The following is a 55407-nucleotide window of genomic DNA, read 5'->3' as shown; positions in this document are numbered from 1 at the left end:
TGCTGCAATAACTGTTCAGGCTGCAGAAGGTGCGGGTCCTGCAGAAGGTGCAATAATTGCTGCAGGAGAAATAACTGCTGCAGATAGACAACATTTTAAATAGATCAGGTAAACAGGCAGTGACGGAGGAAGTTAGTTACAATCCACACCGGCACTGCCTTTTTCCGCCTTTTTCATGGAATTTTAATACAGCAATAATTTTGTAATAGAATTGAAAGATTAAAACAGTTGAATAATCTAAGATTAATTGTTAAAATAAATTATAGTAAAAAAGGAAATCCCTGTAAGGAGTGAAGATATGAAAAGAAAAGGTCTCATTGTACTGGCAGCAGCTGCCATGCTGACAGTCGGAGCTTCATCTTTGGACGCCTGGGCGGCCGAGGGGTGGGCGCAGGCAGGAAGTACCTGGGTGTATTATGATTCAAGCGGCGGCAAAGTAAGCAGCACCTGGAAAAAGGGTGCGGATAATTTGTGGAGATATTTGAACAGCAATGGTGAGATGGCAGTCAACACCTGGGTTGAGAACACTTATTATATGGATTCCAACGGAATTCTCGTAACGGATAAATGGATGAAGTTCAAGGATTCCGGAAGCAGTGATTATAAGTGGTATTATTTTGGCAGCAGTGGCAAAGCGATTATGGACAACTGGTCTAAAATCGACAATAAGTGGTACTACTTTGATGCCAATGGTGAGATGCAGACAGGCTGGATCCTTGATGACATGTATTATTCCGGAGCTGACGGAGTGATGAAGACAGGCTGGCAGAAGCTTTATCCGCCGGACAGTAACGACGAAGGCCGGGTCACACCTGGAGATACCGATGACGGAAAGAACTGGTATTATTTTAGTGAAAACGGTAAAAAGTATATACCAAAGGATTTCTCCGGAGATTATGGCACTTATAAGATTGACGGAACTGCTTACTGCTTCGATGACAGGGGCGCACTTCAGACTGGCTGGAAGAAGGTCGGAGTTGATAATGCAGAATACGAGATTCAGAATTATAAATTTTATGACACCAATGGAAAGTTGCGTGAAGGCTGGTTTTCCACAGAGCCCCCTCATGATATAAGCGGATATGAAGAAAGCGTGGAGTGGTTTTATTTTTCCAGTACAGGAATTCCAAAAGCCGGTCCGAAAGAAGGAGAGGCAAGTACATCCAACCTGGTGAAGATAAAAGATAAGACATATTTGTTTAATGAATTGGGTGTTCCTGTATATGGACTTCAGAAGATCAGAATAGGAAGCAGCTCTGAGTATACGGCTTTCTATTTCGGAGATAAGAAAACCAGCAATATGCAAAAGGGAAAAGTCAAGGTAACAGAAGGTGACGGAAACGATAGTACCTATTATTTCAGTGACAGCGGAAGAGGTTATACCGGCGTTAAGGATGGCTATCTCTACTATATGGGAAAACTTCAGTGTGCAGACGAGGGCAACAAATATGAGCCGATCTCCATTCCTACAGGAAGTGCCAGAACGACTTATGTTGTGAGTACATCAGGTAAGGTGTCCAAAAGTACGACGGTAAAAAGTGCAGATGGTGTAAAATATAAGACAGGAAGCAATGGAACCCTGTTGAAAGTAGATGAGGAAAACCCCTCTGGGAATGAAGGAAAAGAACCTTCGGAACCAGCCTGGAAGTAAATAAAATCCATAAAAAAGCGCAGAATCTGAGAAAAAAAGATTTTGCGTTTTTTTTGAAAAAAGTACTTGCATTACCATGGAAAATATGGTATTCTGTTAAGGCTGTGGCATGATAGCTGTGAAACGTGAGGTTGCTGCTGAAAAGCAGGTTTTCCGTGGAGCGAATGTCAAGTTAGGAAACTGGCGACAAGTCACTGTACAATTTAAAATTCTGTTTGTTTCAAACGGATGGTCAGTGTGGGTCATTGATGACACACACGGGAACGTGTACAGTCACCGCTTGTCGTACTTCTACTAAGTGCGAAAAGGAGGCGACTTTTTTTATGGCAAGTCAAGTAATGAGAATCACATTAAAGGCGTATGATCATCAGTTAGTTGATCAGTCTGCGGGCAAGATTATCGACACTGTAAAAAAGACAGGATCAAAAGTGAGCGGACCGGTGCCGTTACCAACCAAGAAGGAAGTGGTAACTATCTTAAGAGCGGTTCACAAGTACAAAGATTCCAGAGAGCAGTTCGAGCAGAGAACCCACAAGAGACTCATCGATATCATTACACCAAGCCAAAAAACTGTTGATGCATTATCCAGACTGGAAATGCCGGCAGGGGTGTATATCGATATCAAGATGAAGAATAAATAATCTTCATCGAAAGAAACAATTTAGGTAATGTCCTGAAGGGTTTTAATATAGAAGCAACACTTTTTCCTCTAAGGAATCAACATCTCCATGGACGGAAACGGAACGTAAGCAATTACGGAATCGTCGGCCGCGGGAGTCATAGTGTTCCACGTATATTGGACTGTTCTAGGATGATTGCGAAAGCAATCCGCTGTAGAATTAATAACCAGGAGGTAAAAACATGAAGAAGGGTATTTTAGCTACCAAAGTCGGAATGACACAGATCTTCAATGAAAATGGAGTATTAACTCCAGTAACAGTTCTTCAGGCTGGTCCTTGTGTAGTAACACAGGTTAAAACAGTTGAGAATGATGGTTACAGTGCAGTACAGGTTGGTTATGTTGACAAGAGAGAAAAGCTGGTCAGCAAGCCATTAAAAGGCCATTTTAATAAGGCTGGAGTATCTTACAAGAGATTTGTAAGAGAATTTAGATTAGAGAATGCTGAACAGTATTCTGTAAAAGACGAAATCAAAGCTGATATCTTTGCTGCAGGCGATAAGATTGATGCAACCGCAATCTCCAAAGGTAAAGGTTTCCAGGGTGCTATCAAGAGACACGGACAGTCCAGAGGACCTATGGCTCACGGTTCCAAGTTCCATCGTCATGCTGGTTCCAATGGTGCTGCTTCTGATCCAAGCAAGGTATTTAAAGGCAAGAAGATGCCTGGCCAGATGGGTAATAAGAAGATCACAATCCAGAACCTCGAAATCGTTAGGGTTGATATTGAAAACAACCTGATTCTGGTTAAGGGTGCTGTACCAGGACCTAAGAAGTCTCTCGTAACAATCAAGGAAACAGTAAAAGCAGCTAATTAATGCTTTTATAAGAAAGGAGGATTACACAGATGGCAAACGTATCTGTTTACAATATGGAAGGTAAAGAAGTTGGCACATTAGAGTTAAGCGATGCAGTGTTTGGTGTTGAAGTAAATGAACACCTTGTACACATGGCAGTCGTAAGCCAGCTTGCAAATAAGCGCCAGGGAACACAGAAGGCAAAAACACGCGCTGAAGTATCCGGCGGCGGTAGAAAACCGTGGAAACAGAAAGGAACCGGTCATGCCAGACAGGGTTCAACAAGATCTCCTCAGTGGACAGGCGGCGGAGTTGTATTCGCACCAACACCAAGAGATTATACAATCAGACTGAACAAGAAGGAAAGAAGACTTGCTCTGAAATCCGCACTGACCAGCAGAGTGAACGAGAATAAGTTCATCGTTGTTGATGAGTTAAAGTTTGATGAAATCAAGACAAAGAAGTTCCAGGCTGTATTAGACAACTTAAAGTTATCCAAAGCTCTTGTAGTTGTTGGAGATGACAGCGCTAACACAGTAATGAGCGCAAGAAACATCGCTGCTGTTAAGACTGCTTTTGTTAACACAATCAATGTATACGATATCTTAAAGTATAACACAGTTGTTGCTACCAAGACTGCTGTTGCAGCAATCGAGGAGGTGTACGCATAATGGCAGATATTAAATATTACGACGTGATTCAGAAACCAATCGTAACTGAGAAGAGCATGAACGCTATGGCTTCTAAAAAGTACACATTTTTAGTGCACACAGATGCGAATAAGACGATGATCAAGGAAGCTGTTGAAAAGATGTTCCCAGGCACCAAGGTAGCCAGCGTGAACACCATGAACTTAGACGGAAAGACCAAAAGAAGAGGAACAACCTTCGGTAAGACATCTAAGACTAAGAAAGCAATCGTTCAGTTAACAGCTGACAGCAAAGATATCGAAATTTTCGAAGGACTGTAAGATCGGAACGCTTGGCATGAAGTCATTCGGGCCCGGCGTCAACGATTTTCAGTTACCTTAGTGATGAACATTATATCACAATAAACAAGATACGCCAGGTGGCGTTGAAAGGAGATACAAAATGGGAATCAAAAAGTATAACCCATATACCCCTTCCAGAAGACAAATGACCGGATCTGATTTCAGCGAAATCACAAAGTCAACTCCTGAGAAATCCTTAATCAGCAAAACTATTAAGAAAACAGCCGGCCGTAATAACCAGGGTAAAATTACTGTTAGACATCGCGGAGGCGGCGTTAAAAGAAAATATAGAATCATTGACTTCAAGAGAAACAGCAAGGACGGCATTGCAGCAACTGTAATCGGTGTTGAATACGATCCGAACAGAACTGCTAATATCGCACTGATCAGCTATGTAGACGGAACAAAGGCTTATATCCTTGCTCCAGCTGGTTTAACAGACGGAATGACTGTTATGAGCGGCGAGACTGCAGAAGCAAGAGTAGGTAACTGCCTTCCATTAAGCAAGATCCCGGTTGGTGCTCAGGTTCATAACATTGAGCTTTACCCAGGAAAAGGCGGACAGCTGGTTCGTTCTGCTGGTAACAGCGCGCAGTTAATGGCAAAAGAAGGAAAATATGCAACTCTTCGTTTACCTTCCGGCGAAATGAGAATGGTTCCAATCAACTGCAGAGCTACCATCGGTGTTGTAGGTAATGGTGATCATAACCTGATCAATATCGGTAAAGCTGGTAGAAAACGTCACATGGGATTCCGTCCTACAGTTCGCGGTTCCGTTATGAACCCGAATGACCATCCACACGGTGGTGGTGAAGGTAAGACTGGTATCGGCCGTCCAGGTCCATCAACACCATGGGGCAAACCAGCACTTGGCTTAAAGACCAGGAAGAAAAACAAGCAGTCTAACAGATTAATCGTTAGAAGAAGAGATGGAAAGACCGTTAAATAAATGAAGGAGGTTAGAACCTATGGCTCGCTCACTTAAAAAAGGACCATTTGCAGATGCTCATTTACTGAAAAAAGTAGATGCTATGAACGCAGCAGGACAAAAGCAGGTAATTAAGACTTGGTCTCGCCGTTCTACAATCTTCCCACAGATGGTTGGACATACAATTGCAGTTCATGATGGCAGAAAACACGTTCCGGTATATGTTACAGAAGATATGGTTGGACATAAACTGGGTGAATTCGTTGCTACCAGAACTTACAGAGGACATGGAAAAGACGAGAAAAAATCTGGTCGTAAGTAATAGAGAAGCAGACACCCTCCGGGTATTCTTATTTGAGAATTCCCCAAGGGCGTTAAAGTTGAAAGGAGGATTCACCAATGGCTAAGGGACATAGAAGCCAGATTAAGAGAGAAAGAAATGCCCAGAAGGACATAAGACCATCAGCAAAGTTATCCTATGCTAGGGTTTCAGTTCAGAAGGCATGCTTTGTATTAGATGCCATCAGAGGCAAAGATGCTGTTTCAGCACTTGGTATTGTAACTTACAATCCCAGATATGCTTCTACTTTAATAGAGAAGTTATTAAAATCAGCAATTGCAAATGCTGAGAACAATAACGGTATGGACCCTGCAAAACTTTATGTAGAAGAGTGTTTTGCAAACAAGGGACCGACAATGAAGAGAGTAAAACCAAGAGCACAGGGCCGCGCTTACAGAATCGAAAAGAGAATGAGCCACATCACCATCGTGCTTAATGAAAGATAAGGAGGCAAATAATGGGACAGAAAGTTAATCCACACGGCTTAAGAGTCGGTGTTATTAAAGACTGGGACTCAAAATGGTATGCTGAAGCTGATTTCGCAGACAACTTAGTAGAAGACTATGCGATCAGAAAATTCCTGAAGAAGAAATTATACAGCGCCGGCATTTCTAATATTGAAATTGAACGTGCATCTGACCGCGTTAAAGTTGTTATCCACACAGCAAAGCCAGGTGTGGTAATCGGTAAGGGTGGATCTGAGATCGAAAGAATCAAAGCAGAAGTTCAGAAGCTTACAGATAAAAAATTATTTGTTGATATTAAAGAAATCAAAAGACCAGACAAAGACGCTCAGTTAGTTGCTGAGTCCATCGCACAGCAGTTAGAGAATCGTGTATCCTTCCGTCGTGCTATGAAGTCTACCATGGGACGTTCCATGAAGTCAGGTATCAAAGGAATCAAGACTGCAGTTGCAGGACGTCTTGGCGGCGCTGATATGGCTCGTACTGAGTTCTACAGCGAAGGAACTATTCCGTTACAGACACTCAGAGCAGATATTGACTATGGCTTCGCAGAGGCAGATACTACCTTCGGTAAGATCGGAGTTAAGGTATGGATCTACAACGGCGAAGTACTTCCAACTAAAGCTAAAAGGGAAGGGAGCGATAAATAATGTTAATGCCTAAGAGAGTTAAGCGTCGTAAACAGTTCCGTGGTAGCATGGCTGGTAAAGCTTTAAGAGGCAATACAATCAGCAGTGGTGAGTTCGGTTTAGTCGCTTTAGACCCATGTTGGATCAAATCAAATCAGATTGAGGCAGCCCGTGTTGCCATGACCCGTTATATTAAGCGTGGTGGTAAAGTCTGGATCAAGATTTTCCCGGATAAGCCTGTAACAGCAAAGCCAGCAGAAACCCGAATGGGTTCCGGTAAGGGCGCTCTGGAATACTGGGTAGCAGTAGTAAAACCAGGTCGTGTATTATTCGAAATCGCTGGAGTACCTGAAGAAACAGCACGTGAAGCTTTACGTCTTGCTATGCACAAATTACCATGCAGATGTAAAATTGCTGCTAAAGCAGATTTAGAAGGCGGTGAATGACAGTGAAAATGAATAAATATGTTGAAGAATTAAAAGGAAAATCAGTTGCCGAGCTGAATGTAGAATTAGTAGCTGCAAAGAAAGAACTTTTCAACTTAAGATTCCAGAATGCAACCAACCAGCTTGATAACACAAGCCGTATCAATGAGGTTCGCAAAAACATTGCCAGAATTCAGACTGTTATAACTGAGAAGGCTAAATTAGCTTAAGTTGCAGCTTATTAAAAAAAGCATGACACACACGAGTGTGTGTTAACTTATAGATTGGGGCCATGGAAGGCCAAAACTCGAAAGGAGAATACAGAACGTGGAAAGAAATCTTAGAAAAACCCGTACTGGTAAGGTTGTTAGCAACAAGATGGATAAGACCATTGTTGTAGCGATTGAAGACCATGTAGAACATCCTTTATACGGCAAGATCGTAAAAAGAACGTATAAATTAAAAGCACATGATGAGAAGAATGACTGCAACATGGGCGATACAGTAAAAGTTATGGAAACAAGACCGCTGTCCAAAGACAAAAGATGGAGACTTGTGGAGATTATCGAAAAAGCGAAATAATATATTTCCAGGAAGGAGTAACAGGCATGATTCAGCAGGAAACCAGATTAAGGGTTGCCGACAATACTGGTGCAAAAGAACTTCTTTGTATCCGTGTTATGGGCGGATCTACAAGAAGATATGCTAATATTGGTGATGTTATCGTTGCCAGCGTAAAAGATGCAACACCTGGTGGTGTTGTTAAGAAAGGCGACGTTGTGAAAGCCGTTGTTGTGCGTACTGTAAAAGGCGCACGCCGTAAAGACGGTTCATATATCAAGTTCGATGAGAATGCTGCCGTAATTATCAAAGATGACAAGACTCCCAAAGGAACTCGTATCTTTGGACCGGTTGCCAGAGAGTTAAGAGAGAAGCAGTTCATGAAAATTGTTTCCTTAGCTCCAGAAGTATTATAAGGAGGTGTCGGACTGTGCATAAAATTAAAAGAGATGACCTTGTAAAGGTTATTGCAGGAAAAGATAGAGATAAACAGGGTAAAGTTCTTCATGTAGATATGAAGAATGACAGAGTGGTAGTAGAAGGCGTTAACATGATCACAAAGCATGTGAAACCAGGCGCTGGAAACCCACAGGGTGGTATCGTACAGAAAGAAGCTGCACTTGATATCTCCAATGTAATGCTTGTTGTTGACGGAAAAGCAACCAGAGTCGGCTTTGAAGTAAAAGACGGCAAAAAAGTCCGCGTTGCGAAAGCAACCGGAAAAGTAATTGATTAATTCGGAGAGGAGGAATAAAAATTGGCTAGATTAAGAGATACGTACCAGTCAGAGATCGTAGAAGCTATGATCAAGAAATTTGGATATAAGAACATCATGGAAGTACCGAAGTTAGACAAGATTGTCATCAATATGGGTATTGGTGAAGCAAAGGAAAATGCCAAGATTTTAGACTCTGCAGTAAGAGATTTAGAAATCATCTCCGGTCAGAAAGCAGTGTTAACAAAGTCAAAAAAATCAATTGCTAACTTCAAACTCAGAGAAGGTATGCCAATCGGATGTAAAGTTACATTGCGCGGTGAAAGAATGTATGAATTTGCTGATCGTCTGATCAACCTTGCACTTCCCCGAGTACGTGACTTTAGAGGTGTAAATCCTAACGCATTTGATGGCAGAGGTAACTATGCACTCGGTATTAAAGAGCAGCTTATTTTCCCTGAAATTGAATACGATAAAGTTGACAAGGTAAGAGGTATGGACATTATATTTGTTACTACCGCTAAGACAGACGAAGAAGCCCGTGAACTTTTGACATTATTCAACATGCCATTTGCAAAATAGTAGGAGGAATTAATCCATGGCTAAGACTTCAATGAAGATCAAACAGCAGAGACCTGCTAAATTCTCCACAAGAGAATACAATCGTTGCAGAATCTGCGGTCGTCCGCATGCTTATTTAAGAAAATACGGAATCTGCAGAATCTGCTTCCGTGAATTAGCATATAAGGGTCAGATCCCAGGCGTTAAAAAAGCAAGCTGGTAAATTAAGGAAGGAGGCAATTTCAAAATGACAATGAGCGATCCAATCGCAGATATGCTTACAAGAATCCGTAATGCAAATACTGCAAAACATGATACAGTAGATGTACCTTCATCCAAGATGAAATTAGCTATTGCTGATATCCTTGTTAAAGAGGGATACATTAAGAAATATGATATCGTAGAAGACGGTGCGTTCCAGACAATCCGGATCACATTAAAATACGGTAAAGATAAAAACGAAAAAATTATCACAGGTATCAAGAGAATTTCTAAACCAGGTTTACGTGTATACGCAAACAAGGAAGAAATGCCAAAAGTACTGGGCGGTCTTGGTATTGCAGTAATCTCTACAAACCAGGGCGTAATTACCGATAAGGAAGCACGCACTCAGGGCGTTGGCGGAGAAGTACTTGCATTTGTTTGGTAGGCATTGAACACTTAATGAACGCGAGCCACAGGCGAAGCGTGAGTTTAGTGTGAAAGCCGTTCTTCGACCAAAGGGAGAAGAACAACCCTGTGAAACGTAGTGGGACGCAGGGAAAATGCATCTGAAAACAGAGAGGACTTAAGTTCCTCTCCGAAAATTTAAGGAGGTAGACGGCATGTCACGTATAGGAAGAATGCCTATCGCTATTCCAGCAGGAGTAACTGTTGAAATTGCAGAAAATAATAAAGTGACTGTAAAAGGTCCTAAGGGAACTCTTGAAAGAGTATTACCCACAGAGATGACAATCAAAGAAGAAGATGGTCATATCCTTGTAACAAGACCAAACGATTTAAAGAAGATGAAATCTTTACACGGTCTTACAAGAACCTTAGTCAACAACATGATCGTTGGTGTTACTGCAGGATATGAGAAAAAGCTTGAAATCAACGGTGTTGGTTACAGAGCTCAGAAGCAGGGCAATAAGCTTGTTCTTTCCCTTGGATATTCTCATCCGGTAGAGATGGAAGATCCAGAAGGTATCGAAGCTACCATGGAAGGTCAGAACATCATCTTCGTTAGAGGTATTGATAAAGAAAAAGTTGGCCAGTACGCTGCTGAAATCAGAGATAAGAGAAGACCTGAGCCGTATAAGGGCAAGGGTATCAAGTATGCTGACGAAGTGATCAGACGTAAAGTTGGTAAGACTGGTAAGAAATAATTAAGGAGAGTGTAAAGATGGTTAGCAAACAGTCAAAAAGCGAAATCCGCGTTAAGAAGCACAACAGATTACGTAATCGTCTTGCAGGTACTGCAGAGAGACCACGTTTAGCTGTTTTTAGAAGTAATAATCATATGTATGCTCAAATTATTGACGATACAGTTGGTAAGACTTTAGTTGCTGCTTCTTCAGTAGAAAAAGAATTAAAAGCAGAATTAGAGAAAACTAACAACGTTGATGCAGCAGCATATATCGGTACCCTGGTTGCTAAGAGAGCAATCGAAAAAGGTATTAAAGAAGTTGTCTTCGACAGAGGCGGATTTATATATCAGGGTAAGATTCAGGCATTAGCAGACGCAGCCAGAGAAGCTGGTCTGGAATTCTAGTAGAGAGGAGAACACAGCGTGAAACATACAAATATTGAAGCAAATCAGTTAGAATTAAACGACAAGGTGGTTGCTATCAAGCGTGTATCTAAAACCGTTAAGGGTGGACGTACCATGAGATTCTCTGCTTTAGTAGTCGTAGGCGATGGCAATGGCCATGTTGGTGCTGGTCTTGGCAAAGCCGGAGAAGTTCCAGAAGCAATCCGTAAAGGAAAAGAGGCTGCTGTAAAGAATATGGTTACTGTTCCGATCGATGAGAACAACAGTATCCCTCATGATCTGGTTGGTAAATTTGGAAGTGCTTCCGTACTTCTTAAGAGAGCAACCGGAGGTACAGGAGTTATCGCGGGAGGTCCTGCCCGTGCAGTTGTAGAGCTTGCAGGTATTAAGAATATCCGTACAAAGTCTTTAGGTTCCAATAATAAGACGAATGTAGTTTTGGCTACAATCGAAGGATTGACTCAGTTAAAGACTCCTGAGGAAGTTGCAAGGCTTCGCGGCAAATCTGTTGAAGAGATTTTAGGCTAAGGAGGATAAGAAGATGGCAGATAAATTAAAAATCACATTGGTGAAATCCCCGATCGGCGCTATACCGAAGCACAAAGCAACCGTTTTAGCATTAGGCTTAAAGAAGCTTCACAAAACAGTTGAGATGCCGGACAATGGTGCAGTCAGAGGTATGATCGCTAACGTGCGTCATTTAGTAAAAGTTGAAGAGATTTAAGAGAAAACAGTAAGGAGGTGCAAGCGATGGATTTATCAAATTTACAGCCTGCGTTGGGTTCCAAACACAGCGATAACTTCAGAAGAGGCCGCGGTCACGGTTCAGGTAACGGTAAGACAGCAGGTAAAGGTCATAAAGGACAGAAGGCTCGTTCCGGAGCTACCAGACCAGGTTTCGAAGGTGGTCAGATGCCTTTATACAGACGTATTCCGAAGAGAGGCTTTACAAATAGAAATACAAAAGAAATCATTGGCATTAATGTAGGCGCTTTAGAAGCATTCGACAACGGTACAGTAGTAACTGTTGAGACTTTATTAGAGAGCGGTATCGTTAAGAATCCGCGTGATGGAGTTAAGATCCTTGGAAATGGAGAATTAACCAAAAAGCTTACAGTAAAGGTAGGTGCTTTCAGCGAAGGCGCAAAAACCAAAATCGAGGCTTTAGGTGGAACCTGCGAGGTGATCTAATATGTTAAAAACACTCCGTAATGCATTCAAGATCAAGGACGTAAGAAAGAAACTCATCTATACGTTCCTGATGCTGGTGGTTACCAGAATCGGCTCACAGCTGCCGATTCCAGGAGTTGAAACAAGCTTTTTTAAAGATTTTTTTGCTCAGAATAATAACGATGCGTTTGGATTTTTTAACGCAGTGACAGGTAGTTCCTTTACCAATATGTCCGTCTTTGCCCTGAGCATTACCCCCTACATCACATCTTCCATTATCATGCAGCTCCTTACCATTGCAATTCCCAAACTTGAGGAAATGCAGCAGGACGGTGAGGATGGAAGAAAGAAGATTGCAGAATACACCCGCTATGTTACAGTTGCTCTGGCCTTAATCGAATCTATCGCTATGGCGATGGGATTCGGAGGCCAGGGACTGTTAAAAGAATATAATGCATTAAGCGTTATTATTGCAGTAGTTACCATGACGGCAGGTAGTGCGCTCCTGATGTGGATCGGTGAGCGTATTACGGAAAACGGTGTGGGTAATGGTATCTCCATTGTCCTTTTGTTTAACATCATTTCCAGCTTCCCTTCCGATGCATCTACACTTTATACCAGATTTATGTCTGGTAAGTCAGTTGCAGTAGCTGCTGTTGCAGCGATCATTATTATTGCAGTGATTGTCGCAATCGTTGTATTCGTCATCATCCTTCAGGATGGTGAAAGAAGAATTCCTGTGCAGTACTCCAAAAAGATGCAGGGACGCAAGATGGTAGGCGGACAAGCAACCAACATTCCGCTGAAGGTAAATACCGCCGGTGTTATCCCGGTTATTTTCGCTTCCTCCATCATGTCATTCCCCGTAGTGATCTCCCAGTTTATGGGAAGCAGGATCAACTACGACAGCATCGGCGGACATATTTTAGCCGCACTCAGTTCTTCCAACTGGTTTAAACCCGAAAGACCGGCTTATACAATCGGCCTTGTGGTTTATATCGCGCTTATCATCGTGTTTGCATATTTCTATACTTCAATTACATTTAATCCCCTTGAAGTAGCAAATAATATGAAAAAGTCCGGTGGTTTTATTCCGGGTATCCGCCCAGGTAAGCCAACCAGTGATTACCTTAATTCAATTTTAAACTATATCGTATTTATAGGAGCATGCGGTCTGACTATCGTCTGTATCATTCCGATTATGGTTTCCGGTGTATTCAGTGTAAGCCGTCTTTCTTTCGGTGGTACATCCCTGATCATTATTGTCAGTGTTGTGCTGGAGACATTAAAGGCGATTGAGTCCCAGATGCTTGTGCGCTACTATAAAGGATTTTTAAACGATTAGAAAGCAAACCAAGGGAGGCACGCCGTGGCGTGTTTTTCCTTGGGATTTGTGCTATTTAAACCTTATATTAATGGAGGGACTGTTGATGAAAATCATCATGTTAGGTGCCCCTGGTGCCGGCAAAGGTACCCAGGCTAAAAAAATTGCTGAGAAATATCAGATTCCTCATGTTTCTACCGGAGATATTTTCCGTTCCAACATAAAAGAAGGAACGCAGCTGGGAAGAAAAGCGAAGGAATATATGGATCAGGGAGCTCTTGTACCGGATGAACTTACCATCGGTATGCTGATGGACCGTATCCAGCAGGAAGACTGCAGAAACGGTTACGTACTGGACGGATTTCCAAGAACCATTCCCCAGGCAGAAAGCCTTCAGAATGCCATTACTGAAATGGGACAGAAGATAGACTTTGCGATAAACGTTGACGTTCCCGATGAGAATATTATCAACAGAATGTCAGGAAGGCGTGCCTGTATATCCTGTGGAGCTACATATCACATTGTGTATAACCCCAGCAAGGTTCCGGGAATATGCGATGTCTGTGGTTCAGAACTTGTCTTAAGAGATGATGATAAGCCGGAAACCGTAAAAAAACGTTTGGCGGTTTACCATGATCAGACCAGACCATTGATTGATTATTATAAAGAAGCCGGCGTGCTGGTGAATGTTGACGGAACACAGGAATTAAATAAAGTGTTCTCCGATATCACTGTCATCCTAGGAGCATAGTTTATGTCAGTTACGATTAAATCTGCAAGAGAAATAGAACTTATGAGAGAGGCTGGAAGAATTCTTTGCATCACTCATGAAGAACTTAAGAAGGCCTTGAAGCCGGGAATGACGACCTGGGATATTGACCATCTGGGTGAAGAGATCATAAGAAGCTATGGCTGTATACCTTCTTTCTTAAATTATAATGGTTATCCTGCCTCCATCTGTGTATCAGTCAATGATGAAGTGGTTCACGGGATTCCAAGTAAGAAGCGTGTACTGAGAGAAGGAGATATTGTAAGTCTTGATGCAGGGGTTATTTACAAAGGATTTCATTCTGATGCAGCAAGGACTTACGGGATCGGAGAGATCACTCCTGAAGCGGGCCAACTCATGGAAGTGACGAAACAATGTTTCTTTGAAGGGATTAAATATGCAAAATCTGGCAATCATTTAGGTGAAATATCTGCAGCAATCCAGAAATATGCAGAAAAGTTCGGATATGGCGTTGTCCGGGATTTAGTCGGCCACGGAATCGGTTCCCATTTACATGAGGATCCTGAGATACCGAATTTTTCCACAAGAAGACGGGGAATCAAATTAAGACCAGGCATGACACTTGCCATTGAGCCCATGATTAATGAGGGGACATTGGAGGTAGTCTGGCTTGATGATGACTGGACCGTAGTAACAGAAGACGGAAAGCTGTCCGCTCACTATGAGAACACGGTTCTTATCACAGAAGGTGAGCCGGAGATATTAAGTCTGGTTTCCTCTGTCTGCGGGGAATAGACCGATGAGTGAATACACCGGTTTATTGGTAAAATCAACGGCAGGGCACGACAAAGGAGAATTTTTCTTCATATTGCGTGAGGAAGGCGAATATATATATCTGGTGGACGGAAAAATAAGACGTCTTGACTGCCCCAAGAAAAAAAAGAAAAAGCATGTAATCCCCCTTTTGTGGGAGAAACAGTCCCCGGGAGATAAAATCCGGGAAAATAAAAGAGTCACTGATGAAGAGATCAAATATTTCATCCGATGTTTCAAAAGAGAAGATCAGGTTGTTAGGAGGTAAGCTTTATGTCAAAAGCAGATGTTATTGAAATTGAAGGCACCGTTGTGGAGAAGCTTCCCAATGCCATGTTCCAGGTTGAACTGGAAAACGGGCATCAGGTATTAGCTCACATAAGCGGAAAACTTCGCATGAACTACATTCGTATTTTACCAGGTGATAAGGTAACCATTGAGATGTCCCCTTATGATTTAAGCAAGGGAAGAATCATCTGGCGAGATAAATAAAGCGTCCAGGTCCGGCGCGTTCCGCATCTGGAGCGCGACACGCCAGGGCAAAGGGTTAATAAATATATAGGAAAAACCGCTTGCATTTTAAAAGAAACAGTGTTATAATGCTATAGCGACTTTGTTGAAATACTGGGTGTATTATGCCCATGAGGGCAGCACTGGTTTTAAGATAAAAACACACTGCGGGTATACTCAGAAAGCTCTTTTGGAAGGAGGCTCCTTTGCCGCCGGATTTATATAGAAGAATCAGGTGCGGGGGACTTACCTTTGCATGTGAAAGGGCGCATAACGGAAAGGAGAATTGCTGTGAAGGTTAGATCATCAGTCAAGCCGATTTGCGAAAAATGCAAAATCATCAAAAGAAAAGGCAGTATCAGAGTAATCTGTGAAAATCCTAAGCATAAGCAGAGACAAGGTTAAAATAATTAATGGAGGTGTACTACACACATGGCTCGTATTTCAGGTGTTGATTTACCAAGAGAAAAACGTGTTGAGATCGGTTTAACTTACATCTACGGTATCGGTAGAACCAGTTCAAACCGCATTCTTACAACTGCTGGCGTTAATCCTGACACTCGTGTTAAGGACTTAACCGATGACGAAGTAAAGAGAATTGCAGAAGTGATTACTCAGTCTCAGACTGTAGAAGGTGATTTACGTAGAGAAATCGCTATGAACATCAAGAGACTTCAGGAAATCGGATGCTATCGCGGAATCCGTCATAGAAAGAGTCTTCCGGTTCGTGGTCAGAAAACTAAGACCAACGCAAGAACTCGTAAGGGTCCAAGAAAGACTGTAGCAAATAAGAAGAAATAGGCATTGAACACTTAGTGAGGTATCTCACGAATTCGGTGTGACAGCGTGCCCCGCTTTATCGGGCAAAGCCGTTCTTTGACCGTAAGGGAAAAGAACATCAATAAACAACAATACAGAATCACGTTACATGTTTTAAAAACAGGAATAACAGGATTCAGATTTCGTACCCTGCGTTACGCGGCTGCGGGCAGGGCGGAGCAACTATAAAGAAAGTAGGTTAGTTTAAAATGGCTAAAAAAGTGTCCACTACTAAAAAAGTGACAAAAAAGCGCGTAAAGAAAAACGTTGAACGCGGACAAGCACATATCCAGTCATCTTTTAATAACACAATTGTGACATTAACTGATACACAGGGTAATGCATTATCATGGGCAAGTGCTGGTGGTCTGGGATTTAGAGGTTCAAGGAAATCTACTCCATATGCAGCTCAGATGGCGGCAGAAACTGCTACTAAAGCAGCTCTTGTACATGGTTTAAAATCAGTAGACGTTATGGTTAAAGGTCCTGGTTCAGGCCGTGAAGCAGCTATTCGTGCACTTCAGGCATGCGGTTTAGAAGTAACCAGCATCAAGGACGTAACTCCTGTTCCACATAACGGATGTCGTCCACCAAAACGTAGAAGAGTCTAATTAGGAGGTAATTACAGTGGCAGTTGATAGAGTTCCTGTTCTTAAAAGATGTAGATCCCTTGGTCTTGATCCGATCTATTTAGGAATAGATAAAAAATCAAAGAGAGAATTAAAAAGAGCAAACAGAAAGATGAGTGAGTACGGCATTCAGCTGAGAGAAAAGCAGAAAGCTAAATTCATCTACGGTGTGCTTGAGAAACCTTTCCGTAACTATTACGCCAAGGCTGAAAGAATGAATGGTATGGTTGGTGAAAACCTTATGATTCTTCTTGAGAGAAGACTTGACAATGTAGTTTTCCGTATGGGATTCGGAAGAACAAGAAGAGAGACCAGACAGATGGTTGACCATAAGAGCATTCTTGTAAATGGTAAATGCGTAAACATTCCTTCTTTCATCGTAAAAGTTGGCGATGTAATTGAAGTAAAAGAAAAATGCAAATCCAATGCAAGATTTAAAAGTGTTCAGGAAACAACAGCTGGCCGTATGGTTCCAGCATGGCTTGATGTCGACCATGAGAATTTACGTGGTACTGTTAAAGAGTTACCAACAAGAGATGAGATTGATGTTCCAGTGAATGAAATGCTTATCGTCGAGTTGTACTCCAAATAATTGAAAGTCTGTTGATAGAAGCTGGCTTTCGCCCGGGGGCGTTATGCTTCCGGGCAAGGTTTGAGTATAAGACCCTCGATACAAAATACCCAAAAGGAGGGGCTATTAGTGTTCGATTTTGAAAAACCAAACATTGAGATTGCTGAAATCTCAGAAGATAAAAAGTATGGCAAGTTTGTAGTTGAACCGCTTGAAAGAGGTTATGGCACGACTTTAGGTAATTCCTTAAGAAGAATCATGCTTTCTTCCTTACCGGGCGCTGCAGTTAGCCAGGTAAAAATCGACGGCGTTTTGCATGAATTCAGTTCTATTCCTGGTGTTAAGGAAGATGTGACTGAGATCATTATGAACATCAAGAGCTTATCTATTAAAAACAACAGCGATACCAACGAAGCAAAAGTTGCATACATCGAGTTTGAAGGCGAAGGTGTGGTAACAGCTGCTGATATCCAGGCTGATCCCGATATCGAGATCATGAACCCGGATCAGGTTATCGCTACACTTAGCGGCGGTACAGACAGCAAGTTCTATATGGAACTTACTATCACAAAAGGCCGTGGCTATGTGAGTGCAGACAAAAATAAGAGTGAAGATTTACCGATAGGTGTGATAGCTGTTGATTCTATTTATACACCAGTAGAACGCGTCAATATGACGGTAGAAAACACCCGAGTAGGTCAGGTTACCGATTATGATAAGCTGACTTTAGATGTATTTACAAATGGAACTCTGGCACCGGATGAAGCAGTCAGCCTGGCTGCAAAGGTACTGAGTGAGCATTTGAACCTGTTCATTGATTTATCTGAGAACGCCAAGACTGCAGAAGTTATGGTGGAGAAGGAAGACAATGAGAAGGAAAAAGTTCTTGAGATGAATATAGATGAACTGGAGCTTTCCGTTCGTTCTTATAATTGTCTTAAGAGAGCCGGAATCAATACGGTAGAAGAACTGTGCAACAGAACTTCTGAAGATATGATGAAGGTACGTAACTTAGGCCGCAAGTCTTTAGAAGAAGTGTTGGCGAAGTTGAAGGAATTAGGCTTACAGCTGAATCCGAGCGATGATACCAATGCATAATTGATTCGCTTAAGCAGTTGATTTATGGAGATTAAGCACTGATACAGTAAGACCGAAGAAGCATGTATCCGTGTTCCACAAATGGAGGAATATTGAGATGGCAGGATATAGAAAACTGGGAAAAACTTCCAGTCAGAGAAAAGCATTAATCAGAAGCCAGGTAACTGCATTAATCTATAATGGCAAGATCGTGACAACAGAAGCAAGAGCTAAGGAAATCCGCAAAGTTGCAGAAGGCCTGATCGCTTTAGCAGTGAAAGAAAAGGATAACTTTGAGACTGTTAAGGTAACAGCTAAAGTTGCACGTAAAGATAAAGACGGCAAGAGAGTGAAAGATGTTGTAAACGGCAAGAAAGTAACTGTTTATGATGAAGTTGAGAAAGAGATCAAAAAAGATCTTCCTTCCAGACTTCATGCAAGAAGACAGATGTTAAAAGTCCTTTACGATGTAACAGAAGTTCCGTCTGAAGCTGCAGGAAGAAAGAAGAATACAAAGTCTGTTGATCTTCCAAAGAAGCTGTTTGATGAGGTTGCACCAAAGTATGTATCCCGTAATGGTGGTTATACACGTATCGTTAAGATCGGCCTGCGTAAAGGTGATGCAGCAATGGAAGTACTTCTTGAGCTTGTATAATTAATAATAAAATCCCGGTAAGGAAGCGATTCCTTATCGGTTTTTTTTATTTCCCCCTCAGTTAAGAAACGCAAGAATAAAGAAAGAATATCGTAAGTTGACGGACAATTGCTTTCAGGGCTATAATGTAAATTGTAGAATATTATGGTTCTATTGTTATAATCCGCTAAAATAAAAACGGGAGGTATTAAGTATGAAGCGTTTAAAGAGACTGGTGACTATCGTCTCTGCATTGGGGGTATTGATGGCCAGTATACCATTTGAGACAATGGCTGCTACCGTGAAAACCATAACGTCTGTAACGATTAACGTAGGACTTGAAGACATTTCCACTGGAGACACTCTGCCTTCCGAGACATCTTTTTCTACAACATCGGAAAGCGGTAATTATGTTTATACCAATAACAACAGATACGAAGTGTCAGACTTGGACTGGATCACATCCGACAGCAAGGAAATGAAGATTGGTTCTGAACCGAAGATGAAGGTGACGTTGCATGCTACGGATGCTGATGAGTATGCATTTAAAGGAGGCTATCAGTCGAGCAATATCTCGATTAAAGGCGGTACCTATGTTTCCTCAAACCGTTCAGGTACGGATACTTTATATGTAACATTTACGTTTAAACCTGTGAAAGGTACCTATGAATCTCCGGAAGATGCTGACTGGAAGGATTCTGGTTTTGGTAATGCCAGGTGGAGTGCACCAGATAACGGCTCTGGAGCTTATGATGTATATTTGTACCGCGGAAGTTCCATTATTAAGAAGGTAGAGAAACTGAAAGCAACTTCTTATAATTTTTATCCCTATATGACCAAAGCAGGCACCTACAGTTTTAAAGTGCGTACTGTGCCATATAGTAGCACTGAAGATAAATACGGAAAGAACAGTGACTGGACTGAATCCGGTGAGGTATATGTACCTCAGGAAAAAGTATCCGATGGCAGCGGACAGGACAGCGGCACAGCATCGACCGGAGCAGTGGGCTGGATTAAGAACGGAAACACCTGGAGCTATCGCTACCCGGATGGAAGTTATTTAAAGAACAACTGGTCTAAAATCAATGATAGATGGTATCTTTTTGACGGAAACGGTACAATGCTTACCGGCTGGCAGCAAAAAGGTGACAAGACCTATTTCATGAACAATGACGGAGCCATGCTGACAGGCTGGTACAAATCCGATAACAAATGGTATTATTTAAACCCATCCACCACAAGTGGAGTTGAGGGTGCTGTGATAACTGGCTGGATTTCCTATAACAATAAGTGGTATTATGCTGATTCCAAGGGTGTTATGCAGGAAGGCTGGAAGCAGATTGATGGCAACTGGTTTTATTTTTATCCAGGTGAAGGATCAAAGGCAGTCAGCACTACCATCAGTGGTTTTACACTAGATGGAGAGGGAATCTGGAGAAAGTAGGGTAGAAAGGAAGTAGAGATTGATGAATTGGAGAAAAGGGAAAGGAATATGGTTTCTGCTTTTATGCATGATCATGATTCTTGGTACCGGAATAACGGCATCAGCGTCAGGAAGCTTAAGGATTTACGTAGAGAATGGCAGTAAGAGTTCGTGGACAGATGGAATTAATATGCCAACTGTAAAAGTGAATTATTCAGAAGAAAGTCCGGAATGGAGCATTAAAGAGGATAAATGGGAGCCAGGAAAGAAAGTAAAGGGTACCATTCATATCGCTGGTTCTTACGAGAGATCGGACTGTACTGTAAAAGGTGCCAATCTTCTTTCTGTGAATAGTCAGGACGGAGAGACTGTCGTTACCTTCTCCTATGTTCCTGTAGCAAAGCTGGAGGCTCCGGAAAAGGCAGGCTGGAGTGATACGGCTAAGACCAAGGCGTCCTGGAAAAAGGTTCCTTTCGCATCCAGATACCAGGTGGTTTTATATCAGGAGGGCGGAATCTGGATTAAAAGCCTGACCACATCTTCCACATCAGCAGATCTTCTTCCTTATATGAACAGCGGTTATAAATACTTTTACACAGTAAAGGCTATTTTAAAGGATTCATCTCAGGATGATTATTTAAAAGAGGGAGATATCACTACCTCTGATGATTCTGTAGTACAGGAACTGGGAGAGACACTGGGCGTATGGGCAACTTATCAGGATGGTAAGAAGTACCGCGGGGAAGATGGCAACTATGTGACTGACAGCTGGAAAATGATCAGTGGCAAATGGTATTATTTTAAACAGGATGGTTACGCTGTAACCGGCTGGCAAAAGGTTGATGAGAAATGGTACTATATGGACTCAGAAGCCACTATGAAGACTGGCTGGCAGGAGCTTAATGGAATCTGGTATTACTTTAATACCGACGGAGATATGGCGACCGGATGGATTCAGCCGGTTCCCGGAAAATGGTATTATCTAAATGGTGACGGAAGCCTGGCAACCAATACAACGGTAGACGGAAATTATAAGGTTAATGAATCAGGCTTATGGGTACAATAAAGCAGATAGATGGTATAGATGGAAGCATCTGTACCATCTGTCTTTTTTTCTTAGGTGAAACGTTTTTTTGCCAATTTTCGCTTTAAATCCTTGGTTTTTGCAAAAGATACATGCCGACGCTTGACTGTTATGCAATATTCAACTAAAATTATGTGGCATACGGGTGTATCACTTTTAAAGAAAGGCTTGCTATGGGAATAATAAAAACGTCGAAACTGATATTTGATTATATCAGAAAAGATGAAGAAGAAAATATTGAAGAAATTAAACGTGCCATCGACGGTGTGAGCCTGGATCTGGAAAAGGGTCAGTTCATTGCGATCCTTGGCCATAACGGATCGGGGAAATCCACCTTTGCCAAACAGCTGAATGCCATATTGCTGCCCACTGAGGGTACGGTATGGATTCAGGATTTAGATACTTCCAGGGAAGAAAATCTATGGGAAGTCCGTAAAAAGACAGGAATGGTTTTTCAGAACCCGGATAATCAGATTATAGGAAATATCGTTGAAGAGGATGTGGGATTCGGCCCGGAAAATCTGGGTGTTCCTACAGAGGAGATCTGGAAACGGGTGGATGAAAGCTTAAAAAGCGTAGGTATGGCAGCACACCGCCTAAAGTCCCCCAACAGGCTTTCTGGCGGTCAGAAGCAGCGTGTTGCCATAGCCGGCGTAATGGCGATGAGACCCCAGTGTATCGTCTTAGATGAGCCTACAGCCATGTTAGATCCTAACGGACGCAAAGAGGTAGTGAAAACCGTTCACGAACTGAACAGGAAAGAGGAAATCACAGTTCTTCTTATCACCCATTACATGGAAGAAGTAACAGGCGCTGACAGAGTGATTGTTATGGATGAGGGTAAGGTAGTAATGGACGGAACGCCACGTGAGATATTCTCACAGGTGGAGAAACTAAAGTCCTACCGTTTAGATGTTCCACAGGTCACAGAGCTTGCTTATGAGTTAAAGCAGAAAGGCCTTGATCTGCCCGATGGGATATTGACACTGGATGAACTGATGGAGAATCTTTTACCACGGTTTGCAGAGCGTTTCCCCGGAGAAGTGATTCTGGAGAACGGAGGAAGCCATGGCAATTAAAGCAGAGCATATTAATTATATATATGGAAAAGGCACAGCCTTTGAACAGCATGCATTAAAGGATGTGAACCTGGAGATAGAGGCTGGGGAATTCGTGGGTCTGATCGGCCATACCGGTTCCGGAAAATCAACCTTGATCCAGCATTTAAACGGACTGCTCCGTGCTACCGACGGAAAACTATATTATAATGGAAGAAATATTTATGAGGAAGGCTACAATATGCGGGGGCTGAGAAGTCATGTTGGACTGGTATTTCAGTATCCCGAGCATCAGCTTTTCGAAATTGATGTATTTACCGATGTCTGTTTTGGACCTAAGAATCAGGGTCTCAATAAGGAAGAGGCAGCGAAACGGGCAAAGGAAGCCCTTACCATGGTAGGTCTTGACGAAAGCTACTATAAGCGGTCTCCCTTTGAACTTTCCGGGGGTCAGAAGCGGCGGGTTGCAATCGCTGGTGTCCTCGCCATGAATCCTGATGTACTGATTCTTGACGAGCCTACAGCGGGATTGGATCCAAAAGGAAGAGATGAGATTCTGGATCAGATCAAGCGTCTGCATGAGGAACGGAATATGACTATTATTCTGGTGTCTCACAGTATGGAGGATGTGGCACGGTACGTAGACCGGATTCTGGTCATGAACCATGGAGAAAAAGTGTTTGATGATACACCAAAGGAAGTATTTCAGCATTATAAGGAACTGGAAGCAATGGGTCTGGCAGCTCCTGAGATCACATATGTGGTTCAAACCCTGAAATCCCACGGTGTTCCCATTGATACCAGCATTACAACAATTGAAGAGGCCAGAGACGAGATTATAAGGCTTCTGGGAAAATAGACAGGGAGATATTATGCTGAAAGATATTACATTAGGGCAGTATTATCCGGTGGAATCCATTCTTCATAAGCTGGATCCCCGGACAAAGCTGTTTGGGACCATGGTTTTTATCATATCCCTATTTATTGCAAATGATATCTGGGCTTATGTGATCGCGACTGTATTTCTTGCAACCGCCATTAAGCTCAGTAATGTTCCTCTTAAGTTCATGATCAGAGGCTTAAAAGCAATTGTATTTCTGCTGCTGATCAGCGTCAGCTTTAATCTGTTTCTGACACCAGGAACAGCAGTTGTATCTTTGGGATTTTTAAAGATTACAAAGGAAGGAATTATTGTTGCTGGATTTATGGGAATCCGGTTAATCTATCTGGTTGTAGGTTCTTCTATCATGACACTGACCACCACACCCAACCAGCTGACGGACGGTCTGGAAAAGAGTCTTGATTTCTTAAACCGTTTCCGTGTGCCGGTTCATGAGGTATCCATGATGATGTCCATTGCACTGCGGTTCATTCCCATTCTGGTAGAAGAGACAGATAAGATCATGAAAGCACAGATGGCAAGAGGCGCGGACTTTGAGACTGGGAATCTGATCCAGAAAGCGAAAAACATGATACCTCTTCTGGTTCCTCTTTTTATCTCAGCATTCCGCCGCGCCACAGACCTGGCTATGGCGATGGAAGCAAGATGCTACCGTGGCGGAGAAGGCCGGACGAAGATGAAGCCTCTTAAGTACGGAAATCAGGACCGGGTCACATATCTGGTATATGTTCTTTACCTTGCCATCATCATAGGTCTCCGGATCCTGAGAGTGCAGAGCTTTTAAGAACAAAGGAGGATTTATGAAACGGGTTAAGATGATCGTTGCCTACGACGGAACCAATTACTGCGGCTGGCAGATTCAGAACAATGGAATCACCATTGAGGAGGTTTTAAACCGGACTCTGACAGACTTATTAAAGGAGCCGGTCACTGTTACAGGCGCCAGCAGGACAGATTCCGGAGTGCATTCGGAGGGAAATGTGGCAGTTTTTGATACAGAAAACCGAATGCCTGCAGACAAGATCTGCTTTGCCTTGAATCAAAGGCTGCCAGATGACATACGGGTACTTCATTCAGAAGAGGTATCGGAAACCTACCACCCAAGGAAGCAGAACTGCGTTAAAACATATGATTATAAAATAATGAACCGGAAGATCGAAATTCCAACTATGCGGCTGTACAGCTATTTCTGCTATTATCCCCTTGATGTGGAGAAGATGAGAGAAGCTGCGGCCTATCTGGTGGGAGAACATGATTTTAAAAGCTTCTGTACTGCCAGAGGACAGGCAGAAGAGACGGTGCGTACCATTTACAGCCTCGAGGTTCTAAAGTCTGATGATCTCATAACAATCCGGATCAAGGGCAATGGATTTTTATATAACATGGTGAGAATCATTGCGGGAACCCTGATGAAGGTGGGCATGGGAGTTTATCCTCCCCACCATGTGGAAGAGATCATAGATGCCAGGGACCGGAATGCAGCAGGACCGAAAGCAGCAGCAAAAGGTCTTACTCTGGTAAGCCTTGAGTATGAAAAAGAACTTGAGAAAGAAATTAAGGGTGAAAATAAGGAGTGGAGCTATACTCTTTATCAGCATCGGATTCCATCCCATAAGGAAGCAAGTCTGGTGATTCACAGATGCAGGAAAGAGGATTTTGAGCGGCTCCTGATCCGTGTGGTGCATCAGGCGGTGAGAAACGGGGCGCATACGGTATTGGTAAAAGATGAGGAAGAGGATAACCGGATTATTCCAGGCAGAGCGTACGGATTTTACACGTTTCATTCTGACGAATCAGGAAATGGATGGATGGTAACTGGAAGTCAGCATGCAAAGCCTTGATTTTAAAGGAAAAAACCCTTGTTTTTGCAGGAAAAAAGGTTGACACACAGGTGGAAATGTAATATAATGTATAACTGTGACGTTAGACGAAAATGTTCAAGCCAAGCCCCGGAATGAGCATTTTGTAATATAACTTTTGGAAAGTTGTTTTCAGCTTTTCGAGAAATGGTGACGATTTTTCGCACCATAATGCTTAAAAACACCATAATTTACAGGAGGTTGTCCAATGAAGACTTTTATGGCTAGTCCAGCAACAATTGAAAGAAAATGGTACGTAGTTGACGCTACAGGATATACATTAGGACGCTTGGCTTCAGAAGTAGCTAAAGTATTAAGAGGAAAAAACAAACCGATTTACACACCACATATGGATTGCGGTGATTATGTAATCGTAGTAAACGCAAATAAGATTGAAGTTACCGGTAAAAAATTAGATCAGAAGATTTACTACAGCCATTCTGACTATGTTGGCGGTATGAAAGAAACAACTTTAAGAGAAATGATGGCTAAAAAGCCTGAAAGAGTTATTGAATTAGCAGTTAAGGGAATGCTTCCAAAGGGACCTTTAGGAAGAAGCATGATAACAAAACTTCACGTATACGCTGGCGCAGAACATGATAATGCTGCTCAGAAACCAGAAGTTTTAGAATTCAAATTTTAATCAGAGGTGCTGAAAGGAGGAAGTTATCATGGCTAATGCAAAATTTTACGGAACAGGTAGAAGAAAAAAATCTATCGCTAGAGTATATTTAGTACCAGGTACAGGTAAGATCACTATCAATAAGAGAGACATCGATCAGTACTTCGGTCTTGAGACATTAAAGGTTGTAGTTCGTCAGCCATTAACAGCAACAGAGACAGTAGATAAGTTCGACGTTTTAGTAAACGTACACGGCGGTGGTTTCACCGGACAGGCTGGTGCTGTAAGACACGGTATCGCTAGAGCTTTACTGAAAGCAGACATTGAATTCCGTCCAGTTCTTAAAAAAGCTGGATATTTAACAAGAGATCCAAGAATGAAAGAAAGAAAGAAATACGGCTTAAAGGCAGCTCGTCGTGCGCCGCAGTTCTCAAAGAGATAATCATTACTGCGACGCAGGACGTCTCAGAACAACTCAATACAATTCAGAACCTCTCAGGACATTTCTCTTGGGAGGTTTTTTGCATCATTTATAATTGATGAAGCATGAATACATATTTTGAAGAAAATAGTAGTAGTTAAACATTGACAAATAAGAATTCAAAATATATAATTATTAGAAATTTATATAATAAAGGCATTGAAGAGAAGAGTAAACTATTTGCGCTTTTACAGAGACCTCAAGATGGTGAAAATGAGGAAAGTTATAAAATGGTTGAATATGGCCTCTGAGCTGCGTACCGAAACATATTGTTTAGGCTACGACGGGTGCACCCGTTACAGTGATAGACTATCGATGAATCATTTCTCGTCCGTAGTTGATAAGACCTGTATCGTGAGGTATAGGTGAATTTAGGGTGGTAACACGAAGCTTCGCTCTCGTCCCTGAAAAAGAAATTTTTCAGAGAGGAGGGCTTTTTTATTTGCTTTTTAAAATTTAGATTTGTTATCACAATAAAAAAGAAATGAGGAATGTTATATGAGAAACATTTTAGTTGGTGGTGCATGGCCATATGCAAATGGCTCATTGCACCTAGGTCACATAGCTGGGTTATTGCCAGGAGATGTAATTGCTCGGTATCATAGAGCAATAGGAGATAAAGTATATTATGTATCAGGTAGTGACTGTCATGGAACTCCTGTAGCGATACGTGCAAAGAACGAAAATAAATCACCGCAAGAAGTGAGCGATTATTATCATGAAGAATTTAGAGATTGTTTTGAACGATTAGGATTTAGTTATGGTGTCTATACAAAAACGTCTTCTGAAGAGCATAAGAATTTTGTGAGACAGTTTCATGAAAAACTTTATAAGAGTAATTATGTTTATGAAAAAGAAGCTCCACAGGCATATTGTGATTGTTGTAATAATTTTCTGGCGGATAGGTTTGTGACTGGAAAATGTCCGAAATGTGGGAATGATACAAGAGGGGATCAATGTGACTTTTGTGGAACAGTATTAGAACCAGAAGGATTAGTAGATCCAGTTTGTGCTATTTGTGGCAATAGAATTTCGTTTAAAAATGCAACTCATCTGTATATTGCTATTTCAAAAATGGCGGATCAATTAAAAGCGTTAGTTAATAACAATCCGAATTGGAGAAAAAATGCAATATCATTTACAAACCGCTATATAAATGAAGGCTTAAAAGACAGGGCACTTACGCGTGATTTGGATTGGGGAATAGATGTTCCAAAAGAAGGATTTGAGGATAAGAAAATTTATATCTGGGCAGAAAATGTTCTGGGATATTTATCTGCCAGTCAAATTGCGGCAGAACAAAATGGTGAGGATTATAAAAAAATTTGGGGAGTAAATGCGAAACATTATTATGTTCATGGAAAAGATAATATTCCTTTTCATACTATTATTTTACCAGCATTGCTTATTGCCAATGGAAATGGATGGCATTTGCCAGATGAGATTATATCAAGTGAATATTTGACCTTGGAAGGCAGAAAAATATCCACAAGTCAGAATTATGCAATTTGGATAAAGGATATTATAAATAGATATAATGCGGATTCTATTAGATATTACTTGTTGGCAAATGGACCCGAAAAAAAGGATGCAGATTTTTCATGGCGAGAGTATGTGAATAGCCATAATGGTGAGTTGCTTGGTGCATATGGTAACTTTATCAATAGAACACTTGCTTTTATCAATAGATATATGAATGGAATTATTCCGGCTGGGAATTTGAATTCAGAAGTTGAGGTGAAAATTGATCAGTTATTTTGTGAAACAGGAGAAAAAGTAGAGGCAGGTAATCTAAGGGATGCCATTGATGGAATATTTGAATTTGTACGATATGCAAATAAATTCTTTGACATTGAGCAGCCTTGGATTACAAGAGTTACAGATGTTGAGGCTTGTGATAACACACTTTTTAATTGTGTTCAAATTATAGCTAATTTAGCAATATTGTTACATCCATTTTTGCCATTTTCATCTGAAAAGGTTTGTAGGTGGCTAAAAATAAGTAATGTATGGGAAAAGCAATATGTATTGACCGGTTATCAATTACCAGAAATAGAAATATTATTTGAAAGAATTGATAAAAAAATAATTGAAGAGGAAAAAGCTAAATTGGAAAAGCAGGAGGAAGTATAAGATGAATCATTTAGGTACAAAGACTCTTGAAACAAAGCGACTAGTATTAAGACCATTTAAAGAAACTGATGTTGAAGATATGTATCAGAATTGGGCAAGTAATAATAATGTTACCAAATATTTAACGTGGCCGACGCACACTTCTAAGGATATAACAAAATCTGTTGTGGATTTATGGGTAAGTAAAAACGAAGACATGAAAAATTACCAATGGTGCGTTGAGTGGAGAGAAAATCAGCAAGCTATTGGTAGCTTCGGAATCGTTCATATGGAAGAGGAAATCAATTCAGTAGAGATTGGATATTGCATTGGAGAAGAATATTGGAATAGAGGAATTACCAGTGAAGCTTTTAAAGAAGTTATCAAATTTCTATTTGAAAAAGTTGAGTGTAATAGAATCTTTGCACGGCATGATGTATGCAATCCAAATTCGGGGAAGGTTATGAAAAAATCGGGGCTTTTATATGAAGGAACGTTATTAGAAGCTGGTAAAAACAATACAGGCATATGTGATGTGGCTATATATGGAATTACCAAGACGATATACATTAGATAAATATGATTATAGAATCCAATTGAATACAAAAGCTATGATAAGAATTAGTAAGCATTTTGGATTTTCAGAGAAGAGGCGGTAGGTGCGAGCCTTTAATGAAGAAATGCCCAACCTATCTTTGAGCTGTTAGCCGAACAAAAAGCGAAATACTTTTTTAGTAAGTGTCACCGGGTTCTCCCGTTACAGAGATAAGGTATCAAGCATTTGCTTCGTACCAAGAGAGTGGAATAATTCCAAATTTAGGTGGTACCACGGACTTGATTATAGTTCGCCCTAAGCATGAGTATTTGTCGTGCTTAGGGCTTTTTGTATTCAAAAATAAATTTGGAGGTATCTATATGAAGTTAGAAAAGCTGGTTGGCGAAAGGTTTAAGGAAAGACCAAGTGACTGTGTAATTGATAGTCATGCACTTATGATTCGTGGTGGTTATATGAAATATGTTGGAAATGGCATTTATTCGTCACTACTGCCATTAAAACGGATCACTCGTAAAATTGAAAAAATCATTAGAGAGGAAATGGATAAGATTGATGGACAGGAAGTTCAGTTTCCAGTTGTTATGCCAGCTTCTCTCTGGCAAGAGTCAGGCAGATATGAAAGTATTGGGAATGAGCTTGTTCGATTTTATGATCGAAACAAAAATCCACTCGTATTAGGTATGACACATGAAGAAGCTGCAGTTCAACTTGTGCGAGATTATGCACAGAGTTATTCCAAATATCCTTTTATGGTGTACCAGATTCAAACAAAGTTCCGAGATGAAGCCAGACCAAGAGGCGGTTTGATTCGGGTACGAGAGTTCACTATGAAAGACGCTTATTCATTTCACATAAATCAGGCTGATTTGGAAAATTATTATGAACGCTGTTATCAAGCATATGGACGTATTTTTAGCAGAGTTGGAGTACCGGAAGTGATTTCCGTAGCATCAGACTCTGGCATGATGGGGGGGAATATATCGCATGAATTCATGCTCTTAACACCAATCGGTGAGGATTCCATAGTTATCTGCAGTAATTGCAGTTATAAGGCAAATATGGAAGCGGCAGATAGTGTAGTTTGCAATGAAAGAGATAATATTTCGGATAATATCAAACTTGTAAGTACTCCAGATATTAAGACTATGGAAGAAGTTTGTGGATTTCTTCATGTCACAAAAGAAAAAACCTGTAAAGCCGTTGTGTATCAGAAGAATAGTGATAATTCATATATTGTAGTTTTTATCAGAGGAGACCTCGACGTTAATGAAACAAAGCTATCCAATCTTCTTGGATATGATATTCATACAGCGACTATAATAGTTGAGAGTGAGCTGGCCACAGGCTATATTGGACCATATTTGTTGGAAGGCAATTATACAATTTTGTATGATAAATCTCTGGATAATGCAAATAATATAGTTTGTGGTGGAAATAGATTGGGCCATCACTACACTGGATTAGATATAGGACGTGATATAGAAAATGCTACATTTCATGATCTTGCGAAAATCCAAGATGGCGGTATTTGCCCATGCTGTGGTAAAAGATCCATTTCAATTTCTCGCGGAGTTGAAGTAGGTAATATATTTCAGCTTGGAACAAAATATACAAAATCTATGAATATGACATTTGTTGATGAAGAGGGAACTACACAATACCCTAGTATGGGGTGTTACGGAATTGGTATCGGTAGACTGGTTGCATCAGTTTGTGAGGCTCTTCATGATGAATTTGGTCCAATATGGCCTATGGCAATCGCACCTTGGCAGGTTCATATTTGTGCGGTACGATCTGATGATAATGCTGTAAAAGAAATTGCAAATAAGATATATGAGGAGTTACTAAGGAGCGGAATAGAAGTGATTTATGATGACAGATCTGTTAGGGCAGGCGTTATGTTTTCAGATGCAGATCTTCTGGGTGTTCCTTTGAGAATCATCATAAGCCCAAGAAATATAAAAGAGAATTGTTGCGAGATAATATCACGAGATAAAACAATCTCAATGAAAGTTGCTCTGGATTTGATAAAAGAGAAGACTTTAGAATTGATACAGCTACTTGATAAAAAGTATATAGACTAGTAGATTGCATGAGATGCAGATATCAAAAGAGATAGTAGTAAGATGAATCACTATTTCACTTTTTTTCCTTATATAGTATACTAATATAAAAGTGAATAAAAGTTATAATGAAATCCTGTTTTGGAGGAACCAATTATGTGGTGTCATTTCTTATTTAACAACATTAAATTACGTTAATTAGTTTAAGTTAATAGTAAGTTAGTTATTTTTATGCAAAAAGCATAGGTTTATTTGTTGTTGAATAAAGGAGACATTAATATGAAGATTGATAATAATATAATAAAGCACTATTTAAAAAATGTAATGTTTATTACAGGAACAGCATATGCAGGAAAGTCAACTATGGTAGCAATGTTGGCAGACAATTATGGGTTGATCCAATGTGGAGAAAATTATCACACCCGTGTTGCGGATAATGTGAAAGTACCAGAATATCAACCTAATTTGTGCTATTTCGAGACGATGAAAGATTGGCAGGAGTTTGTAAATCGGACACCGGAAGAATATGAAAAATGGATTCTTGGAGGTGCACAGGAAGCGGCTGAGTTTGAAGTGGTGGAACTAATTCGTATATCGCAAAACCAAAAAGTAATTGTAGATACCAATATTCCTCTTTCTATATTGCATGAGATTGCAGATTATCATCAAGTAGCTGTAATGCTTTCTTCCCAGGCCATATCGATCGAGAAGTTCTTTGACCGGGAGGATCCTGATAAGGCATTTTTGAAAGAGCAGATAATGAAGGCAGAGGATCCGGAAAAAACAATGGAAAATTATAAGGCATGCATAGCGATAGTGAATGGGAAAAAATATTATGACGAGTATGCGAAAAGTGGCTTTTTTACACTGGTAAGAACTGATACTGTCAGAGATACCAAGGCTGAAACTTTAGAAATTTTAGCAACTCATTTTAAGCTTAATGGAATTAAGACAAGGTCGAAGAGATAATATGTCGAAATCTAAATCCTCAGGGCAGTGATGTCCTGGGGATTATTTTTATTATTTAGCATATAATATTACTATTGACGTACAGATATCTGTACGATATAATAAAAAGTACAGAAATCCGTACTATAAGGAGGTGCTTTCATGTTGGCAGTTAATTATACAACGTTAAGAGATAATATGAAGACATATATGGATAAAATCACAGATGATTATGAGACAATGATTGTTACAAGAAAGGATAACAAAAATGTTGTTATGCTGTCTGAAGAATCCTATAACAATATGATGGAAAATATATATGTAATGGGAAATAAAAGTAATTATGATTGGTTAATTGAATCAAAGGCTCAGTTAGAAAATGGAATGGTATCCACTCATGATCTTCCTGAGGTAGAAGCTGATGAATAAAGTGTTTACAAAGAACGGATGGGATGATTATATTTATTGGCAGACGGAAGATAGAAAAACACTAAGAAAAATAAATCATTTGATTGAAGATATTGCTAGAAATGGGAACGAAGGAGTTGGAAAGCCAGAAGCTCTAAGTGGAAATCTAGCTGGTTTTTGGAGCAGAAGAATAAATGATAAAGATCGGTTGATATATAAAATTGATAATGAGAATATCTATATCTTGGCTTGTAGATACCATTATGGCGATAAGTGAACGAGACGTTCAGCGTAAAAGAAAATTTTATAGACTAGAAGCAATTATTTACTATATTGAATAATCATTCCGTAAAAAAATACGTTTTGATAGTGATCGTATCAAAAACGGAGCTTTTTGTATGAAGATTATTTTGAACACTTAGGGCAAGTGAACTTTTCAGGTAGATGAATATAAATATCAAAGACAGGCGGTGTATCCTTTTGAAAAGCATCCGAGGTAACTACTCAGTACAGTTGATATAATCTGTTAGCAGATTGTGCTGAGGTTAATTTTAAAATATGTTAACAGTCTCAACTGTACTGACCCTTTTTCCAAACAGGTAAAATAAAAAAGGAGTACAGGAATGAGCCAAATAAAAGAAGTCATAAAAGAAAATAGAAAGGCGATTGCCTTATACGTTATAACAGGTTTATTAATTGCATTTTTAACAAACTATAAAATAAAATATTTTCAAAAAATAATTGATGAGTTTAATGATCACACAATCAGATTAAATACTATTCTGGTATATGGAATTGTATTAATTAGTTTTTACCTGTTAAATTATTTTGACGAATATCCGAAGCAAAAGCTTCGACATGGAATTTATCTGGATTTTAAAGTACAGGCTTTAAAAAAGATTAGTAAAATCCAGTATATTGAGTATCAATCTTTGGGTACAGGAAAGCTTACACAAAGCATTGAGAATGGGGCTAATGCAGGAAAAGGAATTATTTTTGATTATTGGTTATGCGTTTGCAGACAATTAATGCCAACCATTTTATTCAGCATCTTTTTTATATGGAAATTAAACCCGTTTATCACTTATTTAATATTGTTCGGTTATGTTTTTGTATTTATCACAACGAATTTACTTTTGAAGTTATTGTATTCAATCAAGGAAAAAATCTTGTGCAATGAAGAAATGATGAATCATTATCTGGTTCGCGGATTTATGGAGATGGTGACATTTCGAATGAGCTGCCGATTTCCTTATGAAATAGTAAAAGTAGTAAATTCCAAGAATGAGATTATAAGATCTAAAGTAAAGATGAATATGATCCATGAAGCATTCTTCACCATATTTGCAATACTTGTGGCATTTCTAAATGTAGGAATCCTTGTATACGCCTGGTTGAATCAATCTGTTTCAATAGGAACCTCAGTGGCACTTATTTCTCTGGTTGAAAATGCCTATACACCAATTGCGATCTTTAATGTATTAACTGTACAGTATAAACTGGATAAGGCTACATACAGCAGATTCGAAAAAATTCTTAACATGAAAGAGGATGAGCAATTAGAGAAAGGAACGAGTGTTAAAGTAGAACGAGGCGAAATTAAGATAACAAATCTTTGCTTTCAATATAACAATAAGAACGTCATTAATAATTTGAATGTTGAGATTCACAAGGGGGAAAAAATAGCCCTTGTGGGGAGCAGTGGCTCCGGAAAAACAACACTAATTAAACTCTTATTGGGATTATTAAAATATGATTCTGGCAGTATTCAGATAGATGGTAATGAACTAAGGGACATTAGTCTGGAAAGTCTGTATAAAAATGTAAGCTATATCTCACAGGAGGCTCCGGTATTTGACGGTACCGTAAGAGAAAATATTGTTCATAACCAAAATCAAAATGACCAATATATCCGGGAAATATTAAAGAAAATGAGGTTGGATGATTCTGTGTCAAAAATGGATAACGGAATTGATACGCTTATCGGTGAACGTGGGATGATATTATCCGGAGGTGAGAGACAGAGGCTGGCATTAGCCAGGCTGTGGTTTCAAAAAAATAATATAGCTATTCTGGATGAAGCAACTTCTGCCTTGGATAATATAACGGAAGAGGCTGTTATGAATGAAGTCTTGAGCCTTTTGTCAGAGAAAACGGTCATTGCAATTGCACACCGACTGACTTCCATCATAAATTTTGACCGGATTATTGTATTTTACAATGGTCATATTGTTGAACAGGGAACATTTGATGAACTATTAAAGAATGGAATGTATTTTTCTGACTTGTATCATAAGAGCATGCAGTAAACGAATTTGTAGAGAGGATAATCTCCTCTCTACATTTATATTTTACCATGAAAACGGTTAAAACTCAAGACTACAAAATTTAGCCCAAAAGGGATATACTACTTACACGAATGGAGGTATGTATATGGATGAGCAAAATTGGCTTGAGGTCATGAATCGGCAGCAGTGGGTGAAGCAGATACAGGAAACGAATCAGTTTACATCAAAATATGGGCTTCAAATATCGGAGGAAGATACGGATGTTTTGATTGAAGAGAAAAACCATACGTTGAAAGCAGAACGCAGAGTTGAATTTGGCCAGAGCGTGATTCCGCAGATTATATATATCTTCTGTGATTCTGGTTTTATTTCTCCGGATAACTATTTGAATACGTTGATCCGGCTCCAGGAAATTTTCTTTCAGTATAAGAATGAAATGCAGGATGAGATTACAGATGAAGAATTGCTTAATTTTATGAAAGAACAATTTGAAGATGTTTGCTATGGGGATCTTGAGTATCTGGAAAGCACTTGTCTTGAAATATTCAGTGAGGCAATCAGGGCTGGTTACAAGGGGTATAAGATTACCCAGGGTAAGGGAGAGTTTTCCAAGATAGACATTGTTCAGAGGTGGGATAAAGATCTGTATTTACAGACGCTGAAAGAGCTTTGCTGGAGGTAGTGTGTATGGGGGTTGAGATAGAAAAGGAGAATTATTAAATGGAACCATATTACTATAGTCAGATGAATAAGCAGCAACAAAGAATTTACCAGGTCATTAAGAGCGGCCTGGAGTCACTTTCACAGAGTTTTGATGTGCAAAGAATCGATGGGGCTGAGCTGAGCGATATCTTTTTTAAGTTGAGATTGGATTGTCCGGAGATATTTTATGCTTCCACGTTTCAATATTCCTTTTACGATAACTCGTCACTTGTAAAGATGAAGCCGGTTTATTTATTTGATAAGAATAAAATTAAAGAACATCAGGTGGCAATGACTGCCAGAGTGGAGAAGCTTGCCAGGGTGGTGAAAGATAAAAGTGATTGGGAGAAAGAACAATACATTCATGATTTTATCTGTGAAAATGTTACTTATGATAAGCTGAAAAAACAGTATTCCCATGAAATCCTGGGGCCATTGGGGCAGGGCGTGGGCGTTTGTGAGGGAATTGCAAAGTCGGTGAAGATCCTTTGTGACCGGCTTTCTATTCCCTGTATTGTTGTTATTTCTGAGAATAATCCGGAAAAGAACATCAAATACAGGCACGCCTGGAATGTGGTTCGGATCAATGGGGTGTGGTATCATCTGGATGCCACATTTGATAATACATTAGGAAAAAAAGAACTGAGATATGACTATTTTAACCTGGATGATAAAGGGATCTTTAAGGATCATGAGCCTGTGATATATAAGGTTCCGGTGTGTGGAGATGGAGATCATTTCTATTATAAGGATAAGAAACTTTCTTTCACCAAATTGGAGGATATTAAAAAACGCTGCCAACAGGCAATTAAAAAGGGGAAAGTATTAACATTTCAGTGGAGAGGCGGATACCTTACTAAGACTGTTATGGAAGAACTATTGCAGATCATTGCTGGTGAAGCAAAGGAAAAAGGCAGACACAGTCAGATTACCATTAACTGGCCTCAGGCGGTTGTACGTGTTAAATTTCTTGAGGAGCAGATGGAAGATTCGGTGAAAATGGAGGATGCATACGAAGAGGAAAATGATGCGGAAATGTAGGGACAAAAAAATTGACAGGAAGAGGAACTGGGGTGTTTGTAGCGCCTTAGAAATACTTCTACGAAAAAATAAAATATTTTGTCACAAATGCTAAGTTCTGGTTGTCTAATAATAGACACGTAAAATTAAGGAGGAACAAGTCATGCAAAACAAAATATTTGATTTATTTGACAAGGCGGTTGAAGGAGACAGGGAGGCACTGGAAGAATTAATTCTAAGTGTGAAGGATATGATCTATAACCTGTCTCTACGAATGCTAGGAATGCCTTTTGATGCTGAGGATGCAACCCAGGAAATTATTATTAAAGTTATCACTCAGCTTTCTTCATTCCGGAAAGAAAGTGCATTTTCTACCTGGGTGTACCGCATCGCCGCAAATTATTTAATCAATTACAAAAAGTCTATGTTTGCACAGCATCAGCTCAGTTTTGAATTTTATGGGCAGGATATTGATAATGGGTTCATCCATAATACAAATCAATTAACCCAAAATGTGGACGAGAATCTTCTGGCTGATGAATTAAAACATTCCTGCACAAATGTTATGCTTCAGTGCCTGGATGCGGAAAGCCGTCTGATTTATATACTTGGTGTTATGTTTAGAGTTGACAGTAAGATTTGTGCTGAAATTCTGGAAATTTCACCAGAAGCATATCGCCAGCGCCTTTCACGCATTCGAAAACAGGTTGGAGAATTTTTGAGTGAATATTGCGGTTTATCTCAGACTGGTAAATGTAATTGCAAGAAGCGGGTAGGATACGCCATACATACAAAACGGTTGGAACCCAATAAATTAGAGTATAGCAATATGTCCATAGCGGACGAAAAATCCATCTTTAATTTCACTCGGGCAATGGAGGAGATGGATCAGATGTCCCTTATTTTCGCACAGCTGCCCAAGTACCGCTCGCCAGATGTAATCCATAGATTTATTGAAGATCTTTTGGATTCCTCCGCAATGAGAGTGGTTGCCGGAGCTGGTGAGGAGGTAACCGTATGAGAAAATTCTTTTTGACGTTGCTGATTGGGATTGCGGCAGGAACACTTGATGTGCTGCCGATGATAAAAATGAAGCTTGATCAGTATTCCATCGCTTCTGCATTTGTATTTTATCTGATTCTACCTTTTGTGATATTTAACCTTAATTTATATGGAATTGTATGGTGGATGAAAGGTGGTATGATTGGATTTGGCTTAGCCTTACCGGTTATCATCCTTGTGGCCAGAGAAGATAAAAAATCGATGGTTCCCATGGTTGTTATGTCGATAATATTGGGAACGGTCATTAGTACTGCCGGCTATTATTTGATTTAAAACCATGCATCAGAGCCGGTTTTCCTGTATTGTAGTCCGGTATTCTTTGGGGGTGGCGCCGACCAGATCTTTAAACTGCTTGGTGAAATAACTGGGGCTTGAGAAACCACAGTCAAAAGCAATATCAGTTATGGGGGCATCTGTGGTTGAAAGCTGCTCTGCGGCTTTCAACAGCCGCCTCCGCTGAATATACGCCATCGGGCTGTAATGCAGATACCGGCTGAATATGCGCTGGCATTCTCTTGTACAGATATTTGCTGTATCTGCAATTTCTTTCACTGTCATCACATTTCTTAGATTTTCGTCAATCCATTCCAACATTTGCTTCAAACGGGATTCCTGAATCGTTGGCACTCTGCGTGAGGGCATAGTCTGATGCTTTTCCTTTGTATAAAGCAGTATTTTTGACATTGCTTCCCGGACTTCAAATTGATAACCGGGTTTCTCCTCCGCGCAGGCATGAAAGGCAATATTAAACTGCTGAAAAAACGATTTATCTTCAGCCTCTCTTCCGAATTTCAAAAAATCTGGTCCTGCATTTAATAAAGGACGTACATACATCGTATCAAAAACACTTCCCGGCGTACCGCCTACAATACCAGAGTCAAATACAAAAGAATGATAGATACAGGGAGAAGGCACAATTGCAGTAAAGGAGTGCAGTACACCAGTATTGATAAAACACCCTTCTCCGGCTTCAACATAGTAGGAATTGTCTCCGATCTGAATCAAAACACTTCCATGTAATAAAATAAACACTTCTAATTCCAGATGCCAGTGGGAAGGAATGCAATCAGCAATATATTGGTGGATATCTCCTTCATTGGCAAGCAGGTCGAAAATCCGAAAGCCTTGTTCCTGCAATTCTTTTCTGTGGCTGTCTGTTGAAACATAATTTCTGTTTCGAATCATTTTACTCCCCTTATTTGTCGCTTTTTTTATAGTATATGACGTTTGTGTGAAAGCAGCAAGTATTATTTATGTATATAATGAGAGTAAGAAGTACAGATAAAATATGGGTATTTAATGCTGCATTAGTCACCGGCCAAGGGGGAATAGGTTTTATGCAGATGAATCACAAAAGTCGCGTTCTTGATATGACAAAAGGCAGTCCGTTTCATTTGCTTCTCTATTTTTCACTGCCACTTTTTTTCGGGAATTTATTGCAGCAGTTATATAGTCTGGCTGATACTTCAATTGCGGGTCATCTGCTGGGGGATGGAGCTTTGGCAGAAATTGGCGCAACGGCAGCACTTTACAGTCTTATTACTAATTTTGTCTTTGGATTGAATAATGGCCTGGCTTTGATTGTAAGCAAGTATTTTGGCGCCGGAGAAAAAAAGGAGATGAAGCATGCTGTCTGCTATATGGTTACGATCTCCTGTGTCTTTGCAGCACTCCTTACTACGTTTTTTTTGTTGTTCCGACATTCACTTTTAGCGATACTTCAGATACCAGAGGATACTCTGGAGGGAGCGCTTAACTACTTTACCATTATACTGGTGGGAATCCCTTTGTTCATGGCGTATAATCTGGAATTCAGTCTACTTCAGGCAGTTGGCAACAGCTTTACGCCGCTGCTGTTTTTACTCTTTAGCAGTGTGCTGAATGTAGGACTGGACTATCTGTTTATGGGAAATCTGGCAATGGGAGTACAGGGAGCAGCGATAGCAACTGTGCTTGCGCAGGGAGTCAGTGGGGTATTATGCTTTTTTTATATTGTAAAAAATTATAGGGAACTATGCTTTGAGAAAAAGGATTTTCTTGTAAAGCCTGCCTTTATTTTTAAAATGCTCTGGACAGGGCTCAGTATGGCACTTATGAGCACCATTTATAACATTGGCAGTGTTGTTTTACAAAGCAGTATCAACGCACTGGGTAGTGTCTATATAGCAGCCCAGATGGGAGCACGCCGTCTGGCTGAACTATTTTATAATCCGGGCCTTGCTCTGGCGGCAAGTATTGCTACTTATTCCAGTCAGAATTATGGAGCCAATCGCAATTCACGAATAGGGAAAGGGATTAAGACGGCCTTCCTTATTTATGGCGTCTGGTGGCTGTTTGCTGTCACGTTTGTATTTTTGTTTGGAGAAAATGCAGTAAAGCTCATTACGGGTAGTGTCAGCCAGGAAGTTGTTTCAAGTGCAGTACTTTACCTTCAAATCAGTATACCAATGATTCCACCAATGGCATTTCTTGTAATTATGCGGAGCGCATTGCAGGGGCTGGGGCATCCTGGGCTGCCGCTTCTATGCAGCGTGATCGAACTGATTGGGAAAGTATGGTTTTCCATTATGATCGTACCAGTGTGGGGATATCCGGCTGTATGTATCTGTGAGCCTGTCTTATGGGTCATTTGCTCGCTGGTTATTTTAGCCGCTCCATTTGTTTACCGCAGGGAATTTGCCTGAGTGAGACGGTAGAGAGGAGTTGTTTATGAAAACAGTTTTATTTGGTGATTTTGAACCAGTGGTTTATAAAGTGGTTCAGGCGATTGAGTTAGAAGCCCGTAATTTTAACAATACAATTCTCCCCAATATTGGAATTCCCATATTGGAACAATATCACACCCTTGTTGACTGTTACGTTTATTTTTATGATTCACAAAGGGATATTAAATGTGGCATTTACAATGGTTCCACTCTGTTGTGTAATGGGAAAACCCTGATTCCAAACAGCTGTGGATTTTTAAACGAGGCATCCAAATCGGAGGCATTTGATATGATTGGAATGATTCCATGTTCCTCCGATTTCCGTTTATCAAGAATGGTCGGCATTGCAGATGAGATCAGAATTGTTTCCAATAACCGTGTGGAAATCACACTGAACCAGGCGTCTGTCCTTGTTATCATTGCCCGGATTTCAGCAGGAGAAGTAAATTATTTAAAAAGAGAGAGGAACAGAGCATGATGGAAGCAGTTATTTTTGATTTGGACGGATTGTTAATCGATAGTGAAGTGATTTCATATCAATTATACCAGGAGTTATTAAACAAATATGGACACTCTTTTACCATAGAGAATTATGCGCAGAACTATAGTGGGAAAACAGAACTGGGGAATATGGAAACTCTGGTGGATCTTTACCGGCTTCCCATTTCTGTACAGGAAGGACTGGATTACACGCTATCGCGGGAGAAAGAGTATTTTATAAAAGGAGTTTCATTAAAACCAGGTGTCAGAGAGCTGTTGGATTATCTGAAGAAAAATAAATACAGGATTGCTTTGGCATCATCCAGCACCAAAGACAGAGCAATGTTTGCTTTGGTGCAACATGGAATAGATGGCTACTTTGATGAAATGGTGTTTGGTACAGAAGTTGAAAAGGGAAAACCCAATCCGGATATATTTTTGAAGGCATGTAAAAAATTAAAGGTTGATCCTGAAAAATGTCTTGTACTGGAAGATAGTGAGGCCGGAATACAAGCTTCATACTCTGCCCGGATTCCTGTGATCTGTATACCGGACATGAAAAAACCAACCATAAAATATCAAGGAATGACAGAAATGATCCTGCCATCTTTGTTGGAAGTGATATTTTATCTGGAGAAGGGAACAGCAAAAGAAACGGAGAATTAAGTAACTCCCCAGCCTAAATATATTTATAAAAAACTTGATTATATCCAACGTTGGATATATAATTACTTTATCATTACAGATGAGGTGCTTTTCATGGTACAATTATTCATTCTATTCTTTTTTAGTATTAAGCCGACACATGGCTATGAAATTCAAAGGTTTATCAGTCTCAATCGTATGTCTGAATGGAATAATATAAAATCCGGTTCTATCTATTATGCAATTAAAAAATTAGAAAAAGACGGATATATCAGCATGATTGATAAACCGGAAGAAGGAGAAAAGAAAAAGCAGATTTATGAAATAACACAAAAAGGCAGAGACGTACTTAAAATATTGGCATATAAGGAGATAGGAAAGCCTCTGCAGGGAGCAGCATCGGAAAAATTTCTTTTATATCCCATAATTGCCAGCCTTCAGAAGGAAGAGATCGTTCAATGCGTGGAAAACCATATGGGTGATTTAAAAGTACAGAAAAACCGGATTAATGACTGGAGAAAAGAGAAGGAGCAAAATCCCTGTTCCATGGAAGTAATTACTTTGGATTATATGATAACAACCATAGAAAGTCAGATAAACTGGCATAGACTGATGTTAGACAATCTGGACAAAATTATTCAGGAAACAGAAGAGATTGTAGCGCTGATTAAAGAAACAAACTTTATGAATTATGAATGTTAAAATGTGAATCATGCACCAAAACGAAGCTATGGTTTTGGTGCAAAAAAATATGATTGTATCCAACGTTGGATAGTGAGGAGCGGGAAATGAATGTTTTGGTTATTTCAGGAAGTCCCAGGAGGAAAGACAGTTATCTGATCTGCATGGAGATTTGGAATGAATTAAAGAAGTACGATTCTGGGATTGAGTTCGAGTATCTACAATTAAGTCAGTCCAATATTTCAGAATGCAGAGGCTGCGCCATCTGCTTTCAAAAAAGTGAATTATTATGTCCCTGTAAGGAGGATGAGATCGAGTCAATAAAAGAGAAGATGAAAAATGCAGATGCAATTATTATGTCCAGTCCGGTCTATGCCTATCAGGTTACGGGACAGATGAAACTCTTTATTGATCGTTTGTCTTATTTATTTCACAGGCAGGAGCTTTGTGGGAAACCGGTACTTATTGTAGTTACCACAGATGGAGGAGGAAGCAAACAGGTTTACAAGTACTTAAAGATGACAGTATCCGGTTGGGCAATGGATCTGGTGGGTGATGTACAGATTATTTCCCCAATGTATTTCCAAAACAGAGAGCTCAAAGGTGTTTTTAAGTTTAATAAGAGCGTATATGCAAGAGGGCAGAAAAGAATAAAAAGCCTGACAAAAAAGTTGTATGAAAAAATGGAGCAGAGCGATAAAAAAGTACCCACATTTTATGATATATTTCTATTTAACTGTCTGCGAAGTAAAATATATACATCAGATGCAGATCGCACTTATTGGAGTGATAAGGGCTGGATTGATGCTCCTTACTTTTTTAATGTGGATATGAATCCAGTAAAACGTCTCTTTGGAAAAGTGATGAAAAGACTCATTGATATGCTTGGAAAAAAATTATCTTCAGGCACCTAGTCCTCAATTCCAATCTCTGTATTGCGAAAGTTGAGATTTCGATATTTCAGAGGAGTCATTCCCATTTTCTTATGAAATATCTCTGTGAAATAGCTCTGATTGGGAAATGCCAGTATTGAGGAGATCTGCGAGGGGGAATAGTCAGAATAAATCAGCATATTACTGGCAGTCTCGATTTTCTTATCCCTGATATAGTGACTGACTGTCACGCCCACTTCTTTTTTGAACAGGCGGGATAAATAGGAGGAGTTTAAACCGATGGCAGACGCAAGTGTTTCTATGGTGATCCGGGTATGGAGGTTGTCGCAGATAAAGTCAATGCATGACGCTATATGTTTTGAGGTCGCTTTATTTTTTCTTATAAATTTCATGCGTTTTGCGTAGTCCAGACACATTAGGGGATGGAGGGCGGCAACATCTTCCGGTTTCGTACAGCTATCCGCTTTTTGTATATAAAAATCGCTGAGACTGTAGGCTGTTGACAGTTCCATTCCGCCCTCCATACAATATCTGGCCACTAATGCAGCCGTGATAACAAAATGATATTTTATATTTTGTAGGTGATTAAACGAAAGAATTCCAAGTCCATTCTTTGATAAAAGAGATTCCTGGCAAAGTTCCCGAACTTTTGCGGTATTTCCTGATTTTATGACCGAATAAAATTCCTGCTCAGGTGTATAAGGAGCGCGGATTAAATTATTTTCTCTTCTTACAAATTCCTGAAACGCCAGTTCTTTTTTTATATTCATGGGAGAGACCCTCCAGTGCACCGTTATTTCCTTTTGATATTATATCATGAAAACAATATAAAAGAAAAGAAAATGATATCATTTGCCTGTCAGATCAGATAGTATAAAATTATCTGAAAGGAAAGGCAGTGAAGCGATATGAAACTGAAAAGAGGGTTAAATTTAGGGGGATATTTATCTCAGTGCACTCACAATATGCAGCATTACAGTACATTTATCGGAAAAGTGGATATTGAGCAGATTGCAGCATGGGGATTTGATCATATCCGCCTTCCCATTGATTACGAAGTTCTGGAAGATCAGGAAGGCAATCCCAAAGAGGAAGGTTACCGGCTGGTACATTGTATCTGTGACTGTTGCAGGGCAAATAAGCTGGATGTGATCCTTGATCTGCACAAAGCGTATGGCTATGACTTTAATGATGCAGGGAACGAGCAGAAAAATGATCTGTTTCGTAATTCCTATTTACAGGAGCGTTTTGTGAATCTTTGGGACAGGATTGCAACAGAATTTAAAAACTACGATAATGTGGCCTTTGAATTACTTAACGAGGTTGTTGAGAAGGAAAATGCGTTGCTTTGGAATGACCTGATCGACATAACGGTGGCGGCAATTCGTAAAATTGATTCATTTGTACCCATTATTTATGGGGGAATTCAGTGGAACAGCGCAAGTACATTAAAATTACTAAAAAAACCGGAAGATAAAAATATTATCTTTACCTTTCACTTTTATGAGCCGCTTTTGTTTACCCATCAAAAAGCTCATTGGGTCAAACAGATGGATCCGCAAAGGGATGTTTTCTATCCCGAAAGCATAGAGTATTACCGCTCACAGTCTGTCGTGCTGGGAGAACAGGGGGAAGCAGTCTTAAACTCAACGGTTGAGACAATTGGGAAAGAGTTTTTAGAGATAATGGTGAAGGGAGCAGTACTGGCCGCACAAAAAGCAGGCATTCAGCTGTACTGTGGGGAGTTCGGTGTGATTGACCAGGCACCTGTTCCGGATACACTGCGATGGTTCCGTGACGTACATGATATATTTGAGAAGTATCAGATTGGCTGTTCCATATGGACTTACAAAGAGATGGATTTTGGACTGACAGGAAAGCATTATGATGACATCAGAGAAGAAATAATACAGATATGGACCCAGGATCAGTTATGCAGCTGCCAAACTGAGGCTTGACGAAACAAAAAAAGCATGTTAATATTTGTTCAATTAAATATTTGCATTACAAAGAATTATATATAATTCGGAGTATAAGAAAAGGCTATGAAAAGAAAGAGTAGCATTTTCAATTCCAAACAGAAAGATGCCGGTTGATGAGAGGCTCATGGATAGAAAGTGTGAATACATCTTGGAGCTGCGCACCGAACCGATTTAAGAAGTAGGCTGCGACGGAGAGCACACCGTAATCAGGTGCAGGGGTATCGCCACGGCCGTACCCGATGAGGTAGACAATGTGAGTTGTCTATAAACTTAAGGTGGTAACACGAGAGTCACTCTCGTCCTTTTGGTAACAGAAGGACGGGAGTTTTTTTATTTGATTTAACTCAGCTCTTTGTTTTCTGGATTTCTTATCTGACATGCAAATATTAATAATACTATTACAAGGAGAATTTGAGTTATGTTAACACCGAAAGAGCAAATGCGTATTATCTGCAAAGGGGTTCACCAGTGTGTGAATAAAGAGGAGCTGCTTGTCAAACTGGAGCAATCTTATAAGCAGGAAAAGCCTCTGGTCATTAAATTAGGACTTGATCCTTCCGCACCGGATATTCATCTGGGGCATGCTGTGGTTTTAAGAAAGATCAGACAGATGCAGGAGCTTGGGCATCAGGCAGTTATTATAATCGGGGACTTTACCGGTAAAATTGGAGATCCTACAGGAAAATCAAAAGGAAGAGTGGCATTGACCGATGAAAAAGTAAAGGAAAATGCACAAACTTACTGTGAGCAGATATTTAAGATTCTGGACAAAGAGAAGACCATGGTGAGATTCAACAGTGAGTGGCTTTCAAAGCTGAATTTTGAAGATGTTATTAAACTGGCGGCAACATCCACGGTTGCCAGGATGTTAGAACGGGATGATTTCCAGAATCGCTATAAAAACGGTGTCCCTATTGGGATTCATGAATTTTTTTACCCACTAATGCAGGCTTACGATTCTGTGGAAATAAAAGCAGATATCGAGCTGGGGGGAACAGATCAGACCTTTAATGTTTTAATGGGACGTACGCTGCAAAAGGCAATGGGAACAGACCAGCAGATTGCTTTATTCATGCCCATTCTGGAAGGACTGGACGGTGTGGAGAAAATGAGCAAAAGTCTGGGAAATTATATTGGGGTTAGCGAGTCGTCTGAAGTAATGTTTAAAAAGGTGATGGAAGTACCGGATGATCTGATCATGAAATATTATGAACTGGCAACAGATGAACACCCCGACGAAATTGACAGGGTGAAAACGGATTTGGAAAACGGAGTCAATCCACGGGATATCAAGCTTCAATTAGCAGAAATTATTACTGGGCTGTACCACAAAGAGGAAGAAGTAAAGAACGCTATTTCTTACTATGAGATGGCGTTCAGCAAAAAAGCAATACCAGATGATATCCCCGTACTACTTTTGGATCTGGACAACGATACGGTGAATGACAGCATTCCAGGTCTGATTGAACTGGGATTTATTAAAAGCAAAAGTGAATTTATCCGTCTGATCAGGCAAGGCGGAGTCCAGATCAATGGCGAAAAGATGAACGTAGATGAAATAGACAGTGTACTGATCAATGGTGATGTGATGAAAATGGGCAAAAAAAGGTTTGTAAAAATCAATAAGTAACAGATGACCTCTCACCAGATTCTGGTGGGAGGTAAAAAGTATTGATTGACTATGGGAGTATTATGTGCTATCTTAAGATTAATTGGAAGTGTTATTGCCAAAATAACCCATCAGCGGAGTTGAAAGGAGAATGTGATATGTCAAATGCATTATTTGTGAAAGAGGTAATTAATGAATAACTGAATATCGGGCATATGACAGCCATGTTTGATATGCCGCCTTTAGACTCTTATATCGCTTAACTCTGTTAAACACACCATAAGATGTGTTTTTTTTGTGCCTTTTTTTAAAAGACAACCGCAGTGACAGCTCATAGGGGCTATTACCGCGGCATTTTTATGCCCTTTTTTAACAGCTGACAGATATAGGTGTCAGCAGAGAACAGGAAGAGAGGTTGCTTTTGAAAGAAAAAATGAATGGATTTATCACAGCGGTTCACAGAGAACGCTATGAGGTAAACGTAAATGGGGAAAATTTGTATGCCAAGTTAAAAGCAGGGATATATTTTACGGATTCTTGCGCAGAAGAATTTCCCACAGTTGGTGACAATGTGGAACTGGAGTATAACTCGATGGGTGACAGTCTGATTACTAAGACACTGGAACGAAAATCTGCATTTTCCAGAAAAGATCCTGATGTGGGAATGGGAGAGCAGATTGTGGCAGCTAACTTTGATTATGTTTTCATTCTGATGTCACTGAACTATGATTTTAATTTAAAACGATTGGAGCGCTATTTAACGGCTTCCTGGCAAAGCGGAGGGAAGCCGGTTATTATCCTTACAAAAGCAGACATTGCAGAAGATACGCAGGAAAAACTGAAACTGGTCAATCAGATTGCTTTAGGGGTTGACGTCTGTGTGGTCAGTGCTGTGTCAGGTGAAGGTATGGAGCAGCTAAAGAACTATCTGGAGCCTGAAAAGACGACCGTATTTCTGGGATCTTCAGGAGTGGGAAAGTCCACTTTTACCAATTATCTTCTGGGAAAAGAGATTATGAAAACCGGAGAAATCAGGGAAGATGATTCAAAAGGGCATCATACAACGACTCACCGCCAGATGTTTGTCATGGATAATGGAGCCCGGATCATTGATACACCGGGGATGCGGGAATTGGGGATGTGGATTGTTGATGAAGGTATGGATGCCAGTTTTACAGATATCAATGATATGATAAAGCAGTGCAGATTTAATAACTGCACTCATAACAGGGAACCAGGCTGTGCAATTGTTAATGCGCTGGAAGATGGGGCGTTGACAGATAAAAGGTGGAAAAATTTTCAGAAAATCCAAAAAGAGTCGAAGTTTCAGGCTGCAAAGGAAAGCAGGCAGCAGATTGCGATGAAAAAGAAGAATGGGAAGAAAAAAGAGGAACGTTTTTCAAAAATAATTGAAATTGGGGGAGAATGGTAAATGAAGATTGTTAAGGCGGAAGAAATGCATGTGGAAGAAGCTCTGAAGTTAGCAATAGGTGAATATGAGAATCAGTGCAGGCAGATAAAACAATTGCCGGAGATTGATGTTACGGACCAGTTGAGAGAATTGATCACTGGCTTATTTCGAAAAAAACATGGCTTTGTTGCGATGTGTGAAGGGGAAATGGCTGGGTACCTTGCATTTACCGGACCTATAGAGGGGTTCTTTGGAACCTGCCGGGGAGCTTATTCTCCACTGGGGGGAAATGCTTTTTCCGGTAATGACAGGGGAAGGGTTTGCTCCAAACTGGTGGAAGCGGGAATGGAAACGTTATTGGGTGAGGCACAGGTTACCAGTTTTGCCCTGACCCGGTATGCTGACGATTCCGTAGTGGACCGGTCACTGGTATTAAACGGTTTTGGAATCCGATGCAGCGATGCTGTTATGGATTTGGAGGGATTTGAAGTAAGAAAAACATCACAAGATGGTGTTACATTTAAAGAGCTTCTTGGAGAGGAAAAGAAACGTGTTCTTGATTTAAGAAACGGATTAGTAAAGCATATGTCCGGTTCTCCTATTTTTTTTCCTACTGATATCCGCCAATATATGATGCACCTTCCCAAAGAGCAATCACGTATATTTGCTGCGTTGAAAGGGGAAGAGGTAATCGGGTATCTGTCAATTTGTGATGAAGGTGAAACATTTATCAGCGAAACTAATTCCATGTACAATATCTGCGGTGCATTCGTGAAAGAGGAATATCGGGGAAAACAGGTGGCGGATGATTTGCTGGGCTATGTCTGCAATGTGTGTAAAAAGGAGGGGATTACGTATCTGGGGGTGGATTGTGAGACATTAAATCCCAACGCACTCCGCTTCTGGGGAAAGCATTTTAAAAATTACACTTACAGCTATCATCGCAGGATTGATGAACGGGTCATTGGCTATGAATCTTATCTGAAAAAGGAGTGGATATCTCACCTGTAAAATAGTACAATAGTGGATAAAGTTAACAAAGGGGGGAGTTTACAAATGATTTATCTGTCACAATTTTCATTTCCCGGTATAGAAAGTGAATACAGCTTTACGATGGGATTGAAACGAACTTGTTATGATACCTTTTATCCATTTCAGATTCTATCAAAGAATCATCTGACCAGGCTGGATTTTGAGCCGGTTACGATTTTATATGGTGGGAATGGGTCGGGTAAGACAACAGCTTTAAACGTAATTGCAGAGAAGCTTTGCCTTACCCGGGAAGCCCTCTACAACCGCTCTAATTTTTTTAAGGACTATACGGATCTTTGTTCTTATGAGGCGGAAGAACCGGTCACAAGAGACAGCCGGATTATTACCAGCGACGATGTCTTTGACTTTATGCTTAATATCAGGTCTTTAAATGAGGGGATACATCAAAAACGGGATAAGCTGTTTGATGAATATCTGGACTCAAAGTACTCCAGTTTTCAGATGAAATCTCTGGATGATTATGAAAAGCTTAAGAAGGTTAATATGTCCCGGAGTAATACCCAGTCCCGTTATATCAGAAAGAACCTGATGGGGAATGTAAGAGAGCATTCCAATGGAGAAAGTGCTTATCTGTATTTTTGTGAAAAGATTAAGGAAAATGGTCTGTATTTACTGGACGAGCCGGAAAACAGTTTATCGCCGGCACGGCAGCAGGAATTGCTGAAATTCTTAGAAGATTCGGCGCGTTTTTTTCATTGTCAGTTTATTATTGCGACACATTCTCCATTTCTTCTATCCATGAGAGGGGCAAAGATTTACGATATGGATGAGAATCCAGTTGATATTAAAAAATGGACGGAGCTGTCTAATGTACAGGCTTATTATCAATTTTTTAAAAAGCATGAAAAAGAGTTTTTGTAAGAGAAAAATATAAATAATATCAGGAGGAATAACCATGAATTTATCATATAGAAAAGCAGAAAAGGAAGATGCTGATTTATTAGTTCAAATATATAATGAAGCATTCTACGACGATTATGTCAGATATGGGGAATGCCCCGCTTATGGAAGATCCAGAGAACATATGGAGAATTCCCTGGAAAAGTTCCCGAAAGAGATTATTTACTGTGATGATAAGGCTGTTGGTGTCATTGCTGTAGAAGTTTTGGGAAACGGAGAATATTATCTTAGCTGTCTTTGTGTGATCCCACAATATCAGGGGAAGGGAATCGGCTCACGGGCATTTGAATTTATGTTGGATCAATATTCGGACTGGAAGAAGATTACTTTAATCACGCCGGCGGATAAAGAAGAAAACGTTAATTTCTATACAAAAAAATTAGCATTTAAAATTGATGGGACTCAGATGGATGGGAATGTCCAGCTGGTCCACTTTGTAATGGAACGGTAAATGAAAGGAGATAGTACCATGTATGTTTATTTCATGAAAAATCAAAAGCCTTTGAATGAAGAATTAATTAAGGAACACGTAGCGCATTTAAAAAGTCTGAAAAGCCAGGGGAAACTCGTGCTTTGCGGACCGTTTAGCGATTATCCGGGTGGGATGGTTGTATACCTGGCTGAGAATCTGGAAGAAGCCACAAGCATTGCAAAGGCAGACCCTTTTATTTCATCGGGATGTAAAACATTTGAAATCAGGACATTGGAAGTGGCCAATGAAGAAAATAATTATTTGTTATAAGTTTAATAAAAGATGATAATAGAAGGGCAGACAGTGTTTAAACTGTCTGCCTTATCTTGTCAGGTCTATATAAAATCAACCAGGAATTTTCTGCGGTTCGGGAGACGAAGGGTGCGTAAGGCCCGGGCCTCGATCTGCCTGATTCGCTCTCTTGTAACACCAATATGATCTCCTACCTCTTCCAGAGTATGGGGCATATGTCCGTTGAGACCAAATCTCATATTTACCACGACCTGCTCTCTCGGTTTTAGAGATTGTAATTGCTTATTGATTTCTTCTCTTAACATAATATCAGATACACTTTCTTCCGGAGATAATATGGTTTTATCCTCAATAAAATCACCTAAAAAACTTGCGTTATCATCGCCAATGGGGGTATCCAGTGATATAACTGATGCAGAATCCACCATAATCCTCTCTATTTTATCAACCGAAAGTCCTGTGATATCGGATATATCCTTGGTTGTAAAGGATTCCTGTTCCTGATTAAGCCGGCGCAGGAGTTGATTGATCATGTTAACATCTTCTTTGTAATGCACCGGCAGTCGTATGGTTCTGTCCTGTTCTGCGATTCCCCGGGTGACAGCCTGACGAATCCACCATGTGGCGTAGGTGGAAAAACGGTATCCCAGTTTATAATCATAACGCTCCACAGCTTTCATAAGGCCGATATTGCCCTCCTGAATGAGGTCAAGCAGGGTTAGGGATTGAACATATGCTTCATGCTTTTTTGCAATACTGACTACAAGCCTTAGATTCGAACAAATAAGAGTTTCTTTCGCCTTTTGATCGCCCTGTGCGCAGAGCCTGGCAAGATCATATTCTTCTTCCCTGGTCAGTAAAGGCGCTTCCCCTGCCTGTAATAAATACAATTTAATGGAATCGTCTATATTTGAATCAAGTTGTTTTTCTAAAACTGCTGTATCTACATTCTGCTGTTCTGTTTCCGACATCTGATCCTCCCTGTATCTATGAAATCTCCCGTACGTATTCAATTCCCTCTAATGTATATATTTTTTCCAGTACATCAGAATGATTGAACTTTTGGGAAGTGCCAACTGTAAAAATAAGTGTTCCGAATTCTTCCTCTAACGTTTTTACTTTTCCCCGCTGCATATCATACAGAACAAAGTGGTTTTCACATGCAAAATCGGATAGCTTCCGCAGAGAAAATTGAGAATTATGTTCCAGATAAACCTCCATGCTTTTTGCGTGCTGTTTGATATAGATATCTACTTTTTTTAATACAATCAATGCGAAGATCGAAAAGAACATACCGATAACAGCGCCGGAGTAAAAGCCCGTTCCAATGGCAATTCCAAGTCCAGCCGCCAGCCACAGTCCGGCAGCAGTGGTAAGACCCCGAATTTCATCATTTCTGGTGACAATGATGGTACCGGCACCCAGGAAGCCGATTCCGCTCACGACCTGTGCGGCTAACCGGGTCGGGTCGGTTCCAGGATTAGTAACTGCGATATATTGATTGGTAAGCATGACCATTGTGGAACCGATACACACCAGTACATAAGTCATAAAACCGGCGGGACGGTTTCGCAGCCCCCGCTCTGTTCCCAATATACCACCGACGATCAGCGACATTCCCAGTCTCACTATAATGGAGAAAATATTTATTTCCTGCAGATAAGAGGAACACTGATTCATATATGGCACCTTTTACACCTCTTTTTTTAAATAAAACACAGAGCCTCTCATGTCTTATTGCAAATTGACAATCAAGGCTCTTAATAGAAGCACCCTTATTTTATGTATCCGTTATTGGGCTGCCTGCTCTGCATCCTTTGCAGCAGCATATTTCTTTTCAGAAATTCTAATAATAATGCTGTCTTTTTCCACCTGAAGCTCAATGCGGTCACTTAAGAATTCAGGAATATCAGCCACTGTTATGATCGTACCAATTGGCTTACCCTCTAAATCTACAGTAACAGTATCAATCATGTCTTCTGGTAAAGAAGCATATGGGATTTCCATCAGCATCTTATCTAAGACTCCGGTAACAAATTCGGCATTTTCTAATATAACGTGTGCCAGGCTGTTCACCTTTGTCTTTGGATCAAGAGCCTGGAAGTTAATGTGCTCGATCTTACTATCTGTAAAGCATCTGCTGCTGTCCTTAATCTGAGTTACGATTGTCTGGTCTTCTAATTTAAGCTGAATTTTACTTCCAAGCCTCTGCTTACGAAGCAGTTTTTCTGCAGTTTTTTCCTCCATTTGAATTGAGATGGAGTTGGGAAGACTGCCTCCAAAGATGCAGCAAGGCACAATGCCTTTTCTCCGCAATTGTTTTGCTTTTAATTGTTCATTACGTTTTTCCACTGTAATAGTATCCATTGTGATCCTCCTCGTAAAATTTTTTGAATACATTGGGCCGCTATTGAAAAAGAAGGGCTTTTAATGGTTCCAAAATCCTATGAAACCAACAAAAGCCCTTCTCTGATAGACGGTTCTTTTATATTCAATTAACATAAGTATACCATAGACAGCGAAAAAAAGCAAATCCATTAATTGTAATTTCAGCTGTTTGTGAGAAAATATTTTCTGATTATATAAAAAAACAGTTATTTTCCCGTTGACACCGAAAAAAATTGTGCTAAAATTAGGATAACAAACACAGACAAAAGCGTTGACGAGGAGGAGTACATGCGATTCCGGATGAACAGAGAGAAGATGGCTGGTGAAAATCTTCGTGATGGAAGCATGGAAGTAGCCTTTGAGCTTTGGATTGAACGGATTTCATCTCAGTAGACTCCAACGGAGATTCCCACCGTTATCAGGGGAAGCAATATCAGAAGAAGATTTTGATCTTCCCGTATTGTATTGAGAGCAGAAAATTATTTCTGAATTTAGGTGGTACCGCGGACACGTTAATTCGCCCTAAGCATAGCTTGGGGCGTATTTTTTTGTCTGTTTTGTAGTAAACATAACTGGAGGTATCCATCATGGATAAGAAGTATGATTTTCAAAAATCAGAGAAGCAGTTAACAAATTTCTGGGAAGAAAACGAAATTTACAAGTATGGACAGGGAAAGGAACGGCCGGTTTATTCCATTGACACGCCGCCTCCCACGGTCAGCGGAACCCTTCATATCGGTCATGTGTTTTCCTATACACAGGCTGAAATAATAGCCAGGTTTAAACGCATGCAGGGGTATGATGTATTCTATCCCCTGGGATTTGATGACAACGGTCTTCCAACGGAGCGGCTGGTGGAACGGGATAAGAAGATCCGGGCGGGACAGCTGCCAAGGAGCCAGTTTCGGAATATTTGTGTGGAGACTATTGAAAAATATGAAACCGATTTTAGGGGGTTGTTTCAAAAACTGGGATTCAGTGTAGACTGGGATTTAAGCTATCAGACAGTGTCTTCGCTGTCTCAGAAAATATCACAGAGATCATTTCTTAATCTGGTAAAGATGAAAAAGGCCTATAGGAAAGAGTCACCTGTTTTGTGGTGCACCCAGTGCCAGACTTCCATTGCACAGGCAGAGCTTGAAACCCTGGAATTGGAATCCAGCTTTCACTATCTGAATTTTAAAACTTCTTTGGGAGATTTACGGATCGCAACCACAAGACCGGAACTGCTGTATGGCTGCGTATGCGTTTTTGTTCATCCCCAGGATGAAAGATATCACAAATTCATTGGGAAAATGGCCAGAGTTCCTCTGTATGATTTTGAAATACCCATTATGGCAGATGAAATGGTATCCATGGAAAAAGGAACGGGCGCTGTTATGTGTGCAACCTTTGGTGATTCTACAGATGTTTCCTGGTACCAGACCCATCATCTTCCTTATAAGAAAATAATTCTGCCGGACGGAACCATAAACGGGGAAGTCCCTTATATCGGGGGAATGGAAGTCACCCTGGCCAGGCGGACCATGGTGGAAGAATTAAAAAGCAGGGATCTGCTTGTGAAGCAGGAGGCAGTTTCTCATAGTGTGGCTGTTCATGAGCGGTGCGGCCAGGCAGTGGAAATCATTCCTTCCAACCAGTGGTATATTGATGTATTGACGGAAAAGGACAGATTTCTAAAGGCAGCGGATGAAATCAGCTGGCATCCGGCTCATATGAAAAAGCGATATCAGATATGGGTGGAGAATTTAAAATGGGACTGGTGCATTTCCAGACAAAGGTATTTCGGAGTTCCATTTCCGGTCTGGTATTGTAAGGAGTGCAAAGAACCTGTTTTTGCGGAAGAAGACCAGCTTCCTGTAAATCCACTGGAAGAAATGCCAGGAAAGGCATGCAGCTGCGGATGCACACAGTTTTTCCCGGAGGAAGCTGTTTTTGATACCTGGGCAACGTCTTCCGTAACCCCTTTCATCAATGCCGGATATGGTGAGGATTATGACAGAAGCAAAGAGATTATGCCCATGGGAATGAGAAACCAGGCTCATGAAATCATTCGTACCTGGGCGTTTTATACCATTGTAAAAAGTCTCTACCACACTGGTGAAATTCCCTGGAAGGACATTATGATCAGCGGGTTTGTACTGGCAAAATCAGGGGAGAAGATCAGTAAATCAAAAAACAATGCATCTAATTCACCTCTTGCACTTATTGAAACCTATTCTGCGGATGCAATCCGGTACTGGGCAGCCAGCAACAAACTGGGTACAGATACATTTTTCAGTGAAGATGAAATGAAGGGTTCCAGGAGATTTTTGACGAAGCTCTATAATGCGGCGAAGTTTGCAACTATGCAGCTGAATGATTATGAACAGAAGGAAGAATTTGATCCTGAAACCCTGCTACCCATTGACCGGTGGATGCTGGAACGGGTAAATGAAACCACCAGTGTTGTAAAAGATCTTTTAGACGAATTTGAAATTGGTCAGGCAAGGCATGAAATTGATGATCTGTTCTGGCGGGATTTCTGTGATTACTATATCGAAATCGTAAAGGAACGTCTTTATCAGCCGGAAAAGCA

General features: G+C 40.4%; 71 protein-coding genes and 4 other annotated features (2 of these 75 running past the window's edge). Of the genes, 66 read left to right on the top strand and 5 right to left on the bottom strand.

What is annotated here, in order from left to right:
- The 53 genes from ABS301_RS22595 to ABS301_RS22335 form a co-directional block, all read left to right on the top strand.
- On the top strand, window positions 1–103 hold the 3' portion of the coding sequence (locus ABS301_RS22595; protein WP_349674334.1) for a hypothetical protein. Its footprint begins 74 nt before the window's first position; 103 of the gene's 177 nt are visible here — the last part of the coding sequence; its start codon lies off the left edge, out of view; it ends in the stop codon at window positions 101–103.
- Between the two features lie 195 nt (window positions 104–298).
- The gene (locus tag ABS301_RS22590) at window positions 299–1651 is read left to right on the top strand and encodes a PspC-like choline-binding domain-containing protein (RefSeq protein ID WP_349674333.1); all 1353 of its coding nucleotides are present in this window, start codon (window positions 299–301) and stop codon (window positions 1649–1651) included.
- A 323-nt stretch (window positions 1652–1974) separates the two neighbouring features.
- Window positions 1975–2292: a 30S ribosomal protein S10 gene (gene rpsJ, locus ABS301_RS22585; RefSeq protein WP_013274341.1), complete on the top strand. Its 318-nt coding sequence runs from the start codon at window positions 1975–1977 to the stop codon at window positions 2290–2292.
- A gap of 220 nt (window positions 2293–2512) precedes the next feature.
- A complete protein-coding gene (rplC, locus tag ABS301_RS22580) occupies window positions 2513–3148 on the top strand; it encodes a 50S ribosomal protein L3 (protein ID WP_349674332.1) in 636 nt (211 codons plus the stop codon).
- Window positions 3149–3177: 29 nt separating this feature from the next.
- The gene (rplD, locus tag ABS301_RS22575; protein WP_349674331.1) at window positions 3178–3798 is read left to right on the top strand and encodes a 50S ribosomal protein L4; all 621 of its coding nucleotides are present in this window, start codon (window positions 3178–3180) and stop codon (window positions 3796–3798) included.
- Window positions 3798–4097 carry a 50S ribosomal protein L23 gene (gene rplW, locus ABS301_RS22570; RefSeq protein WP_104439456.1) on the top strand — a complete coding sequence of 100 codons (300 nt, stop codon included), beginning with the start codon at window positions 3798–3800 and terminating at the stop codon, window positions 4095–4097. The genes rplD and rplW overlap by 1 nt, the downstream gene beginning before the upstream one ends.
- 121 nt (window positions 4098–4218) lie before the next feature.
- On the top strand, window positions 4219–5067 hold the full coding sequence (gene rplB, locus ABS301_RS22565; RefSeq protein WP_097002542.1) for a 50S ribosomal protein L2: 849 nt from the start codon (window positions 4219–4221) through the stop codon (window positions 5065–5067).
- Between the two features lie 19 nt (window positions 5068–5086).
- Complete coding sequence (gene rpsS, locus ABS301_RS22560) at window positions 5087–5368, top strand: 30S ribosomal protein S19 (RefSeq protein ID WP_024834874.1); 282 nt, start codon at window positions 5087–5089, stop codon at window positions 5366–5368.
- A 77-nt stretch (window positions 5369–5445) separates the two neighbouring features.
- Window positions 5446–5832 carry a 50S ribosomal protein L22 gene (gene rplV, locus ABS301_RS22555; protein WP_349674330.1) on the top strand — a complete coding sequence of 129 codons (387 nt, stop codon included), beginning with the start codon at window positions 5446–5448 and terminating at the stop codon, window positions 5830–5832.
- A gap of 11 nt (window positions 5833–5843) precedes the next feature.
- A complete protein-coding gene (rpsC, locus tag ABS301_RS22550) occupies window positions 5844–6500 on the top strand; it encodes a 30S ribosomal protein S3 (protein ID WP_349674329.1) in 657 nt (218 codons plus the stop codon).
- On the top strand, window positions 6500–6925 hold the full coding sequence (rplP, locus tag ABS301_RS22545; RefSeq protein WP_104439453.1) for a 50S ribosomal protein L16: 426 nt from the start codon (window positions 6500–6502) through the stop codon (window positions 6923–6925). The genes rpsC and rplP overlap by 1 nt, the downstream gene beginning before the upstream one ends.
- 2 nt (window positions 6926–6927) lie before the next feature.
- Window positions 6928–7134, top strand: a complete 207-nt coding sequence (gene rpmC, locus ABS301_RS22540) for a 50S ribosomal protein L29 (protein WP_349674344.1) — start codon at window positions 6928–6930, stop codon at window positions 7132–7134.
- A gap of 97 nt (window positions 7135–7231) precedes the next feature.
- Window positions 7232–7486, top strand: a complete 255-nt coding sequence (rpsQ, locus tag ABS301_RS22535) for a 30S ribosomal protein S17 (RefSeq protein WP_024834879.1) — start codon at window positions 7232–7234, stop codon at window positions 7484–7486.
- Between the two features lie 26 nt (window positions 7487–7512).
- The gene (gene rplN, locus ABS301_RS22530; RefSeq protein WP_097002536.1) at window positions 7513–7881 is read left to right on the top strand and encodes a 50S ribosomal protein L14; all 369 of its coding nucleotides are present in this window, start codon (window positions 7513–7515) and stop codon (window positions 7879–7881) included.
- A 14-nt stretch (window positions 7882–7895) separates the two neighbouring features.
- Entirely contained in the window at window positions 7896–8201 is a 306-nt protein-coding gene (gene rplX / locus ABS301_RS22525) for a 50S ribosomal protein L24 (RefSeq protein ID WP_349668216.1), read from the top strand.
- A gap of 21 nt (window positions 8202–8222) precedes the next feature.
- On the top strand, window positions 8223–8762 hold the full coding sequence (rplE, locus tag ABS301_RS22520) for a 50S ribosomal protein L5 (RefSeq protein ID WP_349668217.1): 540 nt from the start codon (window positions 8223–8225) through the stop codon (window positions 8760–8762).
- Window positions 8763–8778: 16 nt separating this feature from the next.
- A complete protein-coding gene (locus ABS301_RS22515) occupies window positions 8779–8964 on the top strand; it encodes a type Z 30S ribosomal protein S14 (RefSeq protein WP_002566501.1) in 186 nt (61 codons plus the stop codon).
- 24 nt (window positions 8965–8988) lie between these two features.
- Window positions 8989–9390: a 30S ribosomal protein S8 gene (gene rpsH, locus ABS301_RS22510; RefSeq protein ID WP_349668218.1), complete on the top strand. Its 402-nt coding sequence runs from the start codon at window positions 8989–8991 to the stop codon at window positions 9388–9390.
- 175 nt (window positions 9391–9565) lie between these two features.
- Window positions 9566–10108: a 50S ribosomal protein L6 gene (gene rplF, locus ABS301_RS22505; protein ID WP_349668219.1), complete on the top strand. Its 543-nt coding sequence runs from the start codon at window positions 9566–9568 to the stop codon at window positions 10106–10108.
- Window positions 10109–10125: 17 nt separating this feature from the next.
- Window positions 10126–10494, top strand: a complete 369-nt coding sequence (gene rplR, locus ABS301_RS22500; protein ID WP_349668220.1) for a 50S ribosomal protein L18 — start codon at window positions 10126–10128, stop codon at window positions 10492–10494.
- Window positions 10495–10512: 18 nt separating this feature from the next.
- Entirely contained in the window at window positions 10513–11022 is a 510-nt protein-coding gene (gene rpsE, locus ABS301_RS22495; protein ID WP_349668221.1) for a 30S ribosomal protein S5, read from the top strand.
- A 13-nt stretch (window positions 11023–11035) separates the two neighbouring features.
- Entirely contained in the window at window positions 11036–11218 is a 183-nt protein-coding gene (rpmD, locus tag ABS301_RS22490; protein ID WP_277405900.1) for a 50S ribosomal protein L30, read from the top strand.
- A 26-nt stretch (window positions 11219–11244) separates the two neighbouring features.
- On the top strand, window positions 11245–11685 hold the full coding sequence (rplO, locus tag ABS301_RS22485; RefSeq protein WP_349668222.1) for a 50S ribosomal protein L15: 441 nt from the start codon (window positions 11245–11247) through the stop codon (window positions 11683–11685).
- 1 nt (window position 11686) lies between these two features.
- Window positions 11687–13009: a preprotein translocase subunit SecY gene (gene secY, locus ABS301_RS22480; protein ID WP_349674328.1), complete on the top strand. Its 1323-nt coding sequence runs from the start codon at window positions 11687–11689 to the stop codon at window positions 13007–13009.
- A gap of 85 nt (window positions 13010–13094) precedes the next feature.
- Entirely contained in the window at window positions 13095–13739 is a 645-nt protein-coding gene (locus ABS301_RS22475; protein ID WP_349674327.1) for an adenylate kinase, read from the top strand.
- 3 nt (window positions 13740–13742) lie between these two features.
- Window positions 13743–14513, top strand: coding sequence for a type I methionyl aminopeptidase (gene map / locus ABS301_RS22470; protein WP_277405902.1), 771 nt, complete (start codon window positions 13743–13745; stop codon window positions 14511–14513).
- 4 nt (window positions 14514–14517) lie between these two features.
- Window positions 14518–14799, top strand: coding sequence for a KOW domain-containing RNA-binding protein (locus tag ABS301_RS22465; protein ID WP_349674326.1), 282 nt, complete (start codon window positions 14518–14520; stop codon window positions 14797–14799).
- Between the two features lie 5 nt (window positions 14800–14804).
- Entirely contained in the window at window positions 14805–15023 is a 219-nt protein-coding gene (gene infA, locus ABS301_RS22460; RefSeq protein WP_013274317.1) for a translation initiation factor IF-1, read from the top strand.
- Window positions 15024–15332: 309 nt separating this feature from the next.
- Entirely contained in the window at window positions 15333–15446 is a 114-nt protein-coding gene (gene rpmJ, locus ABS301_RS22455) for a 50S ribosomal protein L36 (RefSeq protein ID WP_003497809.1), read from the top strand.
- A 27-nt stretch (window positions 15447–15473) separates the two neighbouring features.
- Window positions 15474–15842 carry a 30S ribosomal protein S13 gene (gene rpsM, locus ABS301_RS22450; RefSeq protein WP_349674325.1) on the top strand — a complete coding sequence of 123 codons (369 nt, stop codon included), beginning with the start codon at window positions 15474–15476 and terminating at the stop codon, window positions 15840–15842.
- Between the two features lie 227 nt (window positions 15843–16069).
- Complete coding sequence (gene rpsK / locus ABS301_RS22445; RefSeq protein ID WP_006771855.1) at window positions 16070–16471, top strand: 30S ribosomal protein S11; 402 nt, start codon at window positions 16070–16072, stop codon at window positions 16469–16471.
- A gap of 16 nt (window positions 16472–16487) precedes the next feature.
- Window positions 16488–17081, top strand: a complete 594-nt coding sequence (rpsD, locus tag ABS301_RS22440; protein WP_170820903.1) for a 30S ribosomal protein S4 — start codon at window positions 16488–16490, stop codon at window positions 17079–17081.
- Between the two features lie 108 nt (window positions 17082–17189).
- Entirely contained in the window at window positions 17190–18158 is a 969-nt protein-coding gene (locus ABS301_RS22435) for a DNA-directed RNA polymerase subunit alpha (protein WP_097002521.1), read from the top strand.
- 97 nt (window positions 18159–18255) lie between these two features.
- Window positions 18256–18792, top strand: a complete 537-nt coding sequence (locus tag ABS301_RS22430) for a bL17 family ribosomal protein (protein ID WP_349674324.1) — start codon at window positions 18256–18258, stop codon at window positions 18790–18792.
- A gap of 193 nt (window positions 18793–18985) precedes the next feature.
- A complete protein-coding gene (locus tag ABS301_RS22425) occupies window positions 18986–20215 on the top strand; it encodes an N-acetylmuramoyl-L-alanine amidase family protein (RefSeq protein ID WP_349674323.1) in 1230 nt (409 codons plus the stop codon).
- 22 nt (window positions 20216–20237) lie between these two features.
- The gene (locus ABS301_RS22420; RefSeq protein ID WP_349674322.1) at window positions 20238–21260 is read left to right on the top strand and encodes an N-acetylmuramoyl-L-alanine amidase family protein; all 1023 of its coding nucleotides are present in this window, start codon (window positions 20238–20240) and stop codon (window positions 21258–21260) included.
- A 191-nt stretch (window positions 21261–21451) separates the two neighbouring features.
- Entirely contained in the window at window positions 21452–22357 is a 906-nt protein-coding gene (locus ABS301_RS22415) for an energy-coupling factor transporter ATPase (RefSeq protein WP_349674321.1), read from the top strand.
- Complete coding sequence (locus ABS301_RS22410) at window positions 22347–23195, top strand: energy-coupling factor transporter ATPase (RefSeq protein ID WP_349674320.1); 849 nt, start codon at window positions 22347–22349, stop codon at window positions 23193–23195. Before ABS301_RS22415 ends, ABS301_RS22410 begins: the two co-directional genes overlap by 11 nt.
- 13 nt (window positions 23196–23208) lie before the next feature.
- On the top strand, window positions 23209–24021 hold the full coding sequence (locus ABS301_RS22405) for an energy-coupling factor transporter transmembrane component T family protein (RefSeq protein WP_349674319.1): 813 nt from the start codon (window positions 23209–23211) through the stop codon (window positions 24019–24021).
- 16 nt (window positions 24022–24037) lie between these two features.
- Window positions 24038–25078: a tRNA pseudouridine(38-40) synthase TruA gene (gene truA, locus ABS301_RS22400; protein ID WP_502877997.1), complete on the top strand. Its 1041-nt coding sequence runs from the start codon at window positions 24038–24040 to the stop codon at window positions 25076–25078.
- A gap of 226 nt (window positions 25079–25304) precedes the next feature.
- On the top strand, window positions 25305–25739 hold the full coding sequence (gene rplM, locus ABS301_RS22395; protein ID WP_117417290.1) for a 50S ribosomal protein L13: 435 nt from the start codon (window positions 25305–25307) through the stop codon (window positions 25737–25739).
- A gap of 28 nt (window positions 25740–25767) precedes the next feature.
- Window positions 25768–26160: a 30S ribosomal protein S9 gene (gene rpsI, locus ABS301_RS22390; protein WP_104439428.1), complete on the top strand. Its 393-nt coding sequence runs from the start codon at window positions 25768–25770 to the stop codon at window positions 26158–26160.
- Window positions 26161–26349: 189 nt separating this feature from the next.
- Window positions 26350–26608, top strand: a binding site (T-box leader).
- 89 nt (window positions 26609–26697) lie between these two features.
- Window positions 26698–28332 (top strand): methionine--tRNA ligase, encoded by a 1635-nt coding sequence (gene metG, locus ABS301_RS22385; protein WP_349674318.1) that lies wholly within the window; start codon window positions 26698–26700, stop codon window positions 28330–28332.
- 1 nt (window position 28333) lies between these two features.
- Window positions 28334–28888, top strand: a complete 555-nt coding sequence (locus ABS301_RS22380; protein WP_349674317.1) for a GNAT family N-acetyltransferase — start codon at window positions 28334–28336, stop codon at window positions 28886–28888.
- A 25-nt stretch (window positions 28889–28913) separates the two neighbouring features.
- Window positions 28914–29167: a binding site (T-box leader), on the top strand.
- A gap of 59 nt (window positions 29168–29226) precedes the next feature.
- Window positions 29227–30951, top strand: coding sequence for a proline--tRNA ligase (locus ABS301_RS22375; RefSeq protein ID WP_349674316.1), 1725 nt, complete (start codon window positions 29227–29229; stop codon window positions 30949–30951).
- Between the two features lie 258 nt (window positions 30952–31209).
- Window positions 31210–31899 (top strand): hypothetical protein, encoded by a 690-nt coding sequence (locus ABS301_RS22370; RefSeq protein ID WP_349674315.1) that lies wholly within the window; start codon window positions 31210–31212, stop codon window positions 31897–31899.
- Between the two features lie 141 nt (window positions 31900–32040).
- The gene (locus ABS301_RS22365) at window positions 32041–32307 is read left to right on the top strand and encodes a type II toxin-antitoxin system Phd/YefM family antitoxin (protein WP_349674314.1); all 267 of its coding nucleotides are present in this window, start codon (window positions 32041–32043) and stop codon (window positions 32305–32307) included.
- On the top strand, window positions 32300–32563 hold the full coding sequence (locus ABS301_RS22360; protein WP_346066142.1) for a Txe/YoeB family addiction module toxin: 264 nt from the start codon (window positions 32300–32302) through the stop codon (window positions 32561–32563). The genes ABS301_RS22365 and ABS301_RS22360 overlap by 8 nt, the downstream gene beginning before the upstream one ends.
- Window positions 32564–32909: 346 nt before the next feature.
- The gene (locus tag ABS301_RS22355; RefSeq protein WP_349674313.1) at window positions 32910–34595 is read left to right on the top strand and encodes an ABC transporter ATP-binding protein; all 1686 of its coding nucleotides are present in this window, start codon (window positions 32910–32912) and stop codon (window positions 34593–34595) included.
- Between the two features lie 124 nt (window positions 34596–34719).
- Window positions 34720–35256: a DUF6323 family protein gene (locus ABS301_RS22350; RefSeq protein WP_349674312.1), complete on the top strand. Its 537-nt coding sequence runs from the start codon at window positions 34720–34722 to the stop codon at window positions 35254–35256.
- 38 nt (window positions 35257–35294) lie between these two features.
- On the top strand, window positions 35295–36317 hold the full coding sequence (locus ABS301_RS22345) for a transglutaminase domain-containing protein (protein ID WP_349674311.1): 1023 nt from the start codon (window positions 35295–35297) through the stop codon (window positions 36315–36317).
- Window positions 36318–36459: 142 nt separating this feature from the next.
- A complete protein-coding gene (locus tag ABS301_RS22340; protein ID WP_349674310.1) occupies window positions 36460–37317 on the top strand; it encodes an RNA polymerase sigma factor in 858 nt (285 codons plus the stop codon).
- Window positions 37314–37631 carry a hypothetical protein gene (locus ABS301_RS22335; protein ID WP_349674309.1) on the top strand — a complete coding sequence of 106 codons (318 nt, stop codon included), beginning with the start codon at window positions 37314–37316 and terminating at the stop codon, window positions 37629–37631. The genes ABS301_RS22340 and ABS301_RS22335 overlap by 4 nt, the downstream gene beginning before the upstream one ends.
- Window positions 37632–37640: 9 nt before the next feature.
- On the opposite strand, the gene ABS301_RS22330 is transcribed toward ABS301_RS22335, so the two are convergent.
- Complete coding sequence (locus ABS301_RS22330) at window positions 37641–38543, bottom strand: helix-turn-helix domain-containing protein (protein ID WP_349674308.1); 903 nt, start codon at window positions 38541–38543, stop codon at window positions 37641–37643.
- A gap of 152 nt (window positions 38544–38695) precedes the next feature.
- On the opposite strand from ABS301_RS22330, the gene ABS301_RS22325 reads away from it, so the two are divergent.
- The 5 genes from ABS301_RS22325 to ABS301_RS22305 all read left to right on the top strand — a co-directional run bounded on the left by ABS301_RS22325 (window position 38696) and on the right by ABS301_RS22305 (window position 42783).
- A complete protein-coding gene (locus tag ABS301_RS22325) occupies window positions 38696–40042 on the top strand; it encodes an MATE family efflux transporter (protein ID WP_349674307.1) in 1347 nt (448 codons plus the stop codon).
- Between the two features lie 25 nt (window positions 40043–40067).
- A complete protein-coding gene (locus ABS301_RS22320) occupies window positions 40068–40541 on the top strand; it encodes a hypothetical protein (protein ID WP_349674306.1) in 474 nt (157 codons plus the stop codon).
- On the top strand, window positions 40538–41209 hold the full coding sequence (locus ABS301_RS22315) for an HAD family hydrolase (RefSeq protein ID WP_349674305.1): 672 nt from the start codon (window positions 40538–40540) through the stop codon (window positions 41207–41209). Before ABS301_RS22320 ends, ABS301_RS22315 begins: the two co-directional genes overlap by 4 nt.
- 93 nt (window positions 41210–41302) lie before the next feature.
- Window positions 41303–41890, top strand: a complete 588-nt coding sequence (locus ABS301_RS22310) for a PadR family transcriptional regulator (RefSeq protein ID WP_349674304.1) — start codon at window positions 41303–41305, stop codon at window positions 41888–41890.
- Window positions 41891–41976: 86 nt separating this feature from the next.
- Window positions 41977–42783 (top strand): flavodoxin family protein, encoded by an 807-nt coding sequence (locus ABS301_RS22305; protein ID WP_349674303.1) that lies wholly within the window; start codon window positions 41977–41979, stop codon window positions 42781–42783.
- Here the strand turns inward: ABS301_RS22305 and ABS301_RS22300 are convergent.
- Window positions 42780–43532 carry a helix-turn-helix transcriptional regulator gene (locus tag ABS301_RS22300; protein WP_349674302.1) on the bottom strand — a complete coding sequence of 251 codons (753 nt, stop codon included), beginning with the start codon at window positions 43530–43532 and terminating at the stop codon, window positions 42780–42782. The genes ABS301_RS22305 and ABS301_RS22300 overlap by 4 nt on opposite strands.
- 138 nt (window positions 43533–43670) lie before the next feature.
- Between ABS301_RS22300 and ABS301_RS22295 the strand changes: the two genes are divergently transcribed.
- The 7 genes from ABS301_RS22295 to ABS301_RS22265 all read left to right on the top strand — a co-directional run bounded on the left by ABS301_RS22295 (window position 43671) and on the right by ABS301_RS22265 (window position 50459).
- On the top strand, window positions 43671–44720 hold the full coding sequence (locus ABS301_RS22295) for a glycoside hydrolase family 5 protein (protein ID WP_349674301.1): 1050 nt from the start codon (window positions 43671–43673) through the stop codon (window positions 44718–44720).
- Window positions 44721–44798: 78 nt separating this feature from the next.
- Window positions 44799–45051: a binding site (T-box leader), on the top strand.
- 111 nt (window positions 45052–45162) lie between these two features.
- Complete coding sequence (gene tyrS / locus ABS301_RS22290; protein ID WP_349674300.1) at window positions 45163–46374, top strand: tyrosine--tRNA ligase; 1212 nt, start codon at window positions 45163–45165, stop codon at window positions 46372–46374.
- 400 nt (window positions 46375–46774) lie between these two features.
- A complete protein-coding gene (rsgA, locus tag ABS301_RS22285) occupies window positions 46775–47785 on the top strand; it encodes a ribosome small subunit-dependent GTPase A (protein ID WP_349674299.1) in 1011 nt (336 codons plus the stop codon).
- Window positions 47786–48775, top strand: a complete 990-nt coding sequence (locus ABS301_RS22280) for a GNAT family N-acetyltransferase (RefSeq protein WP_349674298.1) — start codon at window positions 47786–47788, stop codon at window positions 48773–48775.
- Window positions 48776–48820: 45 nt separating this feature from the next.
- Window positions 48821–49678 (top strand): AAA family ATPase, encoded by an 858-nt coding sequence (locus ABS301_RS22275; protein ID WP_349674297.1) that lies wholly within the window; start codon window positions 48821–48823, stop codon window positions 49676–49678.
- A gap of 34 nt (window positions 49679–49712) precedes the next feature.
- Entirely contained in the window at window positions 49713–50168 is a 456-nt protein-coding gene (locus ABS301_RS22270) for a GNAT family N-acetyltransferase (RefSeq protein ID WP_349674296.1), read from the top strand.
- Window positions 50169–50186: 18 nt separating this feature from the next.
- Window positions 50187–50459 (top strand): YciI family protein, encoded by a 273-nt coding sequence (locus ABS301_RS22265; RefSeq protein ID WP_349674295.1) that lies wholly within the window; start codon window positions 50187–50189, stop codon window positions 50457–50459.
- A gap of 65 nt (window positions 50460–50524) precedes the next feature.
- On the opposite strand, the gene ABS301_RS22260 is transcribed toward ABS301_RS22265, so the two are convergent.
- The 3 genes from ABS301_RS22260 to ABS301_RS22250 all read right to left on the bottom strand — a co-directional run bounded on the left by ABS301_RS22260 (window position 50525) and on the right by ABS301_RS22250 (window position 52808).
- Window positions 50525–51412, bottom strand: a complete 888-nt coding sequence (locus tag ABS301_RS22260) for a sigma-70 family RNA polymerase sigma factor (RefSeq protein WP_349674294.1) — start codon at window positions 51410–51412, stop codon at window positions 50525–50527.
- A 16-nt stretch (window positions 51413–51428) separates the two neighbouring features.
- On the bottom strand, window positions 51429–52121 hold the full coding sequence (locus ABS301_RS22255; RefSeq protein WP_349669392.1) for an MgtC/SapB family protein: 693 nt from the start codon (window positions 52119–52121) through the stop codon (window positions 51429–51431).
- A 111-nt stretch (window positions 52122–52232) separates the two neighbouring features.
- Window positions 52233–52808, bottom strand: coding sequence for a 50S ribosomal protein L25/general stress protein Ctc (locus tag ABS301_RS22250; protein WP_349674293.1), 576 nt, complete (start codon window positions 52806–52808; stop codon window positions 52233–52235).
- A gap of 283 nt (window positions 52809–53091) precedes the next feature.
- Window positions 53092–53357: a binding site (T-box leader), on the top strand.
- Window positions 53358–53416: 59 nt separating this feature from the next.
- Here ABS301_RS22250 and ABS301_RS22245 point away from each other — a divergent pair.
- Window positions 53417–55407: the 5' portion of a valine--tRNA ligase gene (locus ABS301_RS22245; protein WP_349674292.1), read on the top strand. The gene runs 382 nt beyond the window's last position; only the first 1991 of its 2373 coding nucleotides appear in the window; it begins with the start codon at window positions 53417–53419; its stop codon lies beyond the right edge, outside the window.

Source organism: Lacrimispora sp. (genome assembly GCF_031982545.1).
In the GTDB taxonomy this organism is placed as follows: Bacteria; Bacillota; Clostridia; order Lachnospirales; family Lachnospiraceae; genus Lacrimispora.
This window is presented reverse-complemented; position numbering and strand designations above follow the sequence as displayed.

What these genes read in the sequence shown, in the direction of transcription:
- ABS301_RS22590 (WP_349674333.1), top strand. Translation starts at nt 299, where the DNA reads ATGAAAAGAAAAGGTCTCATTGTACTGGCAGCAGCTGCCATGCTGACA.
- rpsJ (WP_013274341.1), top strand. Translation starts at nt 1,975, where the DNA reads ATGGCAAGTCAAGTAATGAGAATCACATTAAAGGCGTATGATCATCAG.
- rplC (WP_349674332.1), top strand. Translation starts at nt 2,513, where the DNA reads ATGAAGAAGGGTATTTTAGCTACCAAAGTCGGAATGACACAGATCTTC.
- rplD (WP_349674331.1), top strand. Translation starts at nt 3,178, where the DNA reads ATGGCAAACGTATCTGTTTACAATATGGAAGGTAAAGAAGTTGGCACA.
- rplW (WP_104439456.1), top strand. Translation starts at nt 3,798, where the DNA reads ATGGCAGATATTAAATATTACGACGTGATTCAGAAACCAATCGTAACT.
- rplB (WP_097002542.1), top strand. Translation starts at nt 4,219, where the DNA reads ATGGGAATCAAAAAGTATAACCCATATACCCCTTCCAGAAGACAAATG.
- rpsS (WP_024834874.1), top strand. Translation starts at nt 5,087, where the DNA reads ATGGCTCGCTCACTTAAAAAAGGACCATTTGCAGATGCTCATTTACTG.
- rplV (WP_349674330.1), top strand. Translation starts at nt 5,446, where the DNA reads ATGGCTAAGGGACATAGAAGCCAGATTAAGAGAGAAAGAAATGCCCAG.
- rpsC (WP_349674329.1), top strand. Translation starts at nt 5,844, where the DNA reads ATGGGACAGAAAGTTAATCCACACGGCTTAAGAGTCGGTGTTATTAAA.
- rplP (WP_104439453.1), top strand. Translation starts at nt 6,500, where the DNA reads ATGTTAATGCCTAAGAGAGTTAAGCGTCGTAAACAGTTCCGTGGTAGC.
- rplN (WP_097002536.1), top strand. Translation starts at nt 7,513, where the DNA reads ATGATTCAGCAGGAAACCAGATTAAGGGTTGCCGACAATACTGGTGCA.
- ABS301_RS22515 (WP_002566501.1), top strand. Translation starts at nt 8,779, where the DNA reads ATGGCTAAGACTTCAATGAAGATCAAACAGCAGAGACCTGCTAAATTC.
- rpsH (WP_349668218.1), top strand. Translation starts at nt 8,989, where the DNA reads ATGACAATGAGCGATCCAATCGCAGATATGCTTACAAGAATCCGTAAT.
- rplF (WP_349668219.1), top strand. Translation starts at nt 9,566, where the DNA reads ATGTCACGTATAGGAAGAATGCCTATCGCTATTCCAGCAGGAGTAACT.
- rplR (WP_349668220.1), top strand. Translation starts at nt 10,126, where the DNA reads ATGGTTAGCAAACAGTCAAAAAGCGAAATCCGCGTTAAGAAGCACAAC.
- rpmD (WP_277405900.1), top strand. Translation starts at nt 11,036, where the DNA reads ATGGCAGATAAATTAAAAATCACATTGGTGAAATCCCCGATCGGCGCT.
- rplO (WP_349668222.1), top strand. Translation starts at nt 11,245, where the DNA reads ATGGATTTATCAAATTTACAGCCTGCGTTGGGTTCCAAACACAGCGAT.
- secY (WP_349674328.1), top strand. Translation starts at nt 11,687, where the DNA reads ATGTTAAAAACACTCCGTAATGCATTCAAGATCAAGGACGTAAGAAAG.
- ABS301_RS22475 (WP_349674327.1), top strand. Translation starts at nt 13,095, where the DNA reads ATGAAAATCATCATGTTAGGTGCCCCTGGTGCCGGCAAAGGTACCCAG.
- map (WP_277405902.1), top strand. Translation starts at nt 13,743, where the DNA reads ATGTCAGTTACGATTAAATCTGCAAGAGAAATAGAACTTATGAGAGAG.
- ABS301_RS22465 (WP_349674326.1), top strand. Translation starts at nt 14,518, where the DNA reads ATGAGTGAATACACCGGTTTATTGGTAAAATCAACGGCAGGGCACGAC.
- infA (WP_013274317.1), top strand. Translation starts at nt 14,805, where the DNA reads ATGTCAAAAGCAGATGTTATTGAAATTGAAGGCACCGTTGTGGAGAAG.
- rpsM (WP_349674325.1), top strand. Translation starts at nt 15,474, where the DNA reads ATGGCTCGTATTTCAGGTGTTGATTTACCAAGAGAAAAACGTGTTGAG.
- rpsK (WP_006771855.1), top strand. Translation starts at nt 16,070, where the DNA reads ATGGCTAAAAAAGTGTCCACTACTAAAAAAGTGACAAAAAAGCGCGTA.
- ABS301_RS22430 (WP_349674324.1), top strand. Translation starts at nt 18,256, where the DNA reads ATGGCAGGATATAGAAAACTGGGAAAAACTTCCAGTCAGAGAAAAGCA.
- ABS301_RS22425 (WP_349674323.1), top strand. Translation starts at nt 18,986, where the DNA reads ATGAAGCGTTTAAAGAGACTGGTGACTATCGTCTCTGCATTGGGGGTA.
- ABS301_RS22420 (WP_349674322.1), top strand. Translation starts at nt 20,238, where the DNA reads ATGAATTGGAGAAAAGGGAAAGGAATATGGTTTCTGCTTTTATGCATG.
- ABS301_RS22415 (WP_349674321.1), top strand. Translation starts at nt 21,452, where the DNA reads ATGGGAATAATAAAAACGTCGAAACTGATATTTGATTATATCAGAAAA.
- ABS301_RS22410 (WP_349674320.1), top strand. Translation starts at nt 22,347, where the DNA reads ATGGCAATTAAAGCAGAGCATATTAATTATATATATGGAAAAGGCACA.
- ABS301_RS22405 (WP_349674319.1), top strand. Translation starts at nt 23,209, where the DNA reads ATGCTGAAAGATATTACATTAGGGCAGTATTATCCGGTGGAATCCATT.
- truA (WP_502877997.1), top strand. Translation starts at nt 24,038, where the DNA reads ATGAAACGGGTTAAGATGATCGTTGCCTACGACGGAACCAATTACTGC.
- rplM (WP_117417290.1), top strand. Translation starts at nt 25,305, where the DNA reads ATGAAGACTTTTATGGCTAGTCCAGCAACAATTGAAAGAAAATGGTAC.
- rpsI (WP_104439428.1), top strand. Translation starts at nt 25,768, where the DNA reads ATGGCTAATGCAAAATTTTACGGAACAGGTAGAAGAAAAAAATCTATC.
- metG (WP_349674318.1), top strand. Translation starts at nt 26,698, where the DNA reads ATGAGAAACATTTTAGTTGGTGGTGCATGGCCATATGCAAATGGCTCA.
- ABS301_RS22380 (WP_349674317.1), top strand. Translation starts at nt 28,334, where the DNA reads ATGAATCATTTAGGTACAAAGACTCTTGAAACAAAGCGACTAGTATTA.
- ABS301_RS22375 (WP_349674316.1), top strand. Translation starts at nt 29,227, where the DNA reads ATGAAGTTAGAAAAGCTGGTTGGCGAAAGGTTTAAGGAAAGACCAAGT.
- ABS301_RS22370 (WP_349674315.1), top strand. Translation starts at nt 31,210, where the DNA reads ATGAAGATTGATAATAATATAATAAAGCACTATTTAAAAAATGTAATG.
- ABS301_RS22365 (WP_349674314.1), top strand. Translation starts at nt 32,041, where the DNA reads ATGTTGGCAGTTAATTATACAACGTTAAGAGATAATATGAAGACATAT.
- ABS301_RS22360 (WP_346066142.1), top strand. Translation starts at nt 32,300, where the DNA reads ATGAATAAAGTGTTTACAAAGAACGGATGGGATGATTATATTTATTGG.
- ABS301_RS22355 (WP_349674313.1), top strand. Translation starts at nt 32,910, where the DNA reads ATGAGCCAAATAAAAGAAGTCATAAAAGAAAATAGAAAGGCGATTGCC.
- ABS301_RS22350 (WP_349674312.1), top strand. Translation starts at nt 34,720, where the DNA reads ATGGATGAGCAAAATTGGCTTGAGGTCATGAATCGGCAGCAGTGGGTG.
- ABS301_RS22345 (WP_349674311.1), top strand. Translation starts at nt 35,295, where the DNA reads ATGGAACCATATTACTATAGTCAGATGAATAAGCAGCAACAAAGAATT.
- ABS301_RS22340 (WP_349674310.1), top strand. Translation starts at nt 36,460, where the DNA reads ATGCAAAACAAAATATTTGATTTATTTGACAAGGCGGTTGAAGGAGAC.
- ABS301_RS22335 (WP_349674309.1), top strand. Translation starts at nt 37,314, where the DNA reads ATGAGAAAATTCTTTTTGACGTTGCTGATTGGGATTGCGGCAGGAACA.
- ABS301_RS22330 (WP_349674308.1), bottom strand. Translation starts at nt 38,543, where the DNA reads ATGATTCGAAACAGAAATTATGTTTCAACAGACAGCCACAGAAAAGAA.
- ABS301_RS22325 (WP_349674307.1), top strand. Translation starts at nt 38,696, where the DNA reads ATGCAGATGAATCACAAAAGTCGCGTTCTTGATATGACAAAAGGCAGT.
- ABS301_RS22320 (WP_349674306.1), top strand. Translation starts at nt 40,068, where the DNA reads ATGAAAACAGTTTTATTTGGTGATTTTGAACCAGTGGTTTATAAAGTG.
- ABS301_RS22315 (WP_349674305.1), top strand. Translation starts at nt 40,538, where the DNA reads ATGATGGAAGCAGTTATTTTTGATTTGGACGGATTGTTAATCGATAGT.
- ABS301_RS22310 (WP_349674304.1), top strand. Translation starts at nt 41,303, where the DNA reads ATGGTACAATTATTCATTCTATTCTTTTTTAGTATTAAGCCGACACAT.
- ABS301_RS22305 (WP_349674303.1), top strand. Translation starts at nt 41,977, where the DNA reads ATGAATGTTTTGGTTATTTCAGGAAGTCCCAGGAGGAAAGACAGTTAT.
- ABS301_RS22300 (WP_349674302.1), bottom strand. Translation starts at nt 43,532, where the DNA reads ATGAATATAAAAAAAGAACTGGCGTTTCAGGAATTTGTAAGAAGAGAA.
- ABS301_RS22295 (WP_349674301.1), top strand. Translation starts at nt 43,671, where the DNA reads ATGAAACTGAAAAGAGGGTTAAATTTAGGGGGATATTTATCTCAGTGC.
- tyrS (WP_349674300.1), top strand. Translation starts at nt 45,163, where the DNA reads ATGTTAACACCGAAAGAGCAAATGCGTATTATCTGCAAAGGGGTTCAC.
- ABS301_RS22280 (WP_349674298.1), top strand. Translation starts at nt 47,786, where the DNA reads ATGAAGATTGTTAAGGCGGAAGAAATGCATGTGGAAGAAGCTCTGAAG.
- ABS301_RS22275 (WP_349674297.1), top strand. Translation starts at nt 48,821, where the DNA reads ATGATTTATCTGTCACAATTTTCATTTCCCGGTATAGAAAGTGAATAC.
- ABS301_RS22270 (WP_349674296.1), top strand. Translation starts at nt 49,713, where the DNA reads ATGAATTTATCATATAGAAAAGCAGAAAAGGAAGATGCTGATTTATTA.
- ABS301_RS22265 (WP_349674295.1), top strand. Translation starts at nt 50,187, where the DNA reads ATGTATGTTTATTTCATGAAAAATCAAAAGCCTTTGAATGAAGAATTA.
- ABS301_RS22260 (WP_349674294.1), bottom strand. Translation starts at nt 51,412, where the DNA reads ATGTCGGAAACAGAACAGCAGAATGTAGATACAGCAGTTTTAGAAAAA.
- ABS301_RS22255 (WP_349669392.1), bottom strand. Translation starts at nt 52,121, where the DNA reads ATGAATCAGTGTTCCTCTTATCTGCAGGAAATAAATATTTTCTCCATT.
- ABS301_RS22250 (WP_349674293.1), bottom strand. Translation starts at nt 52,808, where the DNA reads ATGGATACTATTACAGTGGAAAAACGTAATGAACAATTAAAAGCAAAA.